Consider the following 55,066-nt stretch of genomic DNA (forward strand, 5'->3'; position numbering starts at 1 on the left):
CTGCTGTGCAATCTTTTCGACGGAATGGTCGCCGTGGAAGGCGGCAAGGCCGCGGCGGACGGGCCGTTCTGGAACGAGTTTCCCGACAGGATTGCTGACATATTCATCCTGGCCGGGGTCGGATACGGCATCGGCGCACCGAGCCTCGGCTGGGCGGCAGCGGCCTTTGCGGTGCTGACTGCCTATGTGCGCGAACTTGGCCGCGCCAATGGCACACCGAGCGATTTTTCAGGGCCGATGGCCAAGCAGCACCGCATGGCCGTCATCACCGCCGCAGCCCTGTTTTCCGCCGTGGAATTCCTCTGGCACGGCCGGAACGAGGTGTTGACGCTCGCCCTCTCGATCGTGGCGATCGGCGCTGCCCTGACCGCGCTTCGCCGGGCCCGACGGCAGGTGCGATGGCTGAAGGAACGCAAGGCGTGGCAATCGACGCCTTGACGTTGCCTTGCGCTATTGCGTTGCGACGCCCAGGCTTGCCTGCGGCAGGTAGCGGTCGATCAGCTGCTCGACCTCGGCATTGCGGCTGCGCGCCGTGTCGCCGCCCATCACGACGACCACCAGCTTGCGGCCACCGGAATTCACCGAGGTCACGATGTTGAAGCCGGAAGCGCGGATATAGCCGGTCTTGATGCCGTCGACGCCGCTGACCCGGCCGAGCAGGTCGTTATGGCCGCGGATGGTCTTGCCGTTGTAGGCAAAAGAGGTAGCGGAGAAATAGCCATAATGCTGCGGGAAGCGCTTGCGCAGGGCGATGCCGAGCAGCGCCATGTCGCGCGCCGTGCTGCGCTGCGCCTCGTCGGGCAGGCCCGATGCGTTGTTGAAGAAGGTGCCGCGCATGCCAAGCTGGCGCGCCTTGGCGGTCATCATCGAGGCGAAACGCTCTTCCGTGCCGCCGAGCGCTTCGGCGACCGCTACGGCCACATCGTTGGCCGATTTGGTGCAAAGCGCGCTGATCGCCGATTCCACATCGATCGACTGCCCCGGCTTCAGGCCGATCTTCGACGGCGGGCGCGACGCGGCATAGGCCGACACCGGTATCTGCGATGATTTCGACAGCTTGCCGCTCTCCAGCGCCTCGAACAGCATATAGAGCGTCATCATCTTGGTGAGCGAGGCCGGATAGCGGGCGGCCTCCGAATTCTGCTCGTAGAGAACCTTGCCGGTGCTGCCGTCGACGACGATCGCCGCATGCTTTGGCGAAAGGTTCTGCTGCGGCGTCTGGACCGTATTCAGCGTGCCGGTGGTCGAACAGCCGGCGAGCAGGCCCAGTGCGAGGAAAAGGACTGCCACCATGCGCAGAGGCGATGAAAGATGATGAGATGCGATCGGCAAGAAGGCTACCTGATTGAACGCGAGGACGACTGAGACGACGAACCCCTCGCGTTACAGCCTTGCCCAAATTATCGCAATCAAGGTTTCCGGTCCATTAACCGCGGGCGGACCTGTCGCCGCAGGCATATTGCATCACGCGAAGGTTTGAAATTTTGCCGATAACGCAGCAGAATAGGACCTTCCAGGCGAATGGAGGCAAGATGTCCGAAATAGCGACGATAGCCGCCACGATCTTCAAGCGCGCGGCCAAGGGCAAACGGTTCGTCGTGGCCATCGCCGGTGCGCCGGGCGCAGGCAAATCGACGATCTCGGAACAGTTGCGCGATCTTCTGCCCGAGGGATCGGCGGTCGTGGTGCCGATGGACGGCTTCCACTATGACGATGTCGTTCTGCACCAGCGCGGGTTGCGGGCGCGCAAGGGCGCGCCGGAAACCTTCGACTATGCCGGTTTCGAGGTGCTGCTGCGCCGCATCCATGCGGCCGAACCGGACATCGCCATTCCCGTCTTCGACCGCAGCATGGAGCTTTCGCGCGCCGCCGCGTCCATCATCGGCACGGACGTCAAGTTCGTGCTGGTGGAAGGCAATTATCTTCTGCTCGATGAAGCGCCGTGGAGCGGCCTTGCCCCGCTTTTCGATTTCGGAATCTTCATCGACGTGGCGCGCGAGGAGCTGGAGCGCCGCCTGCTGCAGCGCTGGCATGAGCACGGCAAATCCGACGAAGACGCCCGGGCGTGGGTTGCCTCCAACGACATGCCGAATGTCGATCGCGTGCTGAAAAGCCGCCGCAGCGCCGATCTGGTGATCTAGAGAAAACTGCCTACTGGAACAAAAGCCGGCTTCGTTCATTCTGCGTTCGCGGCAACCGTGCCGTGTGAGAGGACTGGAATGATGGCGACCAAGAAGGCATCTCCAAAGACCGGCAAGCAAGCAGCGGCCAAGACGGGCGCGGCGGCAGCCCTTGCCGAACGCACGAAGGACACCAAGAAGTCGGCCAAGGCGCCTGCTGCGAAAGCCGCAGCCAAGGCTCCCGCAGCGCCAAAGGCGGCGGCGAAGAAGCCTGCAGCCGCCAAGGCGGCACCTGCCAAGGCTGCAACTGCCAAGACCACAGGCAGCAAGGCTGCCAAGGCAGTGACGGCAACCAAGGCGGCGGCCAAGAAAGCGACCGCCAAGGCCAGCAAGGCAGCAAGCGTCAAGGCACCGGCGGCGGTAAAGGCTGCTCCAGCCAAAGCGGCTGCGAAAACGAAGGCAGCGGCTACTAAATCCGCAAGCGCAAAGACCGCTGCGGCGAAAGCTGCACCGGCCAAGGCACCGGCGGCTGCGAAAGCCAAGGCCTCCACTGCAAAGGCGAAGTCGACCGTTGCGAAGGCCAAGGCGGGTGCCGAATCCATCGGCACGAAAGTGCTGCGCGGGGTCAAGGACACGGCAACAGTCGCCGTCGGGCTTGCAACCGTCGTGGCTGGCAAGGTTGCCGGAAAGACGAAGGCAAAAGCCAGGTAGCTTTCCGCTTCGCGTCGGAACCGGCCGGCACCGACGCTTCAATCGATTTCACGAGCGGCTTTCGAAAGAAAAGCCGCAGCAGTTGTTTTGTTGCCTAGCCCCTGGCGGGTATTTCAAGACCTGCCTTCACCGCAGGACGCGCGAGGCCGCGCTCCAGCCAGGCCGCGACATTCGCAAAGTCGTCGAAGCCGACGAGTTCGCGCGCTTCATAGAAGCCTATCAGGTTGCGCACCCAGCCAAGCATCGAGATATCGGCGATGGTGTAATCGTTGCCCATGACCCATTTGCGGCCGACCAGGCGCCTGTCGAGCACACCGAGCAGGCGCTTGGATTCGTCGCGGTAGCGCTCCAGCGGGCGCTTGTCCTCGATCGCCCGGCCGGCGAATTTGTGGAAGAAGCCGAGCTGGCCGAACATCGGCCCGATGCCCGCCATCTGGAAAAACACCCACTCGATCGTCTCGTAGCGCCCGGCCGCATCGGCGGGGATCAGCTTGCCGGTCTTTTCGGCGAGATAGAGCAGGATCGCGCCGGATTCGAACAGGCCGATCGGCTTCCCGTCCGGGCCGTTCGGATCGATGATCGCCGGGATCTTGCCGTTCGGATTGAGCGACAGGAATTCAGGCGTCCAGCTCTCGTCCTTGCCGATGTTGATGGCGTGGGGTTCGTAGGGAAGCCCCAGCTCCTCGAGCGCGATGGAAACCTTCACGCCGTTCGGCGTCGGGAAGGAATAAAGCTGGATGCGGTCCGGGTGCTTGGCCGGCCAGCGGGCGGTGATCGGGAAAGCGGAAAGATCGGTCATGGGAGATCCTTGGGAGGGTGGCTTAGGAGACGGAGTTTGGCAAATAGGCCTTCGCGATCACTTCATCAATGAGACTGTGAGGTTGATTTCGGGGCCGCAAGCCTTCACGCGGCCTTGAACGCCAGAACAGCATTGGTGCCGCCAAAGGCAAATCCGTTGCTGATTGCCGCGCGCACTTCGCGTTCCTTCGCTACATTGGGCGTCACGTCGAGATCGCAGGCTGCATCCTTCTCGCGATAGTTGGCGGTCGGCGGCACGATGCCTTCGCGAATGGCCATGACGCAGGCGATCATTTCAAGCCCGCCCGAGGCGCCCATGCAATGGGCGTGCATGGATTTGGTCGACGACACCGAAAGCCGGTCGGCATGCGCACCGAATACCCGGCGGATGGCGGTCGTTTCGATCTCGTCATTGGCCTTGGTGCCGGTGCCATGGGCGTTGACGTAGTCGACATCCTCAGGCTTCAGGCCGGCATCGGCAAGGCAGGCCCGCATCGCTGCGGCCGGCCCTTCGACGGTCGGTGCCACGATATCGCTCGCGTCGCCGGACATGCCGGCACCGGCAAGCTCGGCCAGAATGGTCGCGCCGCGTGCGACGGCATGGTCGTAGGTCTCCAGAACGGCCATGCCGGCGCCTTCGCCGATCACCAGCCCGTCGCGGTCGGCCGAGAACGGCCGGCAGGTTTCGCGGGCCAGCGCGCGCAGCGCCTCCCAACCCTTCAGGACGCCATAGACGAGCGGAGCATCGGTGCCACCGGCAATCATGACATCGGCTCGGCCGAGCCGAAGCTGGTCGGCAGCGAGCGCCAGGGCATGATTGGAGGAGGCACAGGCGGAGGTGACGCCGAATACCGGGCCGCGCAGGCCGTAGGACATGCTGACCTGGCCGGCCGGCGCACCCGGCATGACGCGCGGGACGGTAAACACGCTGGCGCGCGGTCGACCCTCGATGAACAGGCCGCGATAATTGTCCTCCGCAGTCTCGGCGCCGAAAATGCCGGTGCCGATCGTCGCGCCGATACGCGCGGTGTTGCTTTCGTCGACGCTCAGTCCCGCCTGGCGGATGGCTTCGCCAGCGGCAATCACCGCCAGCAGGCTGAAGCGGTCCATCGTCACGAGGCGCTTCTTGTCGAGCCCGTGATCGGGCAGTTCCTTGATCTCGGCCCCGATACGTACCTTCAGCTCGTGAAGCGGCGCCGTGGTGATCTCGCCGATGCCCGAGCGGCCGGCCCGCATCGCGCCCCATATTGCCGGCACGCTGGTGCCAAGCGCGCAGAGCCCGCCCATGCCGGTGATGACGATACGTGGGCGCGCCATGTCAGGCTTTTTTTGCGATCAGTTCGCGCACGGCCTCGACCATGTCGCCGACATTCTTGAGATTGCTCCAGGCTTCCACCGTGTTCATCTCGATGTCGATGCCATAGGCTTCCTCAAGATCGAAGATGATTTCCGTCAGTTCGAGCGAATGGATGCCCAGCGCGGTGAGTTCGGTCTGGGGCGTTACTTCGCCACCGTCCGGCTCCGCATGAACCTTGATCTTGTCGATAATGTCCTGGGCCAGCTGATCCGCCAACACGCCTCTCCCCAATTCCCGACGTTTGCCCAAGTCAAAACGCCTATTTATATCGTTGCGCTTCGAAACGAGCGACTGCAAAGCATCTGCAAGTGCCAAAACAGGCAAAAACGGCAAGAAGCTGCTTCTCTCTATAGAAAGCGAAAGCCCATCAGGCAACAAGTCATATCTCGACAAACCCATTGCGACCGTTAGGCTGTACTGCGAAAGAGCAACCTCATGTCATCACAAACGATAGAAACCGTCGATCGTTCCCTTCAGCGCGTCTCAGCCAGCGCGCGATTGTCGGCCAGTTTTATCGACGGGCGCACGCGCCTGGCCCGGCTCTATCAGGACGGAGCCGCCAAGATACGCATGCCGCAGACAGACGGCGGCCCTCTGGAAGCGATCCTGATCAACACGGCCGGCGGACTGACCGGCGGCGACCGGATCGGCTGGGAGATCGCCATCGGCGCGGGTGCCAGCGCCACCATCACCACGCAGGCCTGCGAGAAGGTCTACAAGGCCAATTCCGGCCGTGCCGAAGCCTCGGTGCAACTCTCGGTCGCCACTGGCGGCAGAATCGCCTGGCTGCCGCAGGAAACGATCGTCTTCGAACGTGCGGCCTTCATGCGCAGGCTCGACGTCGAGCTTGCCCACGACGCCGAGGCGTTGATCGTCGAAGCGACGATCTTCGGGCGGCTGGCCATGGGCGAAAGCGCTGTAAACGGCAGTTTTCATGACCGCTGGCGCATCAGAAGCGGCGGACGAATGGTCCATGCCGAGGATTTTTCGATGGGCCCGAAAATCGCCGGCACGCTGGCGCGTTCGGCGGTGACGGGCGGGGACATCGCTGTCGCCACCGTGCTGTTCATCACGCCGGAACCGGAACGGCTCGTGGATGCCGCCCGCGCCATCATCGGCGATCAGGGTGGCGTCAGCGCATGGCGGGTCGGCAGAACTGGCAAGCTTCTTGCGAGGCTCCACGCTGGAGACGGCTACAGCCTGCGCAAGCGGCTGGTGCCGCTCATCGAATTGCTCAACGGGCAGGCAGGCTTGCCAAAAGTTTGGTCACTTTAGGGAATTTCGAAACAGCATGAACCTGACGCCACGCGAAAAAGACAAGCTGCTGATCGCCATGGCGGCGATCGTGGCCCGCAAGAGACTGGAACGCGGCGTCAAGCTCAACCATCCCGAAGCCATCGCCCTGATCACCGATTTCGTCGTCGAAGGCGCGCGCGACGGGCGCTCCGTTGCCGAGCTGATGGAGGCCGGCGCCCATGTCATAAGCCGGGCGCAGGTCATGGAAGGTATTGCCGAGATGATCCACGACGTGCAGGTCGAGGCAACCTTTCCCGACGGCACCAAGCTGGTGACCGTGCACGAACCGATACGCTGAAACCACGGCAGGGAGGCCGCCATGCTGGAACTTCGCCCCAATTGCGAATGCTGCGACAGGGACCTGCCGCCGGAGAGCGGCAAGGCCATGATCTGCACCTTCGAATGCACCTTCTGCGCCGATTGCGCGCAAAACGTACTCGGCGGAACCTGTCCGAACTGCGGCGGCAATTTTTCGCAGCGCCCTATCCGCCCCGCCGCGATGCTGAAAAAGTATCCGGCTTCGGCCAAACGCGTGCTGAAAGCCGAAGGCTGTTTGCCGGCGCAAGGTTGCTTGAGACTTTACCGACAACATCAGGAACAGAAAAAAATGCTCAGGAAAATTTCCCTCGCCGCGCTGGCATTGGCCGTAAGTGCCGCCCCGGCCTTTGCACATCTCAACCCGGCAGAGCATGGCTCCTTCATGGCGGGCGTTTCGCATCCGCTGTTTGGCGTCGACCATATCCTAGCGATGGTTGCGGTCGGTCTCTGGGCGGCGCAGCTCGGCACGCGCAAGGGCTTTGAAAGCTCGCTCTGGCTGGTTCCCGCAGCCTTCGTCGGCACGATGACGCTCGGGTTTGCGGCGGCAATTAGCGGCGCACCCCTCCCCTTCGTCGAACCGGTGATCCTGGCATCGGTCGTGGTTATCGGCCTGCTCGCGGCGATGTCGCTGAACGTGCCGACCTGGGCCGGCATGGTCATGGTCGGCTTCTTTGCCTTCTTCCACGGCCACGCCCATGGCGGCGAACTCGGTTCGGCGGGCGCCGCTTCCTTCGGCATCGGCTTTGCGCTCTCGACGGCACTGCTGCACGCGGCAGGCATAGCCATCGGCCTCGGATTTGGCCGTCTGCTCGGTGGTGAAACCGGCCGCGTTGTCACCCGTCTGGCCGGGGCTGCCACCGCACTTGGCGGCGTGTGGCTGGCGGTTGCCGGCTAGGGGGAAAGTCCATGATACCCGGCGAGATTATCACGGCCGAAGGCGATATCGAGCTGAACAAGGGCCTGCCGACGGTGACGCTGAAAGTGGCGAACACCGGCGACCGCCCGATCCAGGTCGGCAGCCACTATCATTTCTTCGAAACCAACGAAGGGCTGCGTTTCGAGCGTGAAAAGGCGCGCGGCATGCGGCTCGACATCGCCGCCGGCACCGCCGTGCGCTTCGAGCCTGGCCAGGAACGCGACGTCACGCTGATCCCGCTCGGCGGCAAGCGCGAAGTTTACGGATTTCGGCAGAAGATCATGGGGGCGCTCTGACATGCAGCGCGCCGCCGCCTCTAGCCTTGATGGAAGAGGATCCCGGCCCTCAGCGGCTCGGTTTGGCGGCTGCGTAGATGATCACGCTCTTGCCGCCGTCGAACTCGACCGCGACCACGTCGCGCATCAAGACAGCGCGCGAATCGATGGCGTGGAACAGCATGGCGTTGCCTTCCAGTTCCTTGCGCAGGTCGACGACTTCCTTCTCATGCTCCTTGAGCTTGGCGTCGACTTCCGGCGGCAGGCCGTTTTCGGCAGCGTCCGGCAGGAAGACGATGTCGACCTTGTCGAGACTGGAGGTCTTGCGCACTTCGCTGGTGGTGGCGAGCGTGTTCTCGATGGCCGCGATGATCCGCTCAGGCTGCGCTTCGGCGCTGGCCTGCTCTTCCTGGACGTCGGAACCGATGATCGTGTCGATAGCCTTCTGGCTTTCGAGCCCCTGCGCCATCAGCGCCATGTTGGGCGCGCAGGCGGCAAGAAAAAATGCGAAGACCGCGATAACATGCATCCATTTCGCGTCGCGGGTCATCGTAAGCGTCATTCGGTGCTCCTTGAATTCCATTTCGAGCCCGATCCTCCACGGGCCCTGCCGTCCAAACGGCTAGTCTACGGCAGCGGTTCCGTGAATGCGACGGTTTGTTGCGCTTCGTTCTTTTCAGGCATCCCCGGTCGCCGCGGATCGCGCAATCATAAGCCTGTTTGCGGCAACACCGAGGTGCCCCCCGCCGCAATATGTGGCGGGCATGCCCGCCGGCAGAAGACGTCAGCTCGCCTTTTTGGTGATCAGCGTCAGCGCGCCGTCCTTGGCCATGCTGGCGGCAATCACCTGAGCCGAGGTAAGCCCCTTGGCCTCCAGCGCCGACTTGATCTGCGGCGTGGCGTCGATCGAACTGCGCAACTGCTTGAGATCGTCGTCGCTGCGCTGCGACACGACATTGTTGACCTGCGTCTGGGTTTCCTTCGGCAGTTCGTTGATGTCGACGACGGTGACGCTCTGGATCGTCGGAGCAGCCGACTGGCCTTCGGGTGCGGCCGGCGCTGCGGGAGCCGCAGCCGGCGGCTGGGCAGGCTGCTGCTGCGCGCTCGCAGCGGTGGCGACCATCATCGCAGCACTCGCCGCAAGAATCATTATTTTCCGCATGGATTTCCCTTTCCATCGTTTTGCAAAACGTCATCTCACGATGACTCGGCCACCTCACCTGCCGAATGGGCCCAGAACCTGCCGCTTATCGGGTCATTGCGAGGCGATATGGTGGCAGGAATGTGGACCCCGCCCTTCGCCAGCTCTCTCGCCTGCAGGAATTTCCAATGACAAAAATCTCCCGCGCCGCCTATGCCCGCATGTTCGGCCCGACTGTCGGCGACAAGGTGCGGCTTGCCGACACCGAGCTTTTCATCGAGGTCGAGAAGGACCTCACCACCTATGGCGAGGAAGTGAAATTCGGCGGCGGCAAGGTCATTCGCGACGGCATGGGCCAGAGCCAGGTTTCACGCGCGCAGGGCGCCGTCGACACCGTCATCACCAATGCGCTGGTGGTCGACCACACCGGCATCTTCAAGGCCGATATCGGCCTGAAGAGCGGGCGCATCGCGGCAATCGGCAAGGCCGGCAACCCGGACACGCAGGCCGGCGTCACCATCATCATCGGGCCCGGCACGGAAATCATAGCCGGCGAAGGAAAGATCCTCACCGCCGGCGGCATGGACGCGCATATCCACTTCATCTGCCCGCAGCAGATCGAGGAAGCGCTGATGAGCGGCATCACCACCATGCTCGGCGGCGGCACCGGCCCGGCGCACGGCACACTGGCGACGACCTGCACGCCCGGCCCGTGGCACCTCGCCCGCATGATCCAGTCCTTCGACGCCTTCCCGATGAATATCGGCCTGTCGGCCAAGGGCAATGCCTCGCTGCCGGCGGCGATCGAGGAAATGGTGCTGGGCGGCGCCTGCTCGCTGAAGCTTCACGAGGACTGGGGCACGACACCTGCCGCGATCGACTGCTGCCTGTCCGTTGCCGACGAGTATGACGTGCAGGTGATGATCCATACCGACACGCTTAACGAGAGCGGCTTCGTCGAGGACACGGTCGGCGCCTTCAAGGGCCGCACCATCCACGCCTTCCACACCGAGGGCGCCGGTGGTGGCCATGCACCCGACATCATAAAAGTCTGCGGCCTGCCCAACGTCATCCCGTCATCGACCAATCCGACACGGCCCTACACGGTCAACACGATTGCCGAGCATCTCGACATGCTGATGGTTTGCCACCATCTGTCGCCGTCGATCCCGGAAGACATCGCCTTCGCAGAAAGCCGCATCCGCAAGGAGACGATCGCGGCGGAAGACATTTTGCATGACATCGGCGCCTTCTCGATCATCTCGTCCGACAGCCAGGCGATGGGCCGTGTCGGCGAGGTGGCGATCCGCACATGGCAGACTGCCGACAAGATGAAGCGCCAGCGCGGCAGCCTGCCCCAGGAAACCGGCGACAACGACAATTTCCGGGTGCGCCGCTACATCGCCAAATACACGATCAACCCGGCCATCGCGCATGGCCTGTCGAAGGAAGTCGGCTCGATCGAGGTCGGCAAGCGTGCCGATCTGGTACTGTGGAACCCGGCCTTTTTCGGCATCAAGCCCGACATGGTGCTGATCGGCGGCATGATCGCAGCCGCCCCCATGGGCGACCCCAACGCCTCGATCCCGACGCCGCAGCCGGTGCACTATCGCCCGATGTTCGGCGCTTACGGCAAGGCGATGACGAATTCCTCCGTCACCTTCGTTTCCAAGGTATCACTGGATGCCGGGCTTCGCGAAAAGCTCGGCGTCGACAAGCAGATGATCGCGGTGGAAAATACGCGTGGCGGCATCGGCAAGCATTCCATGGTGCTGAACGACGCAACCCCGCATGTCGAAGTCGACCCCGAAACCTACGAAGTGCGCGCCGACGGTGAATTGCTGACCTGCCAGCCGGCGACGGTGCTGCCGATGGCGCAGAGGTATTTCCTGTTTTAAAGGTAGCTCCGGAAACGAACTTTCGGAGACATCATGAAGCTTGAAATGGTCCAGGTGGACGCCTTCACCGACACGGTGTTTTCCGGCAATTCGGCTGCCGTCGTGTTTCTCGACGACTGGTTGCCCGATGCGGTGCTGCAAGGGATCGCGCTGGAAAACAATTTGGCCGAAACGGCATTCCTGAAGCCGCGGGACGACCAGTGGGATATCCGCTGGTTCACGCCGACCGACGAAGTGCCCTTTTGCGGCCATGCCACACTCGCCTCGGCCTGCGCCCTGCACCGGCGCAAGGGCATCGAGCGGCCGATGCGGTTTTCGACGCGCCAAGTCGGTGACATCGTGGTGACGCCCAAAGGCGGCGGCTATCGCATGGACATTCCGCGCTTCGACCCGGATTTCGACATTCCGGCGGATGCCCTCGTCAACAGCCTGCGCAGCGATACCTGGGTAAAGACCTTCCGCAATCAGGAAAACTTCTTCGCCGAACTGAAGTCGGAGGCGGATGTGCTCACCTACCAGCCCGACCTGCCGGTGATCGCCAAACTCGGCTCCTTCGGCTTCTGCGTGACCGCGCGTGGCACGGCGAGCGACTTCGTCTCGCGCTATTTCGCACCGGGCGCCGGCATTCCCGAAGACCCGGTGACCGGCTCGACCCATGCGACGCTCGCGCCCTATTGGGCGGAAAAACTCGGCAAGACGCACCTCACCGCAAGGCAGCTTTCCGCACGCGGCGGAGTTCTTGCCTGCGAGGTCGCACCGGGGCGCGTCTATCTGACGGGCGATGCCGTGATCTTCATGGACGCGCAGATCTACATTTCCCAGGCCTGATTCAGCCCGGCAAAACATCTCGGGATGCCCGCTTTGCAGGCAGCTGCACGGCTGGCGGGCAGTGCCGATTTTCTGCCTGTGGACCGCGACGGCTTGCCACGCGGTCAAGGCTGGACAGGTCTCGATCAATCGGTATTTTGTGCACCGCACAATGGCCTTTGAGTCCCCTTTTCCTCCCAAAAGGCGCGGGCTCGCTATCAACAAGGAGCACAGTCATGATCGGGAAGAAAGTTCCTTCCGTCACCTTCCGCACCCGCGTCCGCGACGAGTCAATCGGCGGCCCGAACCCGTTCCGCTGGGAAGACAAGGCCTCGTCCGACTATTTCGACGGCAAGCGCGTCGTTCTCTTCTCGCTGCCGGGCGCCTTCACGCCGACCTGCTCGACCTACCAGCTTCCCGACTTCGAGAAGCTGCATGGCGAATTCCAGGCGCAGGGCATCGACGCGATCTACTGCATCTCGGTCAACGACGCCTTCGTCATGAACGCCTGGGGCAAGTCGCAGAACCTCGAAAACGTCAAGCTCATCCCGGACGGCTCGGGCGAATTCACCCGCAAGATGGGCATGCTGGTTGCCAAGGACAATCTCGGCTTCGGCATGCGCTCCTGGCGTTATGCCGCCGTCATCAACAACGGCCGCATCGAAAAGTGGTTCGAGGAAGAAGGCTTCTCCGACAACTGCGCCACCGATCCTTATGGCCTGTCCTCGCCGCAGAACATTCTCGAGGCGCTCAAGGCCGACGACGTCGCCGAAGCCGCCTGAGCCTGACGGCAGCGAATATGATCAGCCCCCGGCAGCGTCCGCGCGCCGGGGCTTTTTGTTGCCGGTAGCAAAGCGCATGGTCTGCGATTGTCCAGCCGCGTGCGAAAACTGTTGGCTGGAGACTCATTTCATCGCAAGATGTGCGCCATGAACAAGATTTTCAGAAAGTCGCAATTGACGCCCTACGAGGCGGACTATGCTCGGTGGTGCGCCGAACAGGGCGCGCTGTTGCGCGAAGGCAATCTGGGCGCGCTGGACCGTGAAAATCTTGCCGAGGAGATAGAGAGCTTGGGGCGGAGCGATAAAAGAGAGATCAGAAACCGGCTCGGCATTCTGCTCCTCCATTTGCTGAAATGGAAATACCAGCCGGAAAAGCGTAAATCGGGCTGGCGTTCCACCATTCTCGAACAGCGGCACCAAATCGAAAACCTGCTTGAAGAAAGCCCGAGCCTGAAGGCACTCCCCGGTCTCGAACTTGCCAAGGAGTACAAGCTGGCGCGGTTGAAGGCCGCGGACGAAACCGGCTTGGATGAGAATGTGTTTCCCGAAATCTGCCCGTTGACGATTGGGCAGATTCTCGATCCTCAATATTTTCCATAACCTGCAAAGATGTAATGACGGACGAAGCACACACCGTCGCGGAAGTTTTTCCCCATATCCGCATCATCATGGGCATGGTCATCGGCCTCGGCGTGACCCGTCTGCTGTCGGGGGTGGCGCGCATCGTCCAGCATCCGCGCGGCTACCAGCTTTATCCGGTGCATCTCGCCTGGGTGGCGATGCTGCTATTAATGCTGATCCATTTCTGGTGGTGGGAATTCGGCCTGTTCCAGATCCAGCACTGGACCTTCGGCAAATACCTCTTCCTCATCGGCTATGCCGTCATTCTCTTTCTCATGTGCGCGCTGCTGTTTCCCGACAGCATGCTCGACTACAAGAGCTACGAGGATTTCTTCATTTCGCGGCGCGCCTGGTTCTTCGGCCTGCTGGCCTCGACCTATCTGCTCGATGTCATCGACACATTGCTAAAGGGGCAGGAACATTTCGCGCGTTTCGGCAACGAATATATGATCCGAACGCCGATTTTCTTCGCGCTATCCATCATCGCCATCTTCACGACGAACCGGACGTTTCATATGCTGTTCGTGGCTGCCGCATTGATCTATCAGGCGTCGTGGATTCTGCGCCTGTTCGACGACATCGTGTGATCTGGCAGGCGACCGACAATCGAACTCAAAAGGGCATTCTGCGCATGTACAAAGCCGTCGGTTCGCGCGGGTCGCGGGTCAGCCGCGTCCTCTGGATGCTGGAGGAACTCGGGCAGCCTTACGAATTCGTCGAGGTCGCCCTGCGCTCGCCCGAAGCCTATGCGCTGAACCCGTCGGGCAAGGTGCCGGTGCTGATCGACGATGATCTGGTGGTGACTGATTCGGCGGCGATCTGCGTCTATCTCGGTGACAAGCATGCGGATAAAGGCATGGGCGCAAATCCCGGCGTCACTGGGCGCGCCGAGATGGATTCCTGGATGCATTTCGCACAGTCCGAACTCGAAGCGCCGCTGTGGAACAAACTGCGCCACCGTTTTTTGCTTCCCAAGGACGTGCGGGTGGATGTCGGGCCAGCGGCCGCCCATGATTTCGCCAGCGAGATAGAGGCGCTCGACCGCCGGCTCACCGGCAGGGAATTCGCTTTGGGCGATCGCTTCAGCGCCGTCGACGTGCTGCTTGGCGATATCGGCGGGTGGGCGCGCGGCGGCAGGTTCAAGGTCGCGTCCGACACCGTCAACGCCTATTTCGACCGCGTCCTGTCACGCCCCGCCCGAGCGCGCGCCGACGCCAATGGAGGATCATTCTGATGAAGCTCGACATCCGCACCGACTTCACCAAGCTGCCGCGCGCCGTCTCGGTTCTTGCCGCCGGCGAGGCGTCGGGAGAGCCGTTTGGCAGCGCCGCGCTCGCTCATGACGAACGGCATCTGCGCCGCAGGGTCATCGAACTTACGGGTGGCGACAAGGTGCTGGTCGACCTGCCTATGCCAATCGCGCTCGGCGACCGCGACCGCCTGGTGCTGGAAGACGGACGCCAGATCGAAATCATCGCTGCCGATGAGCCGCTCTACGACATCCGCGCCCGCGACGCAGTACATCTGTCTGAGCTTGCCTGGCACATCGGCAACCGTCATCTGGCCGCCGGCATCGAGGCCGCCCGCATCCTCATCCTGCGCGACCATGTCATCAAGGCGATGCTGGAAGGGCTGGGCGCGACGGTGACGGATGTCTCCGAACCCTTCAAGCCAGTGCGCGGCGCCTATTCGGGCGAGGCCGGCCATGGCCATTCGCACGGCCACGATCACGCACACGATCATGCGCATGACCATGATCACGATCACCACCATCACGACGGGCATCATCACCATCATGACTGAGCAGCCGCGACAGATGGCGCTGCTGCGCCTGATGACATGGCTTTCGCCGGCCTTTCCGGTCGGCGGCTTTTCCTACAGCCACGGGCTGGAGCAGGCGGTTCATGCCGGGCTGGTCCCCAACCGCGAGACGCTGCTCGACTGGCTGTCGCAACTGATGGAAATCGGTTCCGGCTGGAACGATGCCGTGCTTTTCGCCGAAAGCTGGCGGCGAGCGCGCAACGGCGGTGATCTTGCGGAACTGGCCGAACTCGCCGAAGCTCTGGCCGGCTCGCAGGAACGGCACATGGAGACCATGCTGCAGGGCCAGGCCTTCTTCACCGCCGCCAAATCATGGCCGCATCCGCTTCTGGAAACCCTGCCGGAAAATTCTCCTTACTGCGTTGCCGTCGGCGCGGTTTCGGGCGCGCACGGCATACCGCTCGAAGACGCGCTCGGCGCGTGGCTCCAGACTTTCGCGTCCAACCTCGTGCAGGCCTCGATACGCCTCGGCGTCACCGGGCAGAGCGGCGGCGTCGAGATCATCGCCGCGCTTGAAGCGCTGACCACCGCGACCGCCGCGCGCGCCAAAAATTCGACGCTGGACGATCTTGGCACGGCCACGCTGCTGTCTGACGTCATGGCCATGCGCCACGAAACCATGCATTCGCGGCTGTTCCGCTCCTGAAAGGATTTTTGTCCCATGAAATCGCAAAACGGCCCGCTTCGCATCGGCATTGGCGGCCCGGTCGGCTCCGGCAAGACGACGCTGACGGAAAAGCTGTGCAAGGCGCTGCGCGACCACTATTCCATCGCGGTCGTCACCAACGACATCTACACGCGTGAAGACGCGATGATGCTGGCGCGGCTACAGGCCCTGCCGGAAGAACGCATCATCGGCGTCGAGACCGGCGGCTGCCCGCACACCGCGATCCGCGAGGACGCCTCGATCAACCTCGCGGCCATCGCCGAGATGAACAAGCGCTTTCCCGACCTCGACATCATCTTCATCGAGTCCGGCGGCGACAATCTGGCGGCGACCTTCTCGCCCGATCTTGCCGATCTCAGCCTCTATGTCATCTCGGTCTGCCAGGGCGGCGACATTCCGCGCAAGGGCGGGCCGGCGATCACGCGCTCCGACTTCCTCATCATCAACAAGAGCGACCTGGCGCCTTACGTGAATGTCGAGCTCGAACTGATGGAACAGGATGCTGCCAAGGCGCGCGGCAAACGGCCATTCGGCTTCACCGACCTGTCGCGCGGCACCGGCTTGCAGAAGGTCATCGATTTCATCATCGAAAATGGCGGGCTTCAAATGGACCAGCAGCGCCGCAGCGCTTGAGGCAGGGCCGGATTCAGGTTGCCGCGCAGGGCGCGTAAAGGCATCCTCAGGCAAAATCAGAAAGGGGAAAGTCATGAGCGTGACGCAACTGACCGCGAAGAGCCGCACCAACCTGCCCTTCTATGAAGAGCGCGTCGATCTTGCCTGCGCCTTTCGCTGGACGGCGCGGCTCAATATGCACGAGGCGGTGGCCAATCATTTCTCGCTGGCCGTCAACGATGACGGCTCGCAGTTCCTGATGAACCCGAACCAGGTTCATTTCTCGCGCATCAAGGCGAGCGACCTTCTGCTGATCGACGCCAACGACCCGGAAACCATGAACGGCCCCGACGCGCCCGACCCGACCGCCTGGGGCCTGCATGGCGCGGTGCATCGCAACTGCGCCCATGCGCGCTGCGTGCTGCATGTGCACTCGATCCACGCCACGGTTCTGGCGTCGCTTGCCGATTCGAAGCTGCCGCCGATCGACCAGAATTCGGCGATGTTCTTCAACCGCCATGTCGTCGACGAGCACTATGGCGGGCTGGCCTTCGAGGAAGAGGGCGAGCGCTGCTCGCAGCTTCTGGCCGACCCCAAGGTCAAGGTGATGGTCATGGGCAATCACGGCGTTCTGGTCATCGGCCACAGCGTGGCGGATGCCTTCAACCAACTCTATTATTTCGAGCGCGCCGCCGAGACCTACATCAAGGCGCTGTGGACCGGGCGGCCGCTGCGGGTGCTTTCAGACGAGATCGCCGAAAAGGCGGCGAGCGAAATGGACGACTATCCCGGCCAGGCCGAGCGCCATCTTGCCGAACTGAGGGCGATCCTGGACGAGCAGGAACCCGTCTATCGGAGCTGATTGGACGCTAGCTCCCGGTGCGTCCTTCGAGGCTCGCTGCGCTCGCACCTCAGGATGAGGGAGGTTGGTGCTGTTTCGGCGTCCAAGTTTTGCCGTGTCGGAGGACCAGATGACGGGCATTTACCCTCTCATCCTGAGGAGCAAGCACCAACCTCCCTCATCCTGAGGTGCGAGCCCGCGGGGCTATGAAGTGTGCACGGTAAACGCCAATGGGCGAGCCTCGAAGGGCGCACCAACAAGCCAATCCTCGGAGACAATCAATCCAGGCCGAGATGGCGGCGCAGTTCTTCCGCGCTGGCGACATAGATCGCGCCGGGCGGTGCTTCAGCCGGCTGCTGCGGCCAGAACAGAGTGCGCATGCCGGCGGCGACGCCGGCAGATGCGCCGGTCCAGCTGTCTTCGACCACGCAAGCCCCTGACGGATCGACCTCGGCCAGCCATGCGGCGCGCAGGAAGGGCTCGGGATCTGGCTTGCCCAGCCGCACATCGTTGCGGGTGACCGTCTTCATGCCCGGCCGGTCAATGCCGATGACGCGCATATTGGCCTCGACAACCAGCCGGTCGGAATTCGACACCACCGCCTGCTGCGTGCCTTGCGCGCGCAGGTCGCGAAAAACCTCGACGGCACCGGGGCGCGGCTTCAGGGTGCCGACATGCTCCATGTAGTAGACATATTTGCGCACGATCCAGTCGTCGAAGGCGAGCTTCAGCCCGAACTCGTCATGCAGCATCTCGTAGACCGGGAAGGCGGCGATGCCGAGCACACGGTCATGCAGGTCGGCCGGCGGCATGATGCCGAGGCTCTTCAGGACGGCGACCAACGCCTGCTCGTGCAGCGGTTCGCTGTCGATCAGCGTTCCATCCATGTCCCAGAATACGGCTTGCGGCATCATACAAATCCTTCCAAAACGGTCATAGAGCGTTTGCCGCCGGAGATAAACCGGTTGAAGGCGATATCTCCCCGCGGCTCGGCGTCACGGGCACGAACGCGCTGAAACGACAGAGATCGGCCAACGCAACGTGCGAGCAATTGACGCCACCAATAGACAATTGCGCCCGGACAAATTCCCTGCGAAAGTGATCGCTTCGGCCAAGAATGGCCCGGGAGGCACGGCAGGCATCATGAACACCCGGCAGGAAACCGGCGGCGGACGGCTCGACGATGCGGCACGCGCCGGCTGGCTCTATTATGTCGCCGGCAACACGCAGGACCAGATCGCCGGCAAGCTCGGCGTATCGCGCCAGACTGCGCAGCGGCTGGTTTCGCTGGCCGTCTCCGAAGGGCTGATAAAGGTCCGGGTCGATCATCCCATCGCCAATTGCCTCGATCTCGCAGCCAGGCTGAAGTCGCGCTTCGCGCTCGATCTGGTCGAGGTCGTGCCGAGCGATCCGGATTCGACCTCGACGACGATCGGCATCGCCGGTGCTGCGGCCGCCGAAATCGAGAAATGGCTGCGCAAGACCGAGCCCATCGTCATGGCGATCGGAACGGGGCGCACGCTGAAGGCTTCGATCGAGCAATTGCCGCCGATGGAGTGTTCCCAGCACAAGGTGGTGTCGCTGACCGGCAACATTTCGCCGGACGGTTCGGCCGCTTTCTACAACGTCATCTTCACCATGGCCGACCGGATCAAGGCGCGCAGCTTTCCGATGCCGCTGCCGGTCATCGCCTCGTCGCCCGAGGAACGCGAGATGCTGCTCGGCCAGCCTATGATCCAGCCGACGCTGGCTCTGGCCGCGCGCGCCGACGTGACCTTCGTCGGCATCGGCGACCTCGGCCCCAGGGCGCCACTCTATGAAGACGGTTTTATCTCGGAGAGCGAACTGAAAGCCCTGCAGAAGGCAGGCGGCGTCGCCGAGATCGTCGGCTGGGTGTTCGACCGCGACGGCAAGCAGATCGACGGCATCACCAACGACCGCGTCGCCTCCGCACCGCTGCCGTCCCGCGAAAAATCACTCGTCGTGGCGCTCGCCATGGGCGACCGCAAGCTGCCCGGCATATTGGCCGCCGTCACCCGCCGGCTGGTCAACGGGCTGATCACCGACGAGCGCACGGCGGCGGCGCTGCTGGCGGGGTGAACCTGAAATAGCCGCTCAGCCGACTGCGGCTTCTTCCTTGATCTTCCAGCCGGCGACCCAGCGCCTGCGCAACGTCTCGCCTTCACCGTGGAAAAAATCGTCGAGCAGCGCGCTGTCTTCGACGCGATTGGTGCGGAAGTTGCGCAGGTCCTGCCGCAACTCGCACCATGCGACGATGTTGGCGACTTCCGAATAATAGATCAGCGCGATCGGCCGGATGATCCTCTCGGTCGCGCGGCCATATTCGTCGCGGTAGCGGATTTCTATCTTCTGCTCGTCGCGGATTGCCCGCCTGACCAGTGCGAAATCGACGCCCTCGGGCGGCGGCGCGACCGTGCCCCAGGCGTGCAGGGCATTGCCGGCGAGCGTCTGGCGCAGCGGTGCCGGCATCGCTGCGGCGATCTTCTGGTTTACCCGCTTTGCCGCCTGTTTGAGCTCGACATCGCCGGTGCGCTCGAGAAGCGCCAGCGCCAGCACGATCGCCTCGGTTTCCTCGATGGAAAACATCAATGGCGGCAGGTCGAAACCGGGGCGCAGGATGTAGCCGATGCCGCGCCCACCCTCGATCGGCACGCGCATGGCCTGAAGGGCGGCCACGTCGCGGTAGATGGAACGCTGCGTGACCTCAAGCTGCTCAGCGATCTGGGCCGCTGTCACGGGCTTTCGTGCGAGCCTGAGTATCTGGATGATCTCGAATAGGCGGGACGCCTTGCGCATGCCGATTTCCTGTCGCGCTTCTCATCGCAACTGACAATACCCTGGCCATTGGCCTTCTGTATACGGCCCGTCATCGACTTGAAAAACCACGATATCCACGCGGGGAGCCGCGGCATGCGGGCGGGGCAACTGACATGACTTACACGGAAAATCTCTGGCTGTTCCTGACGCTGCTTTTCGGCATCATCATCATACCGGGCATGGACATGCTGTTCGTGCTGGCGAACTCGTTGACGCGGGGACGCAATGCCGGCCTGTCTGCCACCGCCGGCATCATGGCCGGCGGCGCGATCCACACGCTGTTCGGCGCCCTTGCCGTCGGCATCCTGACGACGCTGGCGCCTTCGGTGTTCACGGTCATGCTTTTCTTCGGGGCGGGCTATATGGCGTGGATCGGCATAACGCTGATGCGCAGTTCCATTGCCATCGACGCAGTTGGTACGGCCACGGCAAGGTCGCTATGGGTGGCATTCCGCCAGGGCGCGGTGACCTGCCTGCTCAACCCGAAAGCCTACCTCTTCGTGCTGGCGGTCTATCCGCAGTTCCTCAAGCCGCAATATGGCGCGATCTGGTCGCAGGCGCTGGTCATGGGCGTCATGACCGTGCTGATGCAGCTGGGGATCTATGGCGGGCTGGCGCTTGCCGCCGGAAGGAGCCGCGATTTTCTCGTCTCGAGCCCGCAGGCGACCATGCTGGCGGGACGCGCTGCCGGCGTCATCTTCATCGTCGTGGCAGGGCTCACCGCCTGGCACGGCTGGGCGGCGATCTGAGGGGCGTAGGTTCCGGGGAGGTTGAGCAAGGCGTTACTTGCGCCGGCCGCTCGGGTCGTTGCCGTCGAGGATGCCCATGTCGCGCTTGAGGTGATCAGGCAGGGTCCGGATGTCGAGCGAGGCGGCATGGCTGGTGGCGCGTGGCCAGGAAAACTGCAGGAATGCTCGCAGGAACTGGCTGGACGAATATGCGTGGTTCGACTTGGCGTGAACGTGTGACATGTTGGTCCGGTCTTTCTTGAGACCGCTCCTGTTTGATGCGTCGACCCTTTATTTGCGCCTGAAATGCGCTATTTTCCAATCGAACGTCGATCATCATGCATAAGGTGGCTTTATCCATCATGGCTGCTCAACTTCCGCCGCTTCAGGCGATCCGCGTCTTCGAGGCCGCCGCCCGCCACGCCAGCTTCACCAAGGCTGCGGGCGAGCTTGGCATGACGCAGGCCGCCGTCAGCTACCAGATCAAGCTGCTGGAAGAGCGCGTCGGCGCGCCGCTTTTCCTGCGCAAGCCGCGCCAGGTGACGCTCACCGAAGCCGGGCAGCGGCTGGCGCCATCGATCACCGAAGCGTTCGGCATCATCAGCGAAGCCTATGCGGCCGCCCGCACCGGGGCGGAAGGCGTGCTGTGCGTCACCACCATCCTGACCTTCGCCTCAAACTGGCTGGCCCGGCATCTCGGGGCCTTCCAGATCGCACATCCCAATCTCGCCGTGCGCCTCGACACCTCGACCCGGCTGATCGATTTCACCCGCGAGGATGTCGACGTCGCCATACGGGCAGGCCCCGGCGACTGGCCGGGGCTTGCCAAGCACTTCCTGTTCAAGGCCGACTTCACCCCCATGCTCAGCCCCAAGCTTGCCGAAAGCATCGGCGGCCTGAAGGAGCCGGCCGACCTCTTGCGCCTGCCGGTGCTCGATCCGGGCGACTACTGGTGGAAGGAGTGGTTCACCGCCGCAGGCCTGCCGACCGACTCGCTGGAATCGCGGCCGCGCAACAGCCTCGGCGCACAGGCTTACGAAGCAAGTGCGGCGATGGCCGGGAACGGTGTCGCGATACTGACACGCGCCCTGTTCAAGGCGGAACTCGCTGACGGAAGGCTGTTTCAGCCGTTCGATGTGACTGCCTGGGACGGCAACGCCTATTGGCTGGTCTATCCCGAAGCGCGCCGCAACGTGCCCAAGATCCGCGCCTTCCGCGAATGGCTGCTTACGGCGGTGGAAGCCACGCTCGGCAAGCCCGAGCAGTAGACAATCAGGCCTTGCCGGCTCTGGGGATTGCCCAGACATTGACCGGTTCGTCGCGCCCGCGCAGCGTGACGAGGCCATGGTCGATCAGTCCCGACAGCGCGTCGATCCCGTCCTCGCGCCCGACCGCCTTGACGAGCGATGCGCCAACGCAGATGCCTGCGTCCAGTTCGCGGCACAGGGCCTGCAGGCGACTGGCGACGTTGCAGGTGTCGCCCACCACCGCGATCGACAGGTTGCGCTCGCTGCCGACGGCGCCGAGAACGACGGGGCCGTACTGGCAGCCGATGCCGACCTCTATCGGATCTTCGCCCGCAGCAATGCGCCGCGCATTCCATTCGTTCATCGAATTCATCATCGCCCATGCGCAGCGCATGGCCCGCGTCGCATCCGTCTCGGTCGGGCGCGGCACGCCGAAGGTCGCCATGATGCAGTCGCCGATATAGTTGTCGACCGTGCCACCATGGTCGAACACGACCTGCTCCATGCGCCGGTGGAATTGCCGCAGCAGTTCAAACACTTCTTCGGCCGGGTGGTCTTCGGAATAATTGGTGAAGCCGACGATATCGGCAAACACCACCGCAACCTCCTGACGCCGGACGGGGCCGAACGGCTCGTCGGCTGATGCCAGTTCGTCGACGACATTGGGGGAGAAGTGCCGCGCCAGATTGATGCGCGACCGTTCCGCGGCGATGTAGTCGTCAGCCAGCCTTCGGGAGCGCGAAACGACGATCGCCAGTATGCCGGTGATGATCAGGATGAGCACCACATTTGCCGACTGGGCGATGATGTCGACGTAGTTTGGATCCTGGGCAAAATGCAGCCGGTCAACAAGCTCCATGTCGGATCGTATCTTGCTGGCGATATAGGTGCCCGGCCGCGAGATGACCCAGACTATCGCCGCTGTCCAGGACAGTGCCGCCGAAAGGCCGAGCCACAGGGCAAGGCGCGGCGAAAGCGTCAACGCGCCAAGGCTAACGAAGATCAGCAGATAGGCGAATGTGCCCTCGCGCAGATGCATTGCCGGTGGAATTATGTCTGTGCCGAATGGATTCCGGCCGACGATCAGGAAGGTGAGCAGCACGATGTCCAGCGTTCCGATCACCGCGCTTAGCCAGGGTGGGCTCAGCCGCCGTTTCACCAGCCGGTAATTGACCAGGCCGATAATGTAGAAAAGGCCCAGGCTCGAAAGCGTGAAGACGAGAGCTGCACCCCATTTGGCAAAGGCCAGAAAGAACAGGGCGATGGCGACGAGGGCGGCCGAACGCGCCCAGTATTGCAGCCGCGCACCCTCGCGCTCCGCGCGCGCCAGCATGGCCGACAGCCGAAACCGCCGCCGCTTGCTCAGGCTCGTCGCGGCCTGAATCGCCTCAAGCGAAATGGTCGGCACATTTGCCTTCGGCTCTGTCTGACTATCGATCGACGGCAAGAGCGTCATCTTTCCCACCGTTTCAGAAGCAGGCGCGGAACCTATCGAGCGCGGCTGCTTGGCGCCCGCACGGTCCGTTGATTCCTGCCAGTTTTAGCAAAACCCTCGATTACAGGCGTGAAAAACTTTCAACCGTCTTTCCCTCATCGAAACCTGTTCACGCAACTGGCGCCGAATTTGGGGAGCCGGATCGAAACCTGCAAGGGCCCAGAGCATCGGACCGAAAAGTGGAATCCGGTTTTCGGAATAATCCGATGCTCATTCTCAGCGCTGAATCGTTCCCTTGTGCGTCCGAATGGACGCACGGCGATCCAGGTGCTGCGGCGCAGCATCGAAACCGGCTTGACATAAATCACAGTAAGTGAATAATTGCCCACAGCCAAGGCAAATGCTCATCTTGGTTCTAGGGAGGAATATCGATGAAATTGACCACGCTCATTCTGGGCCTGTGTTCGGCCAGCGCGCTTGCGTTCTCCGCGCATGCCGAATCCATCACCATCGCCACCGTCAACAATGGCGACATGGTCCGCATGCAGAAGCTGACGGAAGACTTCACGTCCAAGAACCCCGACATCCAGCTCGAATGGGTCACGCTCGAAGAGAACGTGCTGCGCGAGCGCGTCACCACCGACATCGCCACCAAGGGCGGCCAGTACGACGTCATGACCATCGGCACCTACGAAGTTCCGATCTGGGCCAAGCAGGGCTGGCTCCTGCCGCTCGACAATCTCGGCGCCGACTATGACGCCAAGGACATCATTCCGGCGATCGCCGGCGGCCTGTCGGCCGACGGCAAGCTCTATGCCGCGCCCTTCTACGGCGAGAGCTCCTTCGTCATGTACCGCAAGGACCTGATCGAGAAGGCCGGGCTCAAGATGCCCGACGCACCGACTTGGGACTTCATCGCCGACGCAGCCCGCAAGATGACCGACCGCGCCAACGACATCAACGGCATCTGCCTGCGCGGCAAGGCCGGCTGGGGTGAGAACATGGCCTTCCTGACCGCCATGTCGAACTCCTTCGGCGCACGCTGGTTCGACGAGAAGTGGCAGCCGCAGTTCGACCAGCCAGAATGGAAGAAGACGCTTCAGTTCTATGTAGACCTGATGAAGGATGCCGGCCCGGCTGGTGCCTCCTCCAACGGCTTCAACGAGAACCTGGCGCTGTTCCAGCAGGGCAAGTGCGGCATGTGGATCGACGCCACGGTCGCCGCCTCCTTCGTCTCAAACCCGAAGGACTCCACCGTTGCCGACAAGGTCGGCTATGCGCTGGCGCCCGATACCGGCCTCGGCAAGCGCGGCAACTGGCTGTGGGCATGGTCGCTCGGCATTCCGGCCGGCACGCAGAAGGCTGCCTCGGCTGAAAAGTTCGTCGCCTGGGCAACCGGCAAGGGCTATCTCGACCTCGTCGCCTCGAAGGAAGGCTGGGCCAACGTCCCCCCGGGAACGCGCACCTCGCTCTATGAGAACCCCGAGTACCAGAAGGCCGCGCCCTTCGCCAAGATGACGCTCGACTCGATCAACTCGGCCGATCCGACCAAGCCGACCGTCAAGCCGGTGCCTTATGTCGGCGTGCAGTTCGTCGCCATCCCCGAATTCCAGGGCCTCGGCACGACGGTGGGCCAGTTGTTCTCGGCAGCACTTGCCGGCCAGTCCAGCGTCGATGACGCGCTTGCCGCGGCACAGACTGCTTCGGTCCGTGAAATGACCAGGGCCGGCTACATCAAATAAGGCATCATCTCGATGCCTTGGGCCGTCCGGTTCCCAGTCCGGGCGGCCCGCCCAAACCCTGTTGGCGTCCGCGTACAAACAGCGTGACTGCCGAGTTCGCCCAGTTTTCCTGTGGGGCTACTCAACTCAATCGACCGGCGCGCCAGGCGCCGCCTGTGGTGAAGACAACCGGAACGGTTCTTTCAAACCGAGGGTGAAACCATGGCTACTCAACAAACCCGAACGCTTGCGCGCTTCATGATGGCGCCGTCGGTGATCCTGCTCCTGATCTGGATGGTCGTGCCGCTGGCGATGACGCTGTGGTTCTCGTTCCAGAACTACAATCTGCTCAACCCGGCTAATGTCAGTTTCGCCGGACTGTTCAACTACCAGTTCTTCTACACCGATCCGGCCTTCTTCCAGTCGATCTGGAACACGCTGCTGATCGTCGGCGGCGTGTTGCTGATCACCGTCATCGGCGGTACTGCGCTGGCGCTGCTGCTCGACCAGCCGATGTTCGGCCAGGGCATCGTGCGCATCCTGGTGATCTCGCCCTTCTTCGTCATGCCACCGGTGGCAGCCCTGGTGTGGAAGAACATGATCATGCATCCGGGCTACGGCGTCTTCGCCGGCATCTCGAAATCGCTCGGCCTTCAGCCGGTCGACTGGTTCGCGCAATATCCGCTGTTTTCGATCATCATCATCGTTGCCTGGCAGTGGCTGCCCTTCGCCACGCTGATCCTGCTCACCGCGCTGCAATCGCTGGACGGCGAGCAGAAGGAGGCTGCAGAGATGGACGGCGCCGGCTTCGTCAGCCGCTTCATCCACCTGACGATCCCGCATATGTCGCGGGCGATTACGGTGGTCATCCTGATCCAGACCATCTTCCTGCTTGGCGTCTATGCCGAAATCCTCGTCACCACCAATGGCGGCCCGGGCTACGCATCGACCAACCTGCCCTTCCTGATCTACCGCACCGCGCTCCTCGGCTACGACGTCGGCGGGGCATCGGCGGGCGGCATCATCGCGGTCATCCTCGCCAACATCGTCGCCTTCTTCCTGATGCGCGCCGTTGGCAAGAACCTCGACAAATAGGAGAGACCCATGGCACGCGCAGTTTCGACACAGACCAAGGTCGGATGGACCATCGCCGCCTGGGTGATCGCCCTGCTGATCTTCTTTCCGATCCTCTACACGATCATCACCTCGTTCAAATCCGAGACCGAGGCGATCGCCGGCTTCAAGCTGATCCCGTCGGGAACGCTGGAGAGCTATGCCGAGGTTCAGTCGCAGAGCAACTACTTCAAGTTCTTCATGAACTCGGTGGTGATCTCCGTCGGCTCGACCATCCTCGCCTTGCTCATTGCGATACCGGCGGCCTGGTCGATGGCGTTCTCGCCGACCAAGCGAACCAAGGACATCCTGATGTGGATGCTCTCCACCAAGATGATGCCGGCGGTCGCGGTTCTGGTTCCGATGTATCTGATCTTCCGCGACTGGGGGCTTCTCGATAGCCGCATCGGCCTGACCGTGATGCTGATGCTGATCAACCTGCCGATCGTGGTGTGGATGCTCTACACCTACTTCCGCGAAATTCCCGGCGAAATCCTGGAAGCCGCGCGCATGGATGGCGCCACGCTGTGGGGTGAAATCTTCTATGTGCTGACGCCGATGGCAGTGCCCGGCATTGCCTCGACCATGCTGCTCAACATCATCCTCGCATGGAACGAAGCGTTCTGGACGATCCGCCTGTCGACGACCAACGCAGCACCGCTCACCGCCTTCATCGCCTCGTTCTCCAGCCCGCAAGGGCTGTTCTGGGCCAAGCTTTCGGCAGCCTCGACGCTGGCGATCGCGCCGATCCTGATCATGGGCTGGTTCAGCCAGAAACAGCTGGTCCGCGGCCTGACATTCGGTGCTGTGAAGTAACGAAGCAAAAGCCCTTCGGGGGAGGAAATCATGGGAAACATCACGCTCAAGCAAGTGTCGAAGTCCTTCGGGGCGACGGTCATCATTCCGAAAATCGACCTCGTCATCGAAGACGGCGAGTTCGTCGTCTTCGTCGGCCCCTCGGGTTGCGGCAAGTCCACGCTGCTCAGGCTGATCGCCGGGCTGGAAGACACCAGCGGCGGCACCATCAACATCGACGGTCGCGACGTGACCGGCGAGGCGCCGGCCAAGCGCAAGCTCGCCATGGTGTTCCAGTCCTACGCGCTCTACCCGCATATGACTGTGGCCAAGAACATCGCCTTCCCGCTCAAGATGGCCGGCGAGAGCCAGGCCAGCATCGACAAGAAGGTCCAGGATGCAGCCCGCGTGCTCAACCTCACCAACTATCTCGAGCGCCGGCCGGGCCAGCTTTCCGGCGGCCAGCGCCAGCGCGTCGCCATCGGCCGCGCCATCGTGCGCCAGCCTTCCGCCTTCCTGTTCGACGAGCCGCTGTCCAACCTTGACGCTGCCCTTCGCGGCACGATGCGGCTGGAGATCAGCGAACTCCACCACCAACTCAAGACGACGATGATCTACGTCACCCACGACCAGGTCGAGGCGATGACCATGGCTGACAAGATCGTGGTGCTGAACGCCGGCAATATCGAGCAGGTCGGCTCGCCGATGGAACTCTACAAGACGCCGAAGAACCTGTTCGTCGCCGGCTTCATCGGCTCGCCGAAGATGAACCTCATCACCGGCGCACCGGCGGCGAAAGTGGGCGCAACGACCGTCGGCGTCCGCCCCGAGCACCTCGCCATCTCGAAAACCTCCGGCGACTGGAAGGCAACCGTCGGCGTTGCCGAGCATCTCGGCTCCGACACCTTCCTGCACGTCCATTCCGACGGCGTCGGGCCGCTCACCGTTCGCGGCGACGGCGAAATCTCGGTCAAGCACGGCGACACGATCTTCCTGACGCCTGACGCATCGAAACTGCACCGCTTCGGTGCCGACGGGAGAGCAATTTGACACAAAGACTGAAGGGCAAGTCCGCCCTGATCACGGGTGCTGCGCGCGGCATCGGCCGCGCCTTTGCGGAGGCCTATATCCGCGAGGGTGCGACGGTGGCGATCGGCGACATCAATCTCGATGCGGCGATGAAGACCGCCGACGAGATCGGCGCTTCGGCCTATGCCGTCAGCCTCGACGTGACCAACCAGACCTCGATCGAGGCGGCGATAAAGGCCATCGAGCAGAAGACCGGCGGCCTCGACATTCTGATCAACAATGCAGCACTTTTCGACCTGGCGCCGATCGTCGAGATTACGCCGGCAAGCTATGACAGGCTGTTTTCCGTCAATGTCGCCGGCACGCTGTTCACCATGCAGGCCGCCGCCCGCTCGATGATCGCGCGGGGCAAGGGCGGCAAGATCATCAACATGGCAAGCCAGGCCGGGCGTCGCGGCGAAGCGCTGGTCGCCGTCTACTGCGCCACCAAGGCCGCCGTCATCAGCCTGACCCAGTCGGCCGGGCTCGACCTGATCAAGCATGGCATCAACGTCAACGCCATCGCGCCGGGCGTCGTCGATGGCGAGCACTGGGACGGCGTCGACGCGCTGTTTGCCAAGCATGAAAAACTGGCAAAGGGCGAGAAGAAAAAGCTTGTCGGCGAGGCGGTGCCGTTCGGCCGCATGGGCACGGCGCAGGATCTCACCGGCATGGCGATCTTCCTCGCCAGCGCGGAAGCCGAATACATCGTCGCCCAGACCTACAATGTCGATGGCGGTAATTGGATGAGTTGAGTGCGCGACGCGGTTTCCCTCCCCCTTGAGGGGAGGGTGCCGAGCGAAGCGAGGCGGGTGGGGTCATCGCGGCAGCGCGCGGCGCAAAGGAACGTCGAGCACTGCCGCAGCAACCCCACCCGGCCCTACGGGCCACCCTCCCCTCAAGGGGGAGGGGGACGCCGCACCAAGCATAGGAAAAGGCGAGCCGAAATGACCACGAAACTCTCCTCTGCAGCGCTCGGGCACCTCCCCGCCAACGTCGCCGGCCCAAAATACGACCGCGCTTCCCTCACCCCCGGGATCCTGCATTTCGGCGTCGGCAATTTCCACCGCGCGCATCAGGCCGTCTATCTCGACGACCTCTTCAATGAAGGCCGCGACCATGATTGGGCGCTGATCGGCGCGGGCGTTTTCGAGGGCGAGAAGGTCGGGCGCGAAAAGCTCGCCGAGCAGGATTTCCTCACCACCGTGGTCGAGCAGGACGACGGCCACATGCAGGCGCGCGTGACCGCCGCGATGACGGATTTTCTTGTCCCCGGCGACACCAGGACGATCATTAGCCGGCTTGCAGACCCCAAGATCCGCATCGTCTCGCTGACCATCACAGAAGGCGGCTATTTCATTGATCCGGCCTCGGGAAAATTCAATCCCGCGCATCCCGACATCGTCAGCGACGCCGGCAATCCGGAAACGCCGAAGACCGTCTTCGGCCTGATCCTGGCCGGACTGGCGCGGCGGCGCGTGGAAGGCACGCCGGCCTTCACGGTCATGTCCTGCGACAACATCCCTCACAATGGGCACGTCACCGCCGACGCGGTGATCGGACTGGCGCAGCTCAGCGATCCGGATTTCGCCCGCTGGGTGGCGGAGAACGTCGCCTTCCCGAACGGCATGGTCGATCGCATCACGCCGGCGACCACCGACCGCGAGCGCAAACTCCTGGCAGACGACTTCGGCCTGGAGGACAACTGGCCGGTGTTCTGCGAGCCGTTCCGGCAATGGGTGCTGGAGGACAATTTCCCGACCGGCAGGCCAGCGCTGGAACAGGTAGGCGTGACCTTCGTCAAGGACGTGTCACCGTTCGAGCTGATGAAAATCCGCATCCTCAATGGCGGTCACGCGACGATCGCCTATCCCGCCGGGCTGATGGACATCCATTTCGTGCATGAGGCGATGCAGGAGCCGCTGGTGCGCGATTTCCTCGCCAAGCTGGAGCGCGATGAGATCATCCCGACCGTGCCGCCGGTGCCCGGCGTGGTGCTGGAGGACTATTTCAAGCTGATCGAGAAACGCTTCTCCAATCCCAAGATCGGCGACACCGTGCGGCGGCTCTGCCTCGACGGTTCCAACCGCCAGCCAAAATTCATCATCCCGACCATCGCCGACCGGCTGAAGGCGGGCAAGGACGTCCTGGGCCTGGCGCTCGAATCGGCGCTGTGGTGCCGCTACTGCTTCGGCACGACCGATTCAGGCGCAGTCATCGAACCCAACGACCCGAACTGGGAACGCCTGCAGAAAACGGCGCATGCGGCGGAAGACGATCCCTCGGCATGGCTTGCGATGGAGGATATCTATGGCGAGGTCGGGCGTTCGCCGGTCTTTGCCGCCGCCTTTGCCAAAAATCTGAAAACGCTGTGGGAAAAAGGCACGCGCGAGACGCTGAAACGGTATCTGGCTGACGCGCACTAGATTCACACCACATAGATTCTCACCCCTCTGGCCCCTTGCGCCGCACCCGGCGGGCTTTATTCTGCCAGCCATGATGCTTCGCCCTCGCTCCCCGAAATCCAGAAAGCCCGCCTGCTGATGGCGGGGTTCGTCTGCGCAGTCGATGTCGGAACCGGCAGCGCGCGCGCCGGCATTCTCGACCGTGAGGGCAATCTGCTCGGCCGCGCCGACCACAAGATTGCCATGCGCCAGCCCAAGCCCGGTCATGCCGAGCATGATTCGGAAGACATCTGGATGGCGGTCTGCGCGGCGGTAAAGGCGGCGCGCGAAAAGGCCGCGGTGAAGCCGGAAGACATCGTCGGTATCTCCTTCGACGCCACCTGCTCGCTGGTGGTGCGCGATGTGGAGGCAAACCAGCTCAGTGTTTCAGACGACGGCGACAACCGCTGGGACACCATCGTCTGGCTGGATCACCGGGCGCTGGCCGAGGCCGACGAATGCACCGCCACCGGTCATCATGTGCTCGACCATGTCGGCGGCGTCATGTCGCCCGAGATGGAAATTCCCAAGCTGATGTGGCTGAAGCGCCATCTTCCGGGCCAGTGGCAGAAGACCGGATACTTCTTCGATCTGGCCGATTTCCTGACCTGGAAAGCTTCTGGCTCGACGGCGCGCTCGCAATGCACGCTGACCTGCAAATGGACCTACCTTGCCCACGAGACGCCCGGCTGGCAGGACGATTTTCTCAACACGGTCGCGCTCGGCGATCTTCTGGCACGCGGGAACCTGCCGGAGCGGGCGAGCCCCGTCGGCGCCGACCTCGGCCCGCTTACCCCGCAGGCCGCGGAAGCGCTCGGCCTCACCACCGCCTGCCGCGTCGGCTCCGGGCTGATCGACGCCTATGCCGGTGCGCTCGGCGTGCTTGGCCGCTTCGTCGGCGATTTCGCCAGCATAGAGCGGCATATGGCGCTGATTGCCGGCACGTCGAGCTGCGTCATGGCGATGTCGCCGGAGCCGCGTCCCTTCGCCGGCGGCTGGGGCCCCTATTTCGGGGTCACGCTGGCGGACTGCTGGACCAGCGAAGGCGGCCAATCGGCGACGGGCGCTTTGCTCGACCATATCATCCGCTGGCACGGCGCCGGCGGCGAACCGGATGCCGCCATGCATGGCAGGATCGCCGAGCGCGTCATGGCGCTGCGGGCGGAAGAAGGCGAGGCATTCGCGTCGCGGCTGCATGTGCTGCCCGATTTTCACGGCAACCGCTCGCCGCTGGCCGACTCGCATGCGGTCGGCGTCATCTCCGGCCTGACGCTCGACGCCTCCTTCGACAGCCTGTGCCGGCTTTACTGGCGCACTGCCGTCGGCATAGCGCTCGGCGTGCGCCACATTCTCGAGACGCTGAACGAGAACGGCTATGTCATCGACACGCTGCATGTCACCGGCGGCCACACCAAGAACCCGCTGCTGATGGAACTCTATGCCGATGCCACCGGCTGCACGGTGATAGAACCCTTAGCCGACGAAGCAGTCCTGTTCGGCACCGGCATGGCGGCAGCGGCGGCAGGTGGCCTCTATCCGACGCTTACTGAGGCGGCAGCGGCCATGCAGCAGGGCGGACGCGAGCGCAAACCCAACCCGGCGGCGCGGAAAGGTTTTGAGCGCGACTACCGGATTTTCCTTGAAATGCATCGGCAGAGGCAAGTGCTGGAGGGGCTGTAGGCGACGCGGCCACTATCCTTCGCCTCAATAGGGAGGGATTATCGCGTATGGAATTCGACCCCCAGTCCGTCTCGGCAAAGCCGAGACGGACTGGGGGTAGGCCGTGCCGGATGCAAGTGCCTTCCCTTTCACGAGAGGGACAAATTGCCCTTCCATTAAGGGAAGTAAGACGTAGCCACCTCACCCTGGCTCAATTGTCGGCGACGCTGGTGGCTTGCTTAACGGGAACATTTGGTTCAAAAGGCGTTCAAAATCGGAAAAACCGTCTGTTTTTCCGTAAAAACGCGACTGGCGGCATGATTTTCGCCGCGGTTCGCCCCTGAAAGTTAGAAAAATGTCTGCGATACAGGTCGAGGCGAGAGCTTCGGCAAACCCTTGGCGTCTCGAAATTCGCGCGATGCTGGCGCTGGCCTGGCCGATGATCCTGACCAATCTCGGCCAGACCGCGATGACGGCCACCGACGTGATGATGATGGGCCGGCTCAGCGCCGATACGCTCGCCGCCGGTGCGCTTGGCGCCAATCTCTATTTCGCACCGCTGATCTTCGGGCTCGGCCTGATGCTCGCGACATCGCCGATGATCGCTACCGAACTCGGCCGCAGGCGTCATTCGGTGCGCGACCTGCGCCGCACCGTGCGCCAGGGGCTTTGGCTCGCCATCCTCGTTTCGATCCCGATCTGGATCGTGTTGTGGAATGCGGAGGCCATATTGCTTGCCATGGGGCAGGAACCGGCGCTCGCCGCGCAGGCCGGCATCTATGTGCGCTGGCTGCAATGGGCGGTGCTGCCCTTCTACGGCTACATCGTGCTGCGCTCCTTCATCTCGGCGCTGGAACGTCCGGGCTGGGCGCTGGCCATCGTCTTCGTCGCGGTCGCCTTCAACGTGCTCGCCAACTGGTGCCTGATGTTCGGCAATCTCGGCTTTCCGGCCATGGGCATCGCCGGCTCCGGGCTGGCGACGAGCCTGTCCAGCGCCTTGATGTTCATCGGCATGGCCGCCGTGGTGATGATGGAACCGAAATTCCGGCGCTATCGCCTGTTCGGCCGCTTCTGGCGCTCGGACTGGCCGCGTTTCGTCGGGCTTCTGAAGCTCGGCCTGCCGATCGCTGGCATCCTGGCTTTCGAGGTCACCATCTTCAATGCCGCCGCGCTGTTCATGGGCCTGATCGATTCACCGTCGCTGGCAGCACACGCGATCGCCATCCAGATCGCCTCGATCAGCTTCATGGTGCCGCTGGGGCTGAACCAGGCGGTGACGGTACGCGTAGGCCTGGCCTATGGCGCGCAGAATCCGGAGGGCATCAGCCGCGCCGGCTGGACCGCCTTCGTCATGGGCGTTTCCTTCATGGCGCTGACCGCGCTCGCGATGATCCTGTGGCCGCGCCTGTTGATCAGCGCCTTTATCGATCTCCATGACCCGGCCAACGCGGTCGTCATCGGCCTCGCCGTGTCGTTCCTGGCGCTGGCGGCGCTGTTTCAGATCGTCGACGGCGCGCAGGCGGTGGCTGCCGGCATGTTGCGCGGCTTGCACGACACGACGATACCGATGATCTACGCGGCGATCGGCTATTGGGGCGTCGGCCTGCCGCTCGGCGTGGTGCTGGCCTTCCATTTCGGCTTCCACGGCGTCGGCATCTGGATCGGCCTGTCGGTGGGGCTTGCGGTGGTGGCGGTGCTGCTGATGTGGCGCTGGCTGCGGCGCGACCAGCTCGGCCTGACCGGGATGGCTAGACTCTGAGATCGATCAGATAGGAATTCGCCGCCGCCGAGGCTTCGTAATCGGCGGGGCGGATTTCAGCGAACAGCAATGCCTCGGCGCTTCTACCGGCCTCGGCCAACATGGTGCCGTCGGGTGCGGCAATGCCTGAAAGACCGGCATAGGCAAACAGAGCGTCCGCGCCGCAATGGTTCACATAGGCGACGAAAATCTGGTTCTCGAAGGCACGCACCGGGATAAGCTTTCGGGCGATGAATTCGTCATGGTCGCTTGCCGGCAGCGCCGTCGGCACGATGACCGCATCGACGCCGGCCTGAGCAAGGCGCCGGACATTTTCGGGAAATTCGACATCATAGCAGATCAGCAGGCCGATCTTTGCGCCACGATGGTCGACCACGCAGGCGGTCGGCCTTTCCGGCTGGAACAGACCGCGCTCGTAAGGCCCGTAGAGATGGGACTTTCGGTAGATGACCGCAGCCGCTGAGCCATCGACATAAAGCGCGCTGTTGTAGATCGTCTCACTGTCGCGCTCGGCAAAGCCGATGACCATCGCGACGCCGGTTTCTGCCGACAGCGCTGATAGCCGGGCGGCCAGATCACCGCCCGCAGGCTCGGCCAGTGCCTTCACCGCCTCGCCCGCGCCATAGCCGGTGACGGCGAGTTCGGGCGTGACAAGCAGATCGGCAGCGTTACTTGCCGCCTCGCGCACCGCCCGTTCGATGCGCGCAAGATTGGTCGCGACATCGCCGGCCACGGCCTGCATCTGGAGTGCCGCCAGTCTCATCACTTACCCTCCGAGCCCATGGCGCCGAGCAGTTTTCGGATATCGCCGAACCTGGCGATCAGCCCGAAGACGAGAGCGGCGATCGCGACGAAGAACACCGACACCGAGGCCATGGTCGGCGTATAACCGTAGCGCAGCGCATTGAAGATTTTTATCGGCAGCGTTTCCATGGTGAAGCCGATGGTCATATAGGCAACGATGTATTCGTTGAGCGACAGCACGAAGGCGAAGGCATAGCCGGAAACGAGATAGGGCAGGATCAGCGGCAGCACCACGGTTCTTGCAATCGTGCGGTCGTCGGCGCCCATGGTCGCGGCGGCCTCCACGAGCGAGCGATCAATGGAGGCGAAGCCCAGCGACAGCGTCACCAGCGGCAGCGTGACGAAGAAGATCGCGTGGCTGATTGCTGCCGTCCATGGCTGGCCGTAAAAGCCCGTCGTCGCCCAGAAGGTCAGGAAGCCAAGCGCGGTGATGACCGGCGGGAGAATAAAGGGCGCGACGCCGAGAAGCTGGAAGATATGCGCCCAGGACGCATGGCGCCGCCACAGGAACCACGCCAGCGGCAGCGCAATCGCCACCGCAAGGGCTGCCGCCGAGATCGCCAGCAGCAGCGAGGCGATCAGCGCACTGCGCCATTCCGGGTCCATGAAGATCTGCGCGTACCAGGCGAGCGAAAAGCCCTTTGGCGGGAATGACAAATCCTGTTTCTCGTTGACCGAGACGCCGAGCACGACGATCAAGGGTGCTGCGAGAAACAGCGCGACGAGGACGAAATAAAGCCGGCGAAGCAGTTTTTCCATCATCCCGCATTCTCCCGTCTGCCGACCAGCAAGGTAAGCCCGACCAGCGCCAGCGACATCAGCACCAGGAACACGGCCATGGCTGCCGCGAAAGGCATGTTGGACTGGTAGATCGCCTGATCGGTAATGAGCACCGACAGCGTCCAGTGCTGCGGCCGGCCGAGGATTTGCGGCAAGAGATACGAGCCGAGCGCGAAGACGAAGACCATGATCAGCGTTGCCACCAGCGTGTTGCGCAGCGCCGGCGTCACGACGTTGAAGAAGGCGCGCACCGGCGAGGCGCCGAGCGTGCGCGCGGCCTCAAGCAATGTCGGATCGAGCCGCACGAGGGCGGGGTAAAGCACGAGGATCGTATAGGGCAGTGCCTGGTAGACCATGCCGGTCAGCACCGCGCCGAAGCCCGGCAACAGCGCCTGCGGCTGCGACATCAGACCGACCGCGACCAGCAGATTGGTGATGCCGGCGGTGCGCGAAAACAGCGTCGACCAGGCAAAGCCGATGATGACTTCCGACAGCGACAGCACCGAAAGCAGGCAGACCAGCCACACCGTCTGCACCTTGCGCGAGCGCTTCGTCAGCAGATAGGTGAAGGGAAAGGCGATGGCGATGCAGCAGATGGCGACCAATACCGCCAGCATCAGCGAGAAACCGAGCACGCTGCCGAAGAAGGTCGACAGGAAGCGCGCATAATTGTCGAAGACGAAATCGGTCTTGTAGAAGCCGGCCGGGTCGCGCTTGAAGAAGCTGACCGCGATCATGGTCGAGAACGGCACGACGAAGAACACGATCAGCATCAGCGCCGGAAAGAACAGCGGCGTGTAGTCGGCGATGGTGCGCGGCGCCTCGCGTCTCATGACTTCAGCACCACGCAGCTTTCGGGCGGCAGCACGATGCCGACGCTTTGCCCGACCTTGACTTCGGGCCGCTCGCGCGGCGTGGCGACCGCGATGATGGTCTTGCCGCCTGCCTCGACGAAGGTTTCGATCGTGCCGCCGAGATCGCGCACGAAGGTGACGGTGCCGTCGATCGCGCCATTGCCGGGGGCGGTGAGGTGGACGTCCTCGGGCCGTACCGAAACCGAGGCGTTCGAAACGCCGGAGGGAAGCGTCAGGCCGGGAATGGCCGATCCCAGAACGGTAGCGCGGCCGGCGCTGTCGGCGGTGATCGGCAGAAGGTTGGTCGAGCCTATGAAATCCGCAACAAAAGCGTCCGCAGGCTTGCGGTAGATTTCGACCGGGGCGGCGGCCTGGCGGATGCGGCCCTCGCCCATCACCACGACCAGATCGGCCATGGTCATCGCCTCGCGCTGGTCGTGGGTGACGACGATGGTGGTGATGCCGAGTTTCTGCTGCAACTGGCGCAGCTCGACCTGCATGGATTCGCGCAGCTTGGCGTCGAGCGCCGACATCGGCTCGTCGAGCAAGAACAGGCGTGGCGAAAGCGCAAGCGCGCGGGCGATGGCGACGCGCTGGCGCTGGCCGCCCGAAAGCTTGGCGACGGGCCGGTCGGCAAAGCCCGGCAGATGGATAAGCTTGAGCAGCTCATCGACTCGGCTTTTCTGGTCCTGCTTCGACGCTCCGCGAATGCGCAGCGAATAGGCGATGTTGTCACCAACCGACAGATGCGGAAACAGCGCCAGCGACTGGAAAACCATGCCGAGATTGCGCTTGTGGGTCGGGACGGAGGTGATGTCCTCGTCATCGATGACGATCCTGCCGCTGGTCGGCTCCTCCAGCCCGGCGATCATCCGCAGCAGCGTGGTCTTGCCGCAGCCCGATGGGCCGAGGAGGCAGACGAAGGTGCCGTGCGGCACGTTCAGCGCGACATTGTCGACGGCTTTGAAGTCGCCGAATTCCTTGGTGATGTCGTTCAGTGACAGGCCGGACATACTGGTTACCCTGCTCTTTTGCTTATCATATGCGGGTAAGGGATAAGGCGAAAAGGTCGCCGCTTACTTCTTCTCCCCGTCTCTATACGGGGAGAAGATGCCGGCAGGCAGATGAGGGGCGGAGCCAGCTTCTGAAAATGAGACGCTGCCCCTCATCCGGCCCTTCGGGCCACCTTCTCCCCGTATAGTGACGGGGAGAAGGAAGAACCGCCGTTTACCCGACGATCAGCTCGGTCCACTTCTGGTTAATCCAGTCGGACTTGGTCGTGTAGAGATCGTAGCGCGGGATGATCGGCTCGATGTCGGAAGACACGGCGGCGAACTCTTCCGGCTTGAGATCGAGCACTTCCTTCTTCAGCGTCGGCGCGGTGCCGACCTTGCGCGACATCAGGCCCTGGATCGCCGGCTGGCTCATATAGTCGATGAAGGCATGCGCCTCGTCGACCTTCTTGGACGCGCGCGTCAGGACCCAGTTGCCGGAATCCTGAATGCCGCCTTCCTTCGGGAAGGTCGAGCGTACCGGCTGGCCGTCGGCGGCGGCAAGGCCGGTGACGTCATGGTAATACTGGCCCATCGGGATTTCACCCGACTTCAGCGCCTGTTCGAACTGCGCCTCGTCGCGATACCAGAGGCGGACGTTCGGCTTGACCTCGGCGAGCTTCTCGAAAGCCTTCAACTGGCCTTCCTCGGTGTCGAGCGCATTGGTGCCGCCCATGAAGGTCTTGGCGGTCACTTCCAGCAGGAAGGAGTTGGAGGCGAGCGCCAGGAGGCCGAGCTTGTCGGCATTGGCCGGGTCCCACAGGGCTTCCCAGGAGGTCGGCGCTTCCTTGTAGACATCGGTGTTGGTGACCAGCGTGATGTACCACGCCACCGCGCCGACGCCGGCGATGCGGCCGTCCGGATATTTGTTGACGAAGCGGTCGAGCAGGTCGCCACCATGCTTGATCTTGGCGATATCGATCGGCGTCCACAGTTCGGTCGCCTGGCCTTTCAGCGTCGAGGTCTGCGACATCATCGAAACGTCGGCCGGCGCCTGGCCTGCCTTGGCTGCCTGTTCGAGCTGCACAAGCCAGGCTTCACCGGTCGGCTCTGCGATGGACTCCACCGCAATGCCGGTCGCCTTGGTGAATTCCGGGAAGATGTGCTCGTCGAAGGACTTCTTGAAGTAGCCGCCATAGACGCCGACCTTCAGCGACTTGTCCTGCGCGCGCAGCACGGCAGGCATGGCAAGCAATGCGGCACCCGCAACGCCTGCGCCCAGCACGCCGCGGCGGCTGAGACTGGTTTTCAGAAATTCGGTCATTTTCGTTCTCCTCTATTCATGCCGCTTTTGCGGCTGTTCCCACGGTCGTTCAAGTGAATTCAATGTGCGGCAGCACGGCTCTCCAGCATTCTGGCATATTGGGTGAGCGGATAGCACAGCACGAAAAAGATCAGCGCGACCAGCCCATAGACGGTGAAGGGTTCGAACGTCGCATTGTTGATCGCATTCGATGTCCTGAGAAGCTCTTCGAAGCCGATGATCGAGGTCAGTGCCGTGCTTTTGATGAGCTGGACGAGGAAGCCGACGATCGGCGCCCGCGTGATCGAGAACGCCTGCGGCAGGATGATGAGGCGCAGTTCCTGAATATAGTGCAGTCCCAGGCTCGCGCCCGCGTCCCACTGGCCGCGCGGCAATGCGTCGACGCCGCTCCGCCAGATCTCGGCCAGATAGGCGCTGGCAAAGAAGGTCAGCGCAAGCACCGCCGCCGTCCACGGCTCGATGCGAAAGCCGAGCATCGGCAGGCCGAAGAACATCAGGAAAAGCTGCATCAGAAGCGGTGTTCCCTGGAACAGGGCGATGTAGCCGCTGGCAAAGCGGCGAAGCCATTTCGCCTTGGATATCCTGAGGAAGAGGATGACGATGCCGACCACGCCGCCACCGACAAAGGCTGCGATCGACAAGAGGATCGTCCAGCGCGTGGCAAACAGCAGGTTTCGCAGAATGTCCCAGAAGGTGAACTCGATCATGTCACACCTGCCGAGAGTGTGCGGCGCCCGACCGAAACCAGCATGCGCCGCAGCGCGATCGAAAGGCCGAGATAGACCATTGTCACGACGAAATAGGTCTCGAAGGCGCGGAAGGTCCTGGCCTGCAGCATGTCGGCTTCATAAGTGAGTTCGCGGACGGCGATCTGCGATACGACTGCGGATTCGAGCATCATGATCACGATCTGGCTCGTCAGCGCCGGGAAGATGACCTTCAGCGCCTGCGGCAGCACGATCTTGACGAACACCTGTCGCGGCCGCAAGCCCAAAGACAGTGCCGCTTCCTTCTGGCCGACCGGCACCGCATCAAGACCGGCACCGACGATCTCCGTCGTATAGGCCGCCATGTTGAGCGTCATCGCCAGAACCGCGGCGAGGATCGGGTCGAGCCTGATGCCGAGGCTGGGCAGGCCGAAGAAGATGAAAAATAGCTGCACCAGAAACGGCGTGTTGCGGATCACCTCGACATAGGCGGTTATCGCCAGGCGGAGCCAGCGATAGCCGCTGCGCCGGCCGGCGGCGGCAAGAACGCTGATGAACGTCCCGGCCAGCGTCGTCACCACGATCAGCATGACCGTTACGGCAGCACCCCGGGCGATTGCGCCCGAGGCCTCGTAAAGCCAGCCGAAATCGAGGCTGTAGCCCACAGATCAATCCTTGAGGTTTTCAGGATTGAGCGGCGTCTTCAGCCATTCCTCCGATGCCTTGTTCAGCTGTCCGTCGGCCAGCATCTTGGCGACGGCGTCGTTGATCGCCTTCTTCAGCCCCTCTTCGTTCTTGTTCAGTCCGATATGCGAGGGAGAGGTCAGCAGCTGGAACTTCTGCTCGGGCTTGAGCGCTTCCTGGCGCGCCAGAACCTGCGCGCCGACATCGTTCCCGACGACCATCAGCTGGGTCTGGCCCGAGATGAAGGCCTGGATCACGGCATTGTAATTGTCGAAGCGCTTGATGTCGGCTGTGGCCGGGGCCGCTTCCGTAAGCGACGTGTCTTCCAGCGTGCCGCGGTTCACGGCGATGCTCTTGTCGGCCAGCGCGGCCTTGTCCTTGACCTCAAGGGCGGCGGGTCCGATCACCGCGATATAGTAAGGGGCGTAAGCCACGGCGAAGTCGATGACCTGCTCGCGCTCCTTGCTGTAGCCGACGCTCATCAACAGGTCGACGCGATGGTCGGTCAGGTAGGGAATGCGGTTCTGGCCGGTCACCGCGACCGTGTTGAGCTTTACCTTCAGCGAGTCGGCGATGAACTGCGCGACTTCCATGTCGTAGCCCTTGAGGCTCATATCGGCACTGGCCGAGGAGAAGGGCGGAAAGTCGGCAAAGACGCCGACATTGATGACGCCGGCCTTTGCGATGTCTTCAAGGGCATCAGCGTGGGCTGGCTGCGTGGCGATGGCGGCGCTGCCGAGCAGCAGCAACGCGGCAAAGGACGATTTGAGATGCGAATGCATGGTCATTTTGGTTCCCCTTCTGGAAAATCATTATTGTCGGTGCGGCCCAGGCGGGCCGCCCTGCCATCGGTTCCAGGCCGATGGCTAAAACTGGATCAGGCCTTCCTGTCTTTGACGGCGGGACTGAACACCATCAGGCTCAAGATCTCGAACAGAACCTGCGCGCCGGCATGGGCGGTGTTGGTGGTCGAGTCATATTGCGGCGCCACTTCGACGACGTCGCCGCCGACGAGGTTGAGCCCCTTCAGGCCGCGCAGGATTTCCAGGACCTCGCGCGTCGTCAGCCCGCCGACTTCCGGCGTGCCGGTGCCGGGCGCAAACGCCGGGTCGAGGCTGTCGATGTCGAAGGAAAGATAGGTCGGGCCGTCGCCGACGATCTTGCGCGCCTTCTCGATGACGGCGGGAATGCCCATGCCCGTCACCTCTTCGGCGTGGATGACCGTCATGCCGGATTCATAGGTGAACTCCCACAGATATTCGGCCGAGCCACGAATGCCGATCTGGACCGTGCGCGTCGGGTCGAGCACGCCGTCGAGCACCGCGTTGCGGAACGGGCCGCCATGGTGGAATTTGGTCAGGTCGTAGGCGCCGCCGGTGTCGCAATGCGCATCGATATGGATCATGCCGACCGGGCGGTTCTTGCCGACCGCCTTAAGGATCGGATGGCTGATCGAATGATCGCCGCCGACCGACAACGGCAGCACGCCGGCATCGACGATCTGGTTGATGCGCCGCTCGATGTCGTCATGGCTGAGCTCGAGACGATAGCGGCTTTGGAACGGCACGTCGCCAATATCGGCGACGCGCAGATCCTGCACCGGGGCGCAGTCCAGCACGTGATTATACGGCCCGATGCGCTCGATGGTGCGCAGCGCGCGCGGGCCGAAGCGGGAGCCAGGACGATTGGTGACGCCGAGATCCATCGGCACGCCGATCATCGCAACCTGGAGATCGCCGAAATCGGGATTGTCGTTGTCAACCTGCACGTAAGGCGCGGTCAGGAAGGTCGGGATGCCCGAATAGGGCGCCAGCCGCGTGCCGCTCTTGGAGAAAATCTTGTCGGCGACGCGCCGGAACTGGGGGTTAAACAGTTCGCCGCCATGGCTCTCACCATATTTGCGGCGCAACGCGTCGAGCTTGCCACGATCGAAACCCATGCCGGTAGTCTCCCTGAATTGCCGTACTGGACGGTGGTCTGCCGGAGTCCCTCGCGGCGTTTTCGCCGTCTCGCTCCTGCGTGAAAGTGCAATCCCGCACCTTCTGTTCCGTCTGAATTCTTGGGCAGGCGCGTTGAAAAATCAATTGATATTGTTAAAGCTTCGATTGTGAGATTTTCTCACATGTGAGTGCTACCGGAAACCACCTATGAGCAAGCGCCTGCCACCGCTGAACCCGCTGCGCGCCTTCGAAGCAACGGCGCGGCATGGCTCGCTGAGCAAGGCCGCCGGCGAGCTCAACGTCACCCATGGCGCCATCAGCCACCAGATCCGCGCGCTGGAACTTTCGCTTAGGGTCAAGCTGTTCGAGCGTATCGGCCAGCGGCTCAAGCTGACGCCGCAGGGCGCAGAGCTTCTGCCGGCGGTATCGAGCGCCTTCGACGGCATCGCGGCGGCCACCGCGCGCATGACGCGGCCGACGAGTTCCGGCACGCTGACCATAAGCTGCGTGCCGGCGCTGCTGTCGCTGTGGCTGATCCCGCGCCTCGGCAGTTTCATGGCGCGTTTTCCCGACATAAGGCTCAAGCTGATCGCCTCCAACGACCCGCAGGATATCCGCTCGCCCGATATCGATGTCTGCGTGCACTATGGCGATGGCAACTGGGCCGATTGCTGGCTGAAGAAATGGCTCAATCTGGAACTCTTTCCGGTGGTGAGCCCGACGCTGATCAACAACCGGCCCATCCGCACCATCCGCGACCTTGCCGACCACGTCATGCTGCATGGCGATGACGGCCGCGAATGGCACACCTGGCTTGCCGCAGCCGAAGCGCTGGACCTGAACCGCGGGCGCGAACACCATTTCAGCGACGCGCGGCTGTCGACCGAGGCGGCGATCAGCGGCCATGGCGTTGCGCTCGGCGATTCCGTCACCGCCAGCGGCCTGCTCGCCAAGGGCCAGCTGGTGACGCCGTTCAACCTGTCGGTTCCCGCCAGCTACGCCTTCTACGTCATCTGCCGCAACGAGGTGCGCTCGGCGCCCGTGGCGCAGGTCTTCATCGACTGGCTCTACGGCGAAGGCGAGGAGGCGGCGGGCCGGACCGAGGCAGCCGTCGCCGGCCAGATCAGCATCCGCAAGCGCCGTTCGCAGAAGACAAACGCCCCTGCCGAGCCGTAACCAATCTCTGTCGCCGGCTCATTTTTTGTCGGTCCAGAGCGGCAATCATGAAGCGCAATACCAAATTCAGTGATATTAGCGCTGTCGGACAGTCCGAAGCGGCATGAAAAGGCACTTGGTGAATGGCGAAAACCGATATTGCGCGGCGCGTCTACAATCACGCATGGAAGCTCGACCCCATCGTGCGCAGCCTGCTCGATACCGATTTCTACAAGCTGCTGATGCTCCAGATGATCTGGGGCATGTATCCGAATGTCGACGTCACCTTCTCGCTGATCAACCGCACCACCTCGGTGAAGCTCGGCGAGGAAATCGACGAGCAGGAGCTGCGCGACCAGCTCGACCATGCCCGCACGCTGCGCTTCAGCAAGAAGGAGATGATCTGGCTGGGCGGCAACACCTTCTATGGCCGCAAGCAGATTTTCGAGCCGGAATTCCTGGCCTGGCTGGAGGATTTCCAGCTTCCCGAATATGAGCTGACCAAGCGCGACGGCCAGTATGAGCTCGAATTCCACGGGCCGTGGATGTACACGACGCTGTGGGAAATCCCGGCGCTCGCCATCATCAACGAATTGCGCTCGCGCTCGGCGATGAAGCCGTTCGCGCCATTCGCGCTCGACGTTCTCTATGCCCGCGCCAAGGCCAAGCTGTGGACCAAGACCGAGCGGCTGCGGCTTTTGCCGGACTTGAAGATTTCCGACTTCGGCACGCGCCGCCGCCACAGCTTCCTGTGGCAGCGCTGGTGCGTGGAGGCGCTCAAGGAAGGCATCGGCGAGGCCTTCACCGGCACGTCGAACGTGCTTCTGGCCATGGACAACGACCTCGAAGCGCTCGGCACCAACGCCCATGAGCTGCCGATGGTGCTGGCGGCACTGACCAACAGCGAGCAGGAGCTGCGCAAGTCGCCTTACAAGGTGCTGCAGGACTGGCAGCGTTACTATGGCGGCAACCTCCTGATCGTCCTGCCCGACGCCTTCGGCACCACCGCCTTCCTGCGCGACGCGCCGGACTGGATCGCCGACTGGACCGGCTTCCGCCCCGACAGCGCCCCGCCGATCGAGGCCGGCGAAAAGATCATGGCCTGGTGGCGCGAGAAGGGCGTCGACCCGAAGAAGAAGCTGCTGATCTTCTCCGATGGGCTTGAGGTCGAGACGATCGAGGAGACGTACCGCCATTTCAAAGGCAAGGTGCGCATGTCCTTCGGCTGGGGCACCAACCTGACCAATGATTTCGAAGGCTGCGCGCCGATGGAAACCCGCGGCCTCAACGCCATCTCACTGGTCTGCAAGGTCACCAAGGTCAACGGCCGTGAGGCGGTGAAACTCTCCGACAATCCGGCCAAGGCGACCGGCGACAAACGCGAGATAGAGCGGTACCTGCGGATCTTTGGCGAGAAGGACCGCGTGGAGCATTTGGTGAAGGTGTGAGGGGCTAGTAGGCAGGCTGGAGCAATCGGGAGATTAAATCTTGACACCGCTGCTCTCGTCACCACCCCCCTCTGTCCTACCGGACATCTCCCCCGCAAGGGGGGAGATCACGCTATCATCAGAGCCTTCGCCAACCTCAAACGTTGCAAGGAATGAGGCGGCATGGCCATTGCCGATCTCCCCCCTTGCGGGGGAGATGTCCGGCAGGACAGAGGGGGGTGGTGACGTAGGGCACGGATTCCAGTTTTCTCATTCTGGACCGGCTATCCTGTTCCTCACTCTCGCTTTACTCCTGCCTGCCAGTCCCGCCTTCGCCCACGCTTCCGATCGCGGCTATGTCCTGCTCATGCCGACCGGCTACTACCTCACCGGCGGCGCTATCGCCGTTGCCGCAAGTTTTCTGGTGCTGGCCGTCTTGCCGCCAGCCCTGCTGGAACGCATCGCCGCCAAACGTCTTGCGCTTTTCCCGCTCAATGAAAGCTCGCGCGTCTTCACCAGCCTCATCGCCTTCGCCATTTTCGCCGTTCTGGTCGGCGCCGGCTTTTTCGGCAGCCGCGATCCGCTTTCCAACCCGCTGCCGCTGACCGTCTGGACGCTGCTGTGGGTCGGGCTGACGCTGGTGCAGGGCCTGTTCGGCAATCTCTGGGCATGGATCAACCCGTGGTACGGGCCGTGGCGCGTCGCGACTGTCATCTTTCCGGTGCTGCGCGACAGGCGAATGCCCGAATGGGCCGGCTACTGGCCGGCGCTCATATTGTTCTTCGCCTTCGCCTGGTTCGAGCTGATCGATCCTGCACCCGACGACCCCGCGCGGCTCGCCTGGGCAGCTGGCATCTACTGGCTGCTGAGCTTCTTGGCTGTCATCGCCTTCGGTTATGAAGACTGGAGCCGGCGCGGCGAATTCCTGTCGGTGTTTTTTCGCATGGTGTCACGGTTTGGGGTGGTCGAGGCCGATCACCGGGCGTCATCCCGGGGCATATCGGCAAAACTCTGTCTCCCCGGCACGAAGCTCTGGGCGGAAAATCCTTTGCCGGCTAGCGGCATGTTCTTTCTCCTGCTGGCGCTTAGCTCCGTTTCCTTCGATGGCCTGTCCAAAACCTTCTTCTGGCTCGGCCTCAACGGCATCAATCCGCTGGAATTTCCGGGCCGCTCGGCCGTGATGACGACGAACACGGTCGGGCTGGCGCTAGTGTTCGTCGCCCTATCAAGCGTGTACCTGCTGGCCGTGTTCCTCGGCGAGCGCCTTGCCGGCAGCCGCCTGCCCTTCGCCAAATCTGCCGGGCTGTTGATCTGGTCGATCGTGCCGATCGCGCTCGCCTATCACTTTTCGCACTATCTCACGGCCTTCCTCGTCAACGGCCAATATGCGCTGGTGGCATTGTCCGACCCGTTTTCCAGCGGCTGGAACCTTTTCGGCACCGCCGGCTTTCAGGTCGGCGCTGGCATCGTCGCCGGCTACCAATCCGCCTGGACATTGTGGAACGCGCAGGCCGCGGCAATCATTGGCGGGCATGTGCTGGCCGTCCTCATCGCGCATGGTCTGGCCTACCGCCTGCATCCGACCGCCAGACAGGCCGCGCTCAGCCAGTTGCCGCTGACGGTCCTGATGATCGGCTATACCGTTTTCGGCCTGTGGCTGCTGTCGACACCGACCGCCGGCTGATGCTGTTTTCAAGCTGGAACACAGCTCGAACTTCCCCTTGGGGAAGCAGCTATTGCCATGCCGGAACTTTGGTGATTTAGTTTGTATACATGCAATTTTTCGCCTCGAAAATGGGCGAGGCGAATGATGCTGATCAGCGGTTATAAGTCATAAGACAAGGGGAACCGACATGACCGACAAAAGCAGGATTCTGGGGCCGGATGGCCTTCGCTTGAACCGCCGCACCGCGCTGAAGGGGCTTGCCGCGACCGTCGGCCTCGCCGCCGCGCCCGGCTTTGTCCGCTATGCGCAGGCGCAAAGCTCAGCACCGATCAAGATCGGCTTCCAGTCGCACCGCACCGGCATCGGCGCCGCCTATGGCCGCTGGTATGAAAAGACCACGGCGGCGGCCGTGAAACTGATCAACGATGCCGGCGGCATCACCGGGCGGCCTGTCGAGATCGTCATCGAGGACGACGGCACCGACCCCAAGCGCGGCGCCGAAGTGGTGGCCAAATTCGCCAGCCAGCACAAGACCGACATCGTCTTCGGCACGCTGTTTTCCCATGTCGTCATCGGCTCGGCGCCGACGGCGGGCGAGCTGAAAATCCCATACTACGTGGTCAGCGAAGGCCACCACGTCGCCTCCACCAAGCTCAACCGCTACTGCTTCCAGCCCGGCATCACCGATGTGAAGAGCCAGGTGCAGTCGGTCGCGCCGTGGATAGCGGCTAATGCCGGCAAGAAGGTCACGATGATCTATCCGGATTTTGCGTTCGGCTACGACCATCGCGATTACCTGCCGCCGGCGCTGAAGGCGCAGGGCGCCGAGGTCATCGCGCAGATCGCCATTCCGCCGACCGAAAGCTCCTTCACGCGTTATTTCCCGCAGATTCCGGCTGAGACCGACGTCATCTACCACGTCATGGTCGGCCCGGCCGTGCTGACCTTCGTCAAGGAACTCGGCGAATTCTACGGCTCGAACCGGCCCCAGCTCTTCGGCTTCATCGATTCGCTGGAAGCCGTCGACATCAACAGTCCCGGCCTCGAATTTCTCGATGGCAGCCATTTCTGGGAAGGCTCGCCGCGCTACGCGCAGGAAAACGATTCCGACGCGCAGAAGGCCTATCGCGCCGCCGTCGGCATCGACGAGAACGGTGCCGCCGTCGGCGACCCGAAGGACGTCTCCACCGCCGCCCATATGTTCGGCTGCTGGGAAACGCTCTACGTCATCAAGAAGGCGATGGAAGACGCCGGTTACAAGGGGCCGGAAGACCGCGGCAAGCTGGTCGAGGCGACCGAGGCGCTGACCGAGTTCAAGGAGGGCCCCGAGCATCCGCAGGGCGACAAGACCTTCAACGGCAAGATCCACCAGTGCTTCGGCCACCAGAACATCTCCAAGGTGGAAGGCGGCAAGCTGAAGGTCGTGCACCGCACCTCGATCGAGGACGGCATGTACGAGGCCGAAGGGGATTACACGACGCAGTCGCTGTAAGCAGGAAAGTTGCCGGAAAGGTACTGACGGCGTATATACGTCATCAGTACCGCAAAGGAGGCTGTCATGCCGAAAGAAGCTGTCTTCACGATGAAGCTGGAGTCCGAACTGCGCGATGCGTTCATGGCGGCGGCAAAGGCCGAAGATCGCCCCGCCTCGCAGATCGTGCGCGAATTCATGCGGGATTTTGTCCAGCAGAACCGTGACTATGTCGCGTTCCTGCAGCGCAAGGTTGATGCTGCACGCGCGGACATCGCCGCTGGACGGGTCTTCTCGAACGAGGAGGTCGAAGCCGAGATGGACCTGCTGCTCACGAAGCTCGAGAACAAAGGCCGAGAGGCTGCCGAGTGAGGCTGGAATGGACGGCTACTGCAAAGCGAGACCTGAAAGATATCATTGACTACATCTGGCTGGACAATCCTCAGGCGGCACGGCGCATGAACACTCGCTTTCGGGCCGTCGCCAGGCTGCTGGCACATTCTCCCTACTCCGGAAAACTGGGTGCGATAACCGGCACGCGCGAGTTCGTTGCCCATTCGAACTATCGGATTGTCAACCAGATCACCGGCGAGGCCGTTTCGATCATGGCGCTCGTCCACACCTCCCGCCAATGGCCTCCGGTCGAACCCGAGGGCGGTCACTGATGGCCTTCGGACCCCACCTCCTCCTTGCCGCCCTCGAAGGCCTTGTCACAAGTGCAGTGCTGGCGCTGATGGCGCTTGGCCTGTCGCTGGTGTTCGGCGTCATGCGCGTGGTCAATGTCGCCCATGGCGAGTTCTTCATGCTGGGTGCTGTGCTGGCCTGGTGGACCGCCTCGCTGGTCACCGGCCATCCGGCGATAGGCTTCCTTCTGGCGCTCGTCATCAGCCCGCTAATCGTTGGGGCCGTAGCGCTTGTGGCCGAGCGGCTGGTGCTGCGCCGGCTCAACTACAATCCCGAAGCGACCATCGTCGCCACCATCGGCATGCTCTACATCATCCAGCAGCTTGCGCTCACTTTCTACGGCCCGCAGGCGCGGCCGGTCGATGCGCCTTTCACCTATCGCATCCTGTTCCCGTGGTTCGGCTATTCCGGCTACAAGCTGTCGATCATCGCCGCGTCCATCGTCCTGCTTACGGCGACATGGTTCGTGCTGACGCGCACGAAAATCGGCCTCGTCATGCGCGCCACGCAATATGACAGCGAAACCGCGCAGGCCTTCGGCATCCCCGTCGACCGCGTCTATGCCGGCGTCTTCGCGCTCGGGGCGATGCTGGCCGCGGTCGCCGCCGTGCTGATCGTGCCGATCACCCAGGCGCACTACCTGATGGGCATGGACCCGCTGCTGCTCTCCTTCATCGTCGTCATCATCGGCGGCCTCGGCTCGCTGCGCGGCACCGTCATCGCCGCCGTGCTGATCGGGCTTTCCGACGGCATCATCTCGGCCTTCTTCTCGCCGACGCTGGCCAAGATCATCGCCACGCTGCTGGTCGCCATGGTGCTGGTGTTTCGCCCGCAAGGCCTGTTCGGGACGGCCAGCCGATGACGGGAAACAACTCGTCAGCCAAGGTTTTCCTGCTCCACATCGCCGTCATTGCGATTCTGTTCGCGCTGAATTTCATTCTCCCCGAATATCACCATGGCGTGCTCGCGCGCGTCATGGTGCTTTCCGTCTTCGCCATGGGCTACAACATGCTGTTCGGCTATGCTGGCCTGCTCAGCCTTGGCCACGCCATGTTCTTTGCAGCCGGGCTCTATGGCGCGGGGCTCACCGCCTATCATTTCGGTTGGGCCATGCCGGCAGCCTTTGCCGCCGGGCTTGTCTCCGGTGCTGTTCTGTCGCTCGCCATCGGCCTGCTGGCGCTGCGCACCACCGGCGTCGCCTTCATGATCGTCACCATGATGTTCGCGCAGGTCTGTTATCTCCTGACCTTCTATTTCAGCGAATGGACGCGCGGCGACGATGGCCTCGTTCTCGGCCAGGATACCCGCCGCCTCTTTATCGGCGATTTCTATCTCGACCTCACCCATCCGGCGACGCGCTACATGGCGGCGCTTGCGCTGTTTTCCATCGTGCTATTGATCACGCTGTTCATCGTCCGCTCGGCCCATGGCCGCGTGCTGGTGGCGATCCGCGAAAACGAGGAGCGCACGAAAATGCTCGGCTACGACACCTTCGCGAATAAGCTCGTCGCGGTCGTCGTTTCCGGTGTCATCTGCGCCTCGGCGGGTGCTGCCTATGCGCTGCTGTTCGGCTACGTCGGCTCGAGCTTCGCCTCGGTACAGTATTCGATCCTGCCGCTGCTCTGGGTGCTGCTCGGCGGTGCCGCCACCACGCTCGGCCCCTTCGTCGGCACGCTGTTCATGTATTATGTCGTCGACATCACCTCCAGCTACACTTCGGCCTATCTGCTGATCGTCGGCGTCGCGCTTATCCTGCTGGTGCTCTATTTCCCGAAAGGCATTCTCGGCACCATCCGCGAACGCTGGATACGGTGGCTGCCATGACGCCGCTACTCACCACACGCGATCTCAGGAAAAACTATGGCGGGCTGCGCGCCGTCGATGGCGTCGATTTCTCGCTGCAGCCCGGCGAGATCCGCGCCATCATCGGCCCCAATGGGGCCGGCAAGACAACCTTCGTCAGCCTCGTCTGCGGCCGGGTGATGCCGAGCTCGGGCACCATCGTCTTCGACGGCAACGACATCACCGATCTGCCGGCCTATCGGCGCGTCCGCCGCGGCATTGCCTATACGTTCCAGATCACCAGCGTATTCGCCCATCTCAGCGCCTATGACAATGTCGCCTTGCCGATGCAGCGCACGCTGACCGACGGCCGCTCGCGCGCAAAACTGCATGCCGGTGTCATGACAGCACTCGAGCGCACCGGCCTGGCCGACCGCGCTAACAGCCTCGCCGGCACGCTGTCCTACGGCCATCAGCGGCTTCTCGAAGTCGCCATGGGGTTGGCACTGAAGCCGCGCCTGCTGATCCTCGACGAACCGACGCAGGGCCTGTCCGATGGCGAGATCGCCGGCTTTATGGACCTCGTGCGCGAGATCGCACAGGACGCCACCGTGCTTCTGATCGAACACAACATGCAGGTGGTGATGGGGCTGGCCGACCGCATCACCGTCATGAATGCCGGCAAAATCCTTGCCGAGGGTACGCCGGAAGACATCCGCGCCAATGACGAGGTCCAGCGCGCCTATCTCGGAACGGAGCCGGCATGAGCGACGCGCTGACCGTCTCCGGGCTCGACTGTTTTTACGGCGAAGTGCAGGTACTGCATGGCCTCTCGCTGACGCTGAAAAAGGGCGAAGTGCTTTGTCTCCTCGGCCGTAACGGCGCCGGCAAGACGACAACGCTGAAGGCGATCATGGGGCTGGTGCCGGCGCGCACCGGTTCGATAAAGCTGGGCGAGCGCGAACTGACCACCCTTGCCGCCCATGACGTGCCCAAAGCCGGCGTCGCCTATGTGCCGCAGGGCCGGCGGCTGTTTGCCGAAATGACGGTGGCCGAAAACATCGAGATCGGCCTGATGACGCGCGCCAAGGGCAAGGCGACGCGCGATGCCGTGCTTGACCTTTTCCCGCTGCTGCGCGACCGGCTCGGCCAGCGCTCCGGCACGCTATCGGGCGGCGAGCAGCAGATGCTGGCCATGGCCCGCGCGCTCTGCCTTGAACCCGAGGTGCTGCTGCTCGACGAGCCGACCGAAGGCCTGATGCCATCGATGATCGCCAAAATCCGCGAGACGGTGGCCAAGTTGCGCGAGCGCGGCGTCTCGACCATTCTGGTCGAGCAGCGCGTCGATGCCGTGCTGTCAGTCGCCGATCGCGTGACCTTCATCGAGAATGGGCGTGCGCGGGAGACCGTTAGTGTCGAGGCACTGCGGGCCGATCCGGCGTTCGTGCAGAGATATGTCGGCGTGGGGTAACCTGGCGCCACGCCCACCTCCCCCTTGAGGGGAGGTCGCTGAGCGAAGCGGGTGGGGTCGTTCATGCAGGTCTCGACGCACGCAAAGGACGTCGAGCACTGCCGCAACGACCCCACCCGGTGGCTTCGCCGCCACCCTCCTCTCAAGGGGGAGGGTTATGCCAGCGCTCAAACCAGCTTCACCCCCGCATCCCGCATCTTGCCCGCCATGATCTCCAGCGAACCACCAAGATCGATCGCCCGGCAGGCGTCCAGCCGCACGGTCGTCTCGAACCCCAGCTTCACCGCGTCGAGCGCCGAATAGGCGACGCAGAAGTCGGTCGCCAAGCCGACCAGCGTAATGCTGCCGATACCGCGCTCCTTCAGGTAGCCGCCAAGGCCGGTCGGCGTCTTGCGGTCGTTCTCGAAAAAGGCGGAATAGCTGTCGATCGCCTTGCGAAACCCCTTGCGGATGACGATCTCGGCCTTGGTCCATTCCAGCGCCTCGTGGAACGCCGCCCCGCCCGTGCCCTGCATGCAGTGATCCGGCCACAGCGTCTGGTCGCCATAGGGCATTTTCGTTGTCTCGAAGGGCTGCTTGCCGGGATGCTGCGAAGCGAAACTCGAATGGCCGGCGGGGTGCCAGTCCTGCGTCAGTACGACATGCTCGAACCGGCCTATCATCTCGTTGATCAGCGGCACGATCTCATCGCCGCCAGCGACCGCCAGACTGCCGCCCGGGCAAAAATCGTTCTGCACGTCGATGACGACAAGCGCGTCTTCCTTCATGTGACCTCCGGCCCTAAAAATGATCGCGCTGAGCGTTGGCCGGAAGCCGCCGCCACGTCAACCGGCATTGTGCTGAAAGGCGAAATTCTGGCCGCAGGAGGGTGGCCGACAAACTCCCGCTTTGACAATTTCCGCCACCTTGATATCATTTGTGTGCGAATGAATTTTCGAGCGCCGGCCATGCCGGGAGGCATTGCGTGATCCGTTACGCGAAACCCAAAAATGTCGATGAGGCGCTGGCGCTGCTTGGCGAAGGGCCGTGGCGCATTCTGGCCGGCGGCACCGACTTTTATCCAGCGCTCGGCAACAGGCCCCTCAGCGAAAATGTGCTTGATATCAATGGGCTCTCCGAGCTTCGCGGCATCGCGGAGGTCGGCTCCCATATCGTCATCGGCGCGCGCACGACCTGGACCGATATCATCCGGCACGACCTGCCCGCCGCTTTCGACGGGCTGAAGCTTGCTGCGCGTGAAGTTGGCTCGGCGCAGATCCAGAACCGCGCCTCCATCGCCGGCAATCTGTGCAACGCCTCGCCTGCCGCCGACGGCGTGCCGCCGCTGCTGACGCTGGGTGCTGAAGTGGAGTTGCGTTCAGCCAGTGCAACGCGCCACCTGCCGGTCGAAGATTTCATTCTCGGCAACCGCCGCACCGCCTTACAACCCGGTGAGATGGTGACGGCGATCCGCATCCCGAAATCCGCGACTGCCGGCACCAGCGCCTTCGTCAAGCTCGGTGCGCGCCGTTATCTCGTCATCTCCATTGCCATGGCGGCAGCCCGCATCGTGGTGGAAGACGGCACCGTCACTGAGGCTGCCGTGGCGGTCGGCTCCTGCTCGCTGGTCGCCAAACGGCTGGCCGGCCTTGAAGCCGCCTTGCGCGGCCTGCCCATTGGCCCGGCGCTGGCCGAGACAGTCGCTGCCACATCGCTTCCCGAACTCGCTCCGATCGACGACGTGCGCGGCACGGCCGAATACCGGCGCGAGGCGGCCTGCGAGATCGTTGCCCGCGCCGTGCTTGCCGCTGCTGGCTACCAACCTCTGACAAAGGTGGCGGCATGAGTTCGGAGCGCATCAACATCACCTTCGAGGTCAATGGCGCCGCCGTTTCCGTCTCGGCGCCGCCGGTCCAGCGCCTGTCCGCACTGCTGCGCGACGAGTTGCACCTCACCGGCACCAAGGTTGGCTGCGATGCCGGCGATTGCGGTGCCTGCACGGTGCTCATCGACGGCGAACCGGCCTGCGCCTGCCTCGTGCCGACGGCATCGGTCGCGGGATCGTCCGTGCGTACAGTGGAAGGGCTTGCCAACGGAAAGCTCTCGGCGCTGCAGGCGTCATTCCTAGAACATGGTGCGGCCCAATGCGGCATCTGCACGCCGGCACTGCTGGTGGCGGGTACGGCGCTGCTGGACAGGAACCCGCATCCTAGCGAGATTGAGGTGCAGGACGCGCTCGGCGGCATTCTGTGCCGCTGCACTGGGTATCGGAAGATCGTGGCGGCGGTTATGGGGGCTGGGGGATTCATAAACGCATCGCTTGATCCTGAAACACCCCCCTCTGGCCTGCCGGCCATCTCCCCCGCAAGGGGGGAGATCAGCAGCTTCGCCCCCGCCTCATCTCCTGCAACGTTGACGATTGGCGAAGGAGCCTATGACGGAGTGATCTCCCCCCTTGCGGGGGAGATGGCCGGCAGGCCAGAGGGGGGTGGTGCAGAGAGTGCGCCATCGCAGAACACCCCTACAGACATTACCCTTTCGCGCACCCTCAACCGCCGCCTCCCCGAAACCGGCCACGCCGTCGGCGCCTCGCCCGTCCGCCTCGACGGCATCCCAAAGGTAACCGGGACCGAAAAATTCGGTGGCGACAGCTTTCCGGCCGACGCGCTCGCTGTCGCCGTCATCCGCTCACCGCACTACCACGCGGCTTTCGCCTTCGGCGACCTCGACGCCTACAAGGCGGCTAACCCCGGCATCGTTGGCGTCTTCACCGCCGCCGACATCCCGGGTAAAAACTGTTTTGGCGTGATTCCGCCCTTCGCCGACCAGCCGGCGCTCGCAGAAAACACCGCCCGCTTTCGCGGCGAGGCGGTGGCGCTGGTCGCCGGCGAGCGCGAGGCAATCACCTCGCTCGACCTGACAAAATTCCCGATCACGTGGACCGAACTGCCGTATATGCTTCAGCCGCGCGAGGCGCAGGCGGCAGATGCGCATCGCATCCACCCAAGCCGCGAACACAATCTGCTGACCCAGGGTTTTGTCGCGCGCGGCGACCCTGAGGCGGCACTCGCCAAGGCAGCGCACACTGTATCCGGCGAGATCGAGACTTCCTTCGTCGAGCATGCCTATATCGAGCCGGAAGCCGGTTTCGCGCACATGGACGGCGACACGCTGGTCATCACCGCCTGCACGCAGGCGCCCTATATGGACCGCGACGACACCGCGAAAGTTCTTGGCCTTGCGCCGGAAAAGGTACGCATCGTGCCGACGGCGACGGGCGGCGGCTTCGGCTCCAAGCTGGACGTGTCGCTGCAGCCGCTGATCGGCCTCGTCGCGATGAAGACCGGCCGGCCGGCCGCTCTTGCCTACACCCGCAACGAATCCATGATGTCGACCACGAAGCGTCATCCGGCGTCGATGAAGGCGACCATCGGCGCGGATGCCGGGGGCCGCATCACCGGCATGGTGTTCTCCGGCGATTTCAACACCGGCGCCTATGCAAGCTGGGGCCCGACTGTGGCCAACCGCGTGCCCGTCCACGCCTCCGGCCCCTATGCC

Annotated in this window: 60 protein-coding genes and 1 pseudogene (2 of these 61 only partly in view); 41 read left to right on the forward strand and 20 right to left on the reverse strand. The window is 63.1% G+C overall.

What is annotated here, in order from left to right; all coding sequences use genetic code 11:
* Positions 1-438, forward strand: partial view of a CDP-alcohol phosphatidyltransferase family protein gene (locus tag DZG07_RS01610; protein WP_119813789.1) — the 3' portion only. It extends 270 nt beyond the left edge of the window; 438 of the gene's 708 nt are visible here — the last part of the coding sequence; its start codon lies off the left edge, out of view; the stop codon is at positions 436-438.
* Between the two features lie 12 nt (positions 439-450).
* Here DZG07_RS01610 and DZG07_RS01615 read toward each other — a convergent pair whose 3' ends face one another.
* Positions 451-1,293, reverse strand: a complete 843-nt coding sequence (locus DZG07_RS01615) for a D-alanyl-D-alanine carboxypeptidase family protein (RefSeq protein WP_091911455.1) — start codon at positions 1,291-1,293, stop codon at positions 451-453.
* Between the two features lie 239 nt (positions 1,294-1,532).
* Here DZG07_RS01615 and DZG07_RS01620 point away from each other — a divergent pair, with 239 nt between their 5' ends.
* Together DZG07_RS01620 and DZG07_RS01625 are read left to right on the forward strand one after the other, a co-directional pair.
* A complete protein-coding gene (locus DZG07_RS01620; protein WP_119813791.1) occupies positions 1,533-2,141 on the forward strand; it encodes a nucleoside triphosphate hydrolase in 609 nt (202 codons plus the stop codon).
* A 78-nt stretch (positions 2,142-2,219) separates the two neighbouring features.
* Complete coding sequence (locus tag DZG07_RS01625; protein ID WP_119813793.1) at positions 2,220-2,831, forward strand: histone; 612 nt, start codon at positions 2,220-2,222, stop codon at positions 2,829-2,831.
* Positions 2,832-2,925: 94 nt separating this feature from the next.
* Here the strand turns inward: DZG07_RS01625 and DZG07_RS01630 are convergent, their stop codons facing one another.
* From DZG07_RS01630 to DZG07_RS01640, 3 genes are all read right to left on the reverse strand, one after another.
* Positions 2,926-3,630, reverse strand: coding sequence for a glutathione S-transferase N-terminal domain-containing protein (locus tag DZG07_RS01630; RefSeq protein WP_119813795.1), 705 nt, complete (start codon positions 3,628-3,630; stop codon positions 2,926-2,928).
* 104 nt (positions 3,631-3,734) lie between these two features.
* Positions 3,735-4,946 carry a beta-ketoacyl-[acyl-carrier-protein] synthase family protein gene (locus DZG07_RS01635; RefSeq protein WP_119813797.1) on the reverse strand — a complete coding sequence of 404 codons (1,212 nt, stop codon included), beginning with the start codon at positions 4,944-4,946 and terminating at the stop codon, positions 3,735-3,737.
* A 1-nt stretch (position 4,947) separates the two neighbouring features.
* Positions 4,948-5,202, reverse strand: coding sequence for an acyl carrier protein (locus tag DZG07_RS01640; RefSeq protein WP_091911462.1), 255 nt, complete (start codon positions 5,200-5,202; stop codon positions 4,948-4,950).
* Between the two features lie 219 nt (positions 5,203-5,421).
* On the opposite strand from DZG07_RS01640, the gene DZG07_RS01645 reads away from it, so the two are divergent.
* From DZG07_RS01645 to DZG07_RS01660, 5 genes and pseudogenes are all read left to right on the forward strand, one after another.
* Positions 5,422-6,261 carry an urease accessory protein UreD gene (locus DZG07_RS01645; RefSeq protein WP_119813799.1) on the forward strand — a complete coding sequence of 280 codons (840 nt, stop codon included), beginning with the start codon at positions 5,422-5,424 and terminating at the stop codon, positions 6,259-6,261.
* 16 nt (positions 6,262-6,277) lie between these two features.
* Positions 6,278-6,580, forward strand: a complete 303-nt coding sequence (locus DZG07_RS01650; RefSeq protein WP_119813801.1) for an urease subunit gamma — start codon at positions 6,278-6,280, stop codon at positions 6,578-6,580.
* A gap of 21 nt (positions 6,581-6,601) precedes the next feature.
* A pseudogene (locus DZG07_RS24160) lies at positions 6,602-6,712 on the forward strand (DUF1272 domain-containing protein); the annotation flags it as partial.
* Between the two features lie 177 nt (positions 6,713-6,889).
* The gene (locus DZG07_RS01655; protein WP_165867620.1) at positions 6,890-7,495 is read left to right on the forward strand and encodes a HupE/UreJ family protein; all 606 of its coding nucleotides are present in this window, start codon (positions 6,890-6,892) and stop codon (positions 7,493-7,495) included.
* 11 nt (positions 7,496-7,506) lie between these two features.
* Positions 7,507-7,812 carry an urease subunit beta gene (locus DZG07_RS01660; RefSeq protein WP_091911468.1) on the forward strand — a complete coding sequence of 102 codons (306 nt, stop codon included), beginning with the start codon at positions 7,507-7,509 and terminating at the stop codon, positions 7,810-7,812.
* Positions 7,813-7,861: 49 nt separating this feature from the next.
* Here the strand turns inward: DZG07_RS01660 and DZG07_RS01665 are convergent, their stop codons facing one another.
* Positions 7,862-8,353, reverse strand: coding sequence for a hypothetical protein (locus DZG07_RS01665; protein WP_119813805.1), 492 nt, complete (start codon positions 8,351-8,353; stop codon positions 7,862-7,864).
* A gap of 222 nt (positions 8,354-8,575) precedes the next feature.
* Positions 8,576-8,953, reverse strand: coding sequence for a hypothetical protein (locus tag DZG07_RS01670; RefSeq protein WP_119813807.1), 378 nt, complete (start codon positions 8,951-8,953; stop codon positions 8,576-8,578).
* 167 nt (positions 8,954-9,120) lie between these two features.
* Between DZG07_RS01670 and ureC the strand changes: the two genes are divergently transcribed.
* From ureC to DZG07_RS01720, 10 genes are all read left to right on the forward strand, one after another.
* Positions 9,121-10,830: an urease subunit alpha gene (ureC, locus tag DZG07_RS01675; protein WP_119813809.1), complete on the forward strand. Its 1,710-nt coding sequence runs from the start codon at positions 9,121-9,123 to the stop codon at positions 10,828-10,830.
* A 33-nt stretch (positions 10,831-10,863) separates the two neighbouring features.
* Complete coding sequence (locus DZG07_RS01680; RefSeq protein ID WP_119813811.1) at positions 10,864-11,658, forward strand: PhzF family phenazine biosynthesis protein; 795 nt, start codon at positions 10,864-10,866, stop codon at positions 11,656-11,658.
* A gap of 215 nt (positions 11,659-11,873) precedes the next feature.
* The gene (locus DZG07_RS01685) at positions 11,874-12,419 is read left to right on the forward strand and encodes a peroxiredoxin (protein ID WP_119813813.1); all 546 of its coding nucleotides are present in this window, start codon (positions 11,874-11,876) and stop codon (positions 12,417-12,419) included.
* Positions 12,420-12,566: 147 nt separating this feature from the next.
* Positions 12,567-13,019, forward strand: coding sequence for a DUF29 domain-containing protein (locus DZG07_RS01690; protein ID WP_119813815.1), 453 nt, complete (start codon positions 12,567-12,569; stop codon positions 13,017-13,019).
* 14 nt (positions 13,020-13,033) lie between these two features.
* Positions 13,034-13,627, forward strand: coding sequence for a hypothetical protein (locus DZG07_RS01695; protein ID WP_119813817.1), 594 nt, complete (start codon positions 13,034-13,036; stop codon positions 13,625-13,627).
* A 44-nt stretch (positions 13,628-13,671) separates the two neighbouring features.
* Positions 13,672-14,274: a glutathione S-transferase family protein gene (locus tag DZG07_RS01700; protein WP_119821297.1), complete on the forward strand. Its 603-nt coding sequence runs from the start codon at positions 13,672-13,674 to the stop codon at positions 14,272-14,274.
* Complete coding sequence (locus DZG07_RS01705) at positions 14,274-14,843, forward strand: urease accessory protein UreE (protein WP_119813819.1); 570 nt, start codon at positions 14,274-14,276, stop codon at positions 14,841-14,843. The genes DZG07_RS01700 and DZG07_RS01705 overlap by 1 nt, the downstream gene beginning before the upstream one ends.
* Positions 14,782-15,507 (forward strand): urease accessory protein UreF, encoded by a 726-nt coding sequence (locus DZG07_RS01710; RefSeq protein WP_119813821.1) that lies wholly within the window; start codon positions 14,782-14,784, stop codon positions 15,505-15,507. Before DZG07_RS01705 ends, DZG07_RS01710 begins: the two co-directional genes overlap by 62 nt.
* A 15-nt stretch (positions 15,508-15,522) precedes the next feature.
* On the forward strand, positions 15,523-16,161 hold the full coding sequence (gene ureG / locus DZG07_RS01715; protein ID WP_119813823.1) for an urease accessory protein UreG: 639 nt from the start codon (positions 15,523-15,525) through the stop codon (positions 16,159-16,161).
* Positions 16,162-16,234: 73 nt separating this feature from the next.
* Positions 16,235-17,002: a class II aldolase and adducin N-terminal domain-containing protein gene (locus DZG07_RS01720; protein WP_119813825.1), complete on the forward strand. Its 768-nt coding sequence runs from the start codon at positions 16,235-16,237 to the stop codon at positions 17,000-17,002.
* A gap of 257 nt (positions 17,003-17,259) precedes the next feature.
* Here the strand turns inward: DZG07_RS01720 and DZG07_RS01725 are convergent, their stop codons facing one another.
* A complete protein-coding gene (locus tag DZG07_RS01725) occupies positions 17,260-17,895 on the reverse strand; it encodes an HAD family phosphatase (protein WP_119813827.1) in 636 nt (211 codons plus the stop codon).
* A gap of 229 nt (positions 17,896-18,124) precedes the next feature.
* Between DZG07_RS01725 and DZG07_RS01730 the strand changes: the two genes are divergently transcribed.
* Positions 18,125-19,081: a sugar-binding transcriptional regulator gene (locus tag DZG07_RS01730; RefSeq protein WP_091911752.1), complete on the forward strand. Its 957-nt coding sequence runs from the start codon at positions 18,125-18,127 to the stop codon at positions 19,079-19,081.
* Between the two features lie 15 nt (positions 19,082-19,096).
* On the opposite strand, the gene DZG07_RS01735 is transcribed toward DZG07_RS01730, so the two are convergent.
* Positions 19,097-19,798 carry a YafY family protein gene (locus DZG07_RS01735; RefSeq protein WP_091911483.1) on the reverse strand — a complete coding sequence of 234 codons (702 nt, stop codon included), beginning with the start codon at positions 19,796-19,798 and terminating at the stop codon, positions 19,097-19,099.
* A 134-nt stretch (positions 19,799-19,932) separates the two neighbouring features.
* On the opposite strand from DZG07_RS01735, the gene DZG07_RS01740 reads away from it, so the two are divergent.
* Entirely contained in the window at positions 19,933-20,568 is a 636-nt protein-coding gene (locus DZG07_RS01740) for a LysE family translocator (protein ID WP_119813828.1), read from the forward strand.
* Positions 20,569-20,601: 33 nt separating this feature from the next.
* Here DZG07_RS01740 and DZG07_RS01745 read toward each other — a convergent pair whose 3' ends face one another.
* Positions 20,602-20,790 (reverse strand): hypothetical protein, encoded by a 189-nt coding sequence (locus tag DZG07_RS01745; protein ID WP_119813830.1) that lies wholly within the window; start codon positions 20,788-20,790, stop codon positions 20,602-20,604.
* Between the two features lie 119 nt (positions 20,791-20,909).
* Here DZG07_RS01745 and gcvA (DZG07_RS01750) point away from each other — a divergent pair, with 119 nt between their 5' ends.
* Entirely contained in the window at positions 20,910-21,815 is a 906-nt protein-coding gene (gene gcvA, locus DZG07_RS01750) for a transcriptional regulator GcvA (protein ID WP_119813832.1), read from the forward strand.
* A gap of 4 nt (positions 21,816-21,819) precedes the next feature.
* Here gcvA (DZG07_RS01750) and DZG07_RS01755 read toward each other — a convergent pair whose 3' ends face one another.
* Positions 21,820-23,250 carry an adenylate/guanylate cyclase domain-containing protein gene (locus DZG07_RS01755; RefSeq protein WP_119813834.1) on the reverse strand — a complete coding sequence of 477 codons (1,431 nt, stop codon included), beginning with the start codon at positions 23,248-23,250 and terminating at the stop codon, positions 21,820-21,822.
* Between the two features lie 410 nt (positions 23,251-23,660).
* Between DZG07_RS01755 and DZG07_RS01760 the strand changes: the two genes are divergently transcribed.
* The 8 genes from DZG07_RS01760 to DZG07_RS01795 all read left to right on the forward strand — a co-directional run bounded on the left by DZG07_RS01760 (position 23,661) and on the right by DZG07_RS01795 (position 33,788).
* A complete protein-coding gene (locus DZG07_RS01760) occupies positions 23,661-24,971 on the forward strand; it encodes a sugar ABC transporter substrate-binding protein (RefSeq protein ID WP_091911493.1) in 1,311 nt (436 codons plus the stop codon).
* 201 nt (positions 24,972-25,172) lie between these two features.
* Positions 25,173-26,045 (forward strand): sugar ABC transporter permease, encoded by an 873-nt coding sequence (locus DZG07_RS01765; protein WP_091911495.1) that lies wholly within the window; start codon positions 25,173-25,175, stop codon positions 26,043-26,045.
* A 9-nt stretch (positions 26,046-26,054) separates the two neighbouring features.
* Complete coding sequence (locus tag DZG07_RS01770; protein WP_091911496.1) at positions 26,055-26,879, forward strand: carbohydrate ABC transporter permease; 825 nt, start codon at positions 26,055-26,057, stop codon at positions 26,877-26,879.
* 30 nt (positions 26,880-26,909) lie between these two features.
* On the forward strand, positions 26,910-27,908 hold the full coding sequence (locus DZG07_RS01775; protein ID WP_091911498.1) for an ABC transporter ATP-binding protein: 999 nt from the start codon (positions 26,910-26,912) through the stop codon (positions 27,906-27,908).
* Complete coding sequence (locus DZG07_RS01780; RefSeq protein ID WP_119813836.1) at positions 27,905-28,681, forward strand: L-iditol 2-dehydrogenase; 777 nt, start codon at positions 27,905-27,907, stop codon at positions 28,679-28,681. The genes DZG07_RS01775 and DZG07_RS01780 overlap by 4 nt, the downstream gene beginning before the upstream one ends.
* A gap of 192 nt (positions 28,682-28,873) precedes the next feature.
* Positions 28,874-30,352, forward strand: a complete 1,479-nt coding sequence (locus DZG07_RS01785) for a mannitol dehydrogenase family protein (protein WP_119813838.1) — start codon at positions 28,874-28,876, stop codon at positions 30,350-30,352.
* A 117-nt stretch (positions 30,353-30,469) separates the two neighbouring features.
* A complete protein-coding gene (locus DZG07_RS01790) occupies positions 30,470-32,050 on the forward strand; it encodes an FGGY-family carbohydrate kinase (RefSeq protein ID WP_197716831.1) in 1,581 nt (526 codons plus the stop codon).
* 334 nt (positions 32,051-32,384) lie between these two features.
* Positions 32,385-33,788 (forward strand): MATE family efflux transporter, encoded by a 1,404-nt coding sequence (locus tag DZG07_RS01795; RefSeq protein ID WP_119813842.1) that lies wholly within the window; start codon positions 32,385-32,387, stop codon positions 33,786-33,788.
* Here DZG07_RS01795 and DZG07_RS01800 read toward each other — a convergent pair.
* The 9 genes from DZG07_RS01800 to speB all read right to left on the reverse strand — a co-directional run bounded on the left by DZG07_RS01800 (position 33,778) and on the right by speB (position 41,872).
* Entirely contained in the window at positions 33,778-34,554 is a 777-nt protein-coding gene (locus tag DZG07_RS01800) for a carbon-nitrogen hydrolase family protein (protein WP_162931532.1), read from the reverse strand. The genes DZG07_RS01795 and DZG07_RS01800 overlap by 11 nt on opposite strands.
* On the reverse strand, positions 34,551-35,351 hold the full coding sequence (locus tag DZG07_RS01805) for an ABC transporter permease (RefSeq protein WP_119813846.1): 801 nt from the start codon (positions 35,349-35,351) through the stop codon (positions 34,551-34,553). Before DZG07_RS01805 ends, DZG07_RS01800 begins: the two co-directional genes overlap by 4 nt.
* On the reverse strand, positions 35,351-36,205 hold the full coding sequence (locus DZG07_RS01810) for an ABC transporter permease (protein WP_091911507.1): 855 nt from the start codon (positions 36,203-36,205) through the stop codon (positions 35,351-35,353). The genes DZG07_RS01805 and DZG07_RS01810 overlap by 1 nt, the downstream gene beginning before the upstream one ends.
* Entirely contained in the window at positions 36,202-37,239 is a 1,038-nt protein-coding gene (locus DZG07_RS01815) for an ABC transporter ATP-binding protein (RefSeq protein ID WP_119813848.1), read from the reverse strand. The genes DZG07_RS01810 and DZG07_RS01815 overlap by 4 nt, the downstream gene beginning before the upstream one ends.
* A 214-nt stretch (positions 37,240-37,453) precedes the next feature.
* Positions 37,454-38,542 (reverse strand): ABC transporter substrate-binding protein, encoded by a 1,089-nt coding sequence (locus DZG07_RS01820; RefSeq protein WP_091911511.1) that lies wholly within the window; start codon positions 38,540-38,542, stop codon positions 37,454-37,456.
* A gap of 59 nt (positions 38,543-38,601) precedes the next feature.
* The gene (locus tag DZG07_RS01825) at positions 38,602-39,249 is read right to left on the reverse strand and encodes an amino acid ABC transporter permease (protein ID WP_091911512.1); all 648 of its coding nucleotides are present in this window, start codon (positions 39,247-39,249) and stop codon (positions 38,602-38,604) included.
* Positions 39,246-39,914: an amino acid ABC transporter permease gene (locus DZG07_RS01830; protein ID WP_119813850.1), complete on the reverse strand. Its 669-nt coding sequence runs from the start codon at positions 39,912-39,914 to the stop codon at positions 39,246-39,248. The genes DZG07_RS01825 and DZG07_RS01830 overlap by 4 nt, the downstream gene beginning before the upstream one ends.
* Before the next feature lie 3 nt (positions 39,915-39,917).
* Positions 39,918-40,721, reverse strand: coding sequence for a transporter substrate-binding domain-containing protein (locus DZG07_RS01835; RefSeq protein ID WP_119813852.1), 804 nt, complete (start codon positions 40,719-40,721; stop codon positions 39,918-39,920).
* 89 nt (positions 40,722-40,810) lie between these two features.
* Complete coding sequence (gene speB, locus DZG07_RS01840; RefSeq protein WP_091911518.1) at positions 40,811-41,872, reverse strand: agmatinase; 1,062 nt, start codon at positions 41,870-41,872, stop codon at positions 40,811-40,813.
* 208 nt (positions 41,873-42,080) lie between these two features.
* Here speB and gcvA (DZG07_RS01845) point away from each other — a divergent pair, with 208 nt between their 5' ends.
* The 10 genes from gcvA (DZG07_RS01845) (at position 42,081) to DZG07_RS01895 (ending at position 51,529) form a co-directional block, all read left to right on the forward strand.
* Positions 42,081-43,049: a transcriptional regulator GcvA gene (gene gcvA, locus DZG07_RS01845; protein ID WP_119813854.1), complete on the forward strand. Its 969-nt coding sequence runs from the start codon at positions 42,081-42,083 to the stop codon at positions 43,047-43,049.
* Positions 43,050-43,171: 122 nt separating this feature from the next.
* Positions 43,172-44,476 carry a nicotinate phosphoribosyltransferase gene (gene pncB / locus DZG07_RS01850; RefSeq protein ID WP_119813856.1) on the forward strand — a complete coding sequence of 435 codons (1,305 nt, stop codon included), beginning with the start codon at positions 43,172-43,174 and terminating at the stop codon, positions 44,474-44,476.
* A 196-nt stretch (positions 44,477-44,672) separates the two neighbouring features.
* On the forward strand, positions 44,673-46,139 hold the full coding sequence (locus tag DZG07_RS01860; protein WP_119813859.1) for a hypothetical protein: 1,467 nt from the start codon (positions 44,673-44,675) through the stop codon (positions 46,137-46,139).
* A 169-nt stretch (positions 46,140-46,308) separates the two neighbouring features.
* Positions 46,309-47,613 carry an ABC transporter substrate-binding protein gene (locus tag DZG07_RS01865; protein WP_119813861.1) on the forward strand — a complete coding sequence of 435 codons (1,305 nt, stop codon included), beginning with the start codon at positions 46,309-46,311 and terminating at the stop codon, positions 47,611-47,613.
* Between the two features lie 66 nt (positions 47,614-47,679).
* The gene (locus tag DZG07_RS01870) at positions 47,680-47,964 is read left to right on the forward strand and encodes an antitoxin of toxin-antitoxin stability system (protein WP_119813863.1); all 285 of its coding nucleotides are present in this window, start codon (positions 47,680-47,682) and stop codon (positions 47,962-47,964) included.
* The gene (locus tag DZG07_RS01875) at positions 47,961-48,257 is read left to right on the forward strand and encodes a type II toxin-antitoxin system RelE/ParE family toxin (protein WP_119813865.1); all 297 of its coding nucleotides are present in this window, start codon (positions 47,961-47,963) and stop codon (positions 48,255-48,257) included. Before DZG07_RS01870 ends, DZG07_RS01875 begins: the two co-directional genes overlap by 4 nt.
* Positions 48,257-49,138, forward strand: a complete 882-nt coding sequence (locus tag DZG07_RS01880) for a branched-chain amino acid ABC transporter permease (protein WP_119813867.1) — start codon at positions 48,257-48,259, stop codon at positions 49,136-49,138. The genes DZG07_RS01875 and DZG07_RS01880 overlap by 1 nt, the downstream gene beginning before the upstream one ends.
* Complete coding sequence (locus tag DZG07_RS01885) at positions 49,135-50,100, forward strand: branched-chain amino acid ABC transporter permease (RefSeq protein WP_119813869.1); 966 nt, start codon at positions 49,135-49,137, stop codon at positions 50,098-50,100. Before DZG07_RS01880 ends, DZG07_RS01885 begins: the two co-directional genes overlap by 4 nt.
* Positions 50,097-50,825 (forward strand): ABC transporter ATP-binding protein, encoded by a 729-nt coding sequence (locus tag DZG07_RS01890; RefSeq protein WP_119821299.1) that lies wholly within the window; start codon positions 50,097-50,099, stop codon positions 50,823-50,825. Before DZG07_RS01885 ends, DZG07_RS01890 begins: the two co-directional genes overlap by 4 nt.
* Complete coding sequence (locus DZG07_RS01895) at positions 50,822-51,529, forward strand: ABC transporter ATP-binding protein (protein ID WP_119813871.1); 708 nt, start codon at positions 50,822-50,824, stop codon at positions 51,527-51,529. Before DZG07_RS01890 ends, DZG07_RS01895 begins: the two co-directional genes overlap by 4 nt.
* Positions 51,530-51,696: 167 nt before the next feature.
* Here the strand turns inward: DZG07_RS01895 and pncA are convergent, their stop codons facing one another.
* A complete protein-coding gene (gene pncA, locus DZG07_RS01900) occupies positions 51,697-52,296 on the reverse strand; it encodes a bifunctional nicotinamidase/pyrazinamidase (RefSeq protein ID WP_119813873.1) in 600 nt (199 codons plus the stop codon).
* Between the two features lie 197 nt (positions 52,297-52,493).
* Between pncA and DZG07_RS01905 the strand changes: the two genes are divergently transcribed.
* Both DZG07_RS01905 and DZG07_RS01910 read left to right on the forward strand, forming a co-directional pair.
* Positions 52,494-53,354 (forward strand): xanthine dehydrogenase family protein subunit M, encoded by an 861-nt coding sequence (locus DZG07_RS01905; RefSeq protein WP_119813875.1) that lies wholly within the window; start codon positions 52,494-52,496, stop codon positions 53,352-53,354.
* Positions 53,351-55,066, forward strand: the 5' portion of a protein-coding gene (locus DZG07_RS01910) for a molybdopterin-dependent oxidoreductase (protein WP_119813877.1). It continues 1,263 nt past the right edge of the window; the window shows 1,716 of its 2,979 coding nt (coding positions 1-1,716); its start codon is at positions 53,351-53,353; the stop codon falls past the right edge of the window. Before DZG07_RS01905 ends, DZG07_RS01910 begins: the two co-directional genes overlap by 4 nt.

It is taken from the genome of Mesorhizobium sp. DCY119 (genome assembly GCF_003590645.1).
Lineage (GTDB): Bacteria > Pseudomonadota > Alphaproteobacteria > Rhizobiales > Rhizobiaceae > Mesorhizobium_M.

Bases quoted from the DNA above. Each gene is read 5' to 3' on its own strand.
- DZG07_RS01615 (WP_091911455.1), bottom strand. From the start codon at position 1,293: ATGGTGGCAGTCCTTTTCCTCGCACTGGGCCTGCTCGCCGGCTGTTCG.
- DZG07_RS01620 (WP_119813791.1), top strand. From the start codon at position 1,533: ATGTCCGAAATAGCGACGATAGCCGCCACGATCTTCAAGCGCGCGGCC.
- DZG07_RS01625 (WP_119813793.1), top strand. From the start codon at position 2,220: ATGATGGCGACCAAGAAGGCATCTCCAAAGACCGGCAAGCAAGCAGCG.
- DZG07_RS01630 (WP_119813795.1), bottom strand. From the start codon at position 3,630: ATGACCGATCTTTCCGCTTTCCCGATCACCGCCCGCTGGCCGGCCAAG.
- DZG07_RS01635 (WP_119813797.1), bottom strand. From the start codon at position 4,946: ATGGCGCGCCCACGTATCGTCATCACCGGCATGGGCGGGCTCTGCGCG.
- DZG07_RS01645 (WP_119813799.1), top strand. From the start codon at position 5,422: ATGTCATCACAAACGATAGAAACCGTCGATCGTTCCCTTCAGCGCGTC.
- DZG07_RS01650 (WP_119813801.1), top strand. From the start codon at position 6,278: ATGAACCTGACGCCACGCGAAAAAGACAAGCTGCTGATCGCCATGGCG.
- DZG07_RS01655 (WP_165867620.1), top strand. From the start codon at position 6,890: ATGCTCAGGAAAATTTCCCTCGCCGCGCTGGCATTGGCCGTAAGTGCC.
- DZG07_RS01660 (WP_091911468.1), top strand. From the start codon at position 7,507: ATGATACCCGGCGAGATTATCACGGCCGAAGGCGATATCGAGCTGAAC.
- DZG07_RS01665 (WP_119813805.1), bottom strand. From the start codon at position 8,353: ATGACGCTTACGATGACCCGCGACGCGAAATGGATGCATGTTATCGCG.
- DZG07_RS01670 (WP_119813807.1), bottom strand. From the start codon at position 8,953: ATGCGGAAAATAATGATTCTTGCGGCGAGTGCTGCGATGATGGTCGCC.
- ureC (WP_119813809.1), top strand. From the start codon at position 9,121: ATGACAAAAATCTCCCGCGCCGCCTATGCCCGCATGTTCGGCCCGACT.
- DZG07_RS01680 (WP_119813811.1), top strand. From the start codon at position 10,864: ATGAAGCTTGAAATGGTCCAGGTGGACGCCTTCACCGACACGGTGTTT.
- DZG07_RS01685 (WP_119813813.1), top strand. From the start codon at position 11,874: ATGATCGGGAAGAAAGTTCCTTCCGTCACCTTCCGCACCCGCGTCCGC.
- DZG07_RS01690 (WP_119813815.1), top strand. From the start codon at position 12,567: ATGAACAAGATTTTCAGAAAGTCGCAATTGACGCCCTACGAGGCGGAC.
- DZG07_RS01695 (WP_119813817.1), top strand. From the start codon at position 13,034: ATGACGGACGAAGCACACACCGTCGCGGAAGTTTTTCCCCATATCCGC.
- DZG07_RS01700 (WP_119821297.1), top strand. From the start codon at position 13,672: ATGTACAAAGCCGTCGGTTCGCGCGGGTCGCGGGTCAGCCGCGTCCTC.
- DZG07_RS01705 (WP_119813819.1), top strand. From the start codon at position 14,274: ATGAAGCTCGACATCCGCACCGACTTCACCAAGCTGCCGCGCGCCGTC.
- DZG07_RS01710 (WP_119813821.1), top strand. From the start codon at position 14,782: ATGCGCATGACCATGATCACGATCACCACCATCACGACGGGCATCATC.
- ureG (WP_119813823.1), top strand. From the start codon at position 15,523: ATGAAATCGCAAAACGGCCCGCTTCGCATCGGCATTGGCGGCCCGGTC.
- DZG07_RS01720 (WP_119813825.1), top strand. From the start codon at position 16,235: ATGAGCGTGACGCAACTGACCGCGAAGAGCCGCACCAACCTGCCCTTC.
- DZG07_RS01725 (WP_119813827.1), bottom strand. From the start codon at position 17,895: ATGATGCCGCAAGCCGTATTCTGGGACATGGATGGAACGCTGATCGAC.
- DZG07_RS01730 (WP_091911752.1), top strand. From the start codon at position 18,125: ATGAACACCCGGCAGGAAACCGGCGGCGGACGGCTCGACGATGCGGCA.
- DZG07_RS01735 (WP_091911483.1), bottom strand. From the start codon at position 19,798: ATGCGCAAGGCGTCCCGCCTATTCGAGATCATCCAGATACTCAGGCTC.
- DZG07_RS01740 (WP_119813828.1), top strand. From the start codon at position 19,933: ATGACTTACACGGAAAATCTCTGGCTGTTCCTGACGCTGCTTTTCGGC.
- DZG07_RS01745 (WP_119813830.1), bottom strand. From the start codon at position 20,790: ATGTCACACGTTCACGCCAAGTCGAACCACGCATATTCGTCCAGCCAG.
- gcvA (WP_119813832.1), top strand. From the start codon at position 20,910: ATGGCTGCTCAACTTCCGCCGCTTCAGGCGATCCGCGTCTTCGAGGCC.
- DZG07_RS01755 (WP_119813834.1), bottom strand. From the start codon at position 23,250: ATGACGCTCTTGCCGTCGATCGATAGTCAGACAGAGCCGAAGGCAAAT.
- DZG07_RS01760 (WP_091911493.1), top strand. From the start codon at position 23,661: ATGAAATTGACCACGCTCATTCTGGGCCTGTGTTCGGCCAGCGCGCTT.
- DZG07_RS01765 (WP_091911495.1), top strand. From the start codon at position 25,173: ATGGCTACTCAACAAACCCGAACGCTTGCGCGCTTCATGATGGCGCCG.
- DZG07_RS01770 (WP_091911496.1), top strand. From the start codon at position 26,055: ATGGCACGCGCAGTTTCGACACAGACCAAGGTCGGATGGACCATCGCC.
- DZG07_RS01775 (WP_091911498.1), top strand. From the start codon at position 26,910: ATGGGAAACATCACGCTCAAGCAAGTGTCGAAGTCCTTCGGGGCGACG.
- DZG07_RS01785 (WP_119813838.1), top strand. From the start codon at position 28,874: ATGACCACGAAACTCTCCTCTGCAGCGCTCGGGCACCTCCCCGCCAAC.
- DZG07_RS01790 (WP_197716831.1), top strand. From the start codon at position 30,470: ATGGCGGGGTTCGTCTGCGCAGTCGATGTCGGAACCGGCAGCGCGCGC.
- DZG07_RS01795 (WP_119813842.1), top strand. From the start codon at position 32,385: ATGTCTGCGATACAGGTCGAGGCGAGAGCTTCGGCAAACCCTTGGCGT.
- DZG07_RS01805 (WP_119813846.1), bottom strand. From the start codon at position 35,351: ATGGAAAAACTGCTTCGCCGGCTTTATTTCGTCCTCGTCGCGCTGTTT.
- DZG07_RS01810 (WP_091911507.1), bottom strand. From the start codon at position 36,205: ATGAGACGCGAGGCGCCGCGCACCATCGCCGACTACACGCCGCTGTTC.
- DZG07_RS01815 (WP_119813848.1), bottom strand. From the start codon at position 37,239: ATGTCCGGCCTGTCACTGAACGACATCACCAAGGAATTCGGCGACTTC.
- DZG07_RS01820 (WP_091911511.1), bottom strand. From the start codon at position 38,542: ATGACCGAATTTCTGAAAACCAGTCTCAGCCGCCGCGGCGTGCTGGGC.
- DZG07_RS01825 (WP_091911512.1), bottom strand. From the start codon at position 39,249: ATGATCGAGTTCACCTTCTGGGACATTCTGCGAAACCTGCTGTTTGCC.
- DZG07_RS01835 (WP_119813852.1), bottom strand. From the start codon at position 40,721: ATGACCATGCATTCGCATCTCAAATCGTCCTTTGCCGCGTTGCTGCTG.
- speB (WP_091911518.1), bottom strand. From the start codon at position 41,872: ATGGGTTTCGATCGTGGCAAGCTCGACGCGTTGCGCCGCAAATATGGT.
- gcvA (WP_119813854.1), top strand. From the start codon at position 42,081: ATGAGCAAGCGCCTGCCACCGCTGAACCCGCTGCGCGCCTTCGAAGCA.
- pncB (WP_119813856.1), top strand. From the start codon at position 43,172: ATGGCGAAAACCGATATTGCGCGGCGCGTCTACAATCACGCATGGAAG.
- DZG07_RS01860 (WP_119813859.1), top strand. From the start codon at position 44,673: ATGTCCGGCAGGACAGAGGGGGGTGGTGACGTAGGGCACGGATTCCAG.
- DZG07_RS01865 (WP_119813861.1), top strand. From the start codon at position 46,309: ATGACCGACAAAAGCAGGATTCTGGGGCCGGATGGCCTTCGCTTGAAC.
- DZG07_RS01870 (WP_119813863.1), top strand. From the start codon at position 47,680: ATGCCGAAAGAAGCTGTCTTCACGATGAAGCTGGAGTCCGAACTGCGC.
- DZG07_RS01880 (WP_119813867.1), top strand. From the start codon at position 48,257: ATGGCCTTCGGACCCCACCTCCTCCTTGCCGCCCTCGAAGGCCTTGTC.
- DZG07_RS01885 (WP_119813869.1), top strand. From the start codon at position 49,135: ATGACGGGAAACAACTCGTCAGCCAAGGTTTTCCTGCTCCACATCGCC.
- DZG07_RS01890 (WP_119821299.1), top strand. From the start codon at position 50,097: ATGACGCCGCTACTCACCACACGCGATCTCAGGAAAAACTATGGCGGG.
- DZG07_RS01895 (WP_119813871.1), top strand. From the start codon at position 50,822: ATGAGCGACGCGCTGACCGTCTCCGGGCTCGACTGTTTTTACGGCGAA.
- pncA (WP_119813873.1), bottom strand. From the start codon at position 52,296: ATGAAGGAAGACGCGCTTGTCGTCATCGACGTGCAGAACGATTTTTGC.